At 47.3% G+C, this 57,671-nt stretch carries 43 protein-coding genes and 2 pseudogenes (2 of these 45 running past the window's edge); 11 read left to right on the top strand and 34 right to left on the bottom strand.

All coding sequences use genetic code 11. The features are described 5' to 3' along the window. The 5 genes from L0M14_RS06735 to L0M14_RS06715 form a co-directional block, all read right to left on the bottom strand. Window positions 1-823, bottom strand: the 5' portion of a protein-coding gene (locus tag L0M14_RS06735; RefSeq protein ID WP_235121419.1) for a response regulator transcription factor. Its footprint begins 734 nt before the window's first position; only the first 823 of its 1,557 coding nucleotides appear in the window; its start codon is at window positions 821-823; its stop codon lies off the left edge, out of view. 145 nt (window positions 824-968) lie between these two features. Further along, window positions 969-2,555, bottom strand: coding sequence for a cache domain-containing sensor histidine kinase (locus L0M14_RS06730; RefSeq protein WP_235121418.1), 1,587 nt, complete (start codon window positions 2,553-2,555; stop codon window positions 969-971). Between the two features lie 88 nt (window positions 2,556-2,643). Next, window positions 2,644-3,483, bottom strand: a complete 840-nt coding sequence (locus L0M14_RS06725) for a carbohydrate ABC transporter permease (RefSeq protein WP_235121417.1) — start codon at window positions 3,481-3,483, stop codon at window positions 2,644-2,646. Further along, complete coding sequence (locus L0M14_RS06720; RefSeq protein ID WP_235122835.1) at window positions 3,480-4,382, bottom strand: carbohydrate ABC transporter permease; 903 nt, start codon at window positions 4,380-4,382, stop codon at window positions 3,480-3,482. Before L0M14_RS06720 ends, L0M14_RS06725 begins: the two co-directional genes overlap by 4 nt. Window positions 4,383-4,627: 245 nt before the next feature. Next, window positions 4,628-10,321, bottom strand: a complete 5,694-nt coding sequence (locus L0M14_RS06715; protein WP_235121416.1) for an S-layer homology domain-containing protein — start codon at window positions 10,319-10,321, stop codon at window positions 4,628-4,630. A 510-nt stretch (window positions 10,322-10,831) separates the two neighbouring features. Between L0M14_RS06715 and L0M14_RS06710 the strand changes: the two genes are divergently transcribed. Continuing rightward, entirely contained in the window at window positions 10,832-11,779 is a 948-nt protein-coding gene (locus L0M14_RS06710; RefSeq protein ID WP_235121415.1) for a helix-turn-helix transcriptional regulator, read from the top strand. Window positions 11,780-11,970: 191 nt separating this feature from the next. Here L0M14_RS06710 and L0M14_RS06705 read toward each other — a convergent pair whose 3' ends face one another. From L0M14_RS06705 to L0M14_RS06685, 5 genes are all read right to left on the bottom strand, one after another. After that, window positions 11,971-12,285, bottom strand: coding sequence for a Dabb family protein (locus L0M14_RS06705; protein ID WP_235121414.1), 315 nt, complete (start codon window positions 12,283-12,285; stop codon window positions 11,971-11,973). A 184-nt stretch (window positions 12,286-12,469) separates the two neighbouring features. Beyond that, the gene (locus tag L0M14_RS06700) at window positions 12,470-13,447 is read right to left on the bottom strand and encodes a formylglycine-generating enzyme family protein (protein WP_235121413.1); all 978 of its coding nucleotides are present in this window, start codon (window positions 13,445-13,447) and stop codon (window positions 12,470-12,472) included. Window positions 13,448-13,477: 30 nt separating this feature from the next. Continuing rightward, window positions 13,478-14,014, bottom strand: coding sequence for a chromate transporter (locus tag L0M14_RS06695; RefSeq protein ID WP_235121412.1), 537 nt, complete (start codon window positions 14,012-14,014; stop codon window positions 13,478-13,480). A gap of 16 nt (window positions 14,015-14,030) precedes the next feature. Then, window positions 14,031-14,672 carry a chromate transporter gene (locus L0M14_RS06690; protein ID WP_235121411.1) on the bottom strand — a complete coding sequence of 214 codons (642 nt, stop codon included), beginning with the start codon at window positions 14,670-14,672 and terminating at the stop codon, window positions 14,031-14,033. A 317-nt stretch (window positions 14,673-14,989) separates the two neighbouring features. After that, entirely contained in the window at window positions 14,990-15,604 is a 615-nt protein-coding gene (locus L0M14_RS06685) for a hypothetical protein (protein WP_235121410.1), read from the bottom strand. A gap of 177 nt (window positions 15,605-15,781) precedes the next feature. Between L0M14_RS06685 and L0M14_RS06680 the strand changes: the two genes are divergently transcribed. Further along, window positions 15,782-16,591, top strand: coding sequence for a methyl-accepting chemotaxis protein (locus L0M14_RS06680; protein WP_235121409.1), 810 nt, complete (start codon window positions 15,782-15,784; stop codon window positions 16,589-16,591). A gap of 113 nt (window positions 16,592-16,704) precedes the next feature. Here the strand turns inward: L0M14_RS06680 and gerPC are convergent, their stop codons facing one another. The 3 genes from gerPC to L0M14_RS06665 are packed head-to-tail and all read right to left on the bottom strand — an operon-like array spanning window position 16,705 to window position 17,594. Continuing rightward, window positions 16,705-17,124, bottom strand: a complete 420-nt coding sequence (gene gerPC / locus L0M14_RS06675; RefSeq protein ID WP_235121408.1) for a spore germination protein GerPC — start codon at window positions 17,122-17,124, stop codon at window positions 16,705-16,707. Between the two features lie 50 nt (window positions 17,125-17,174). After that, window positions 17,175-17,360: a hypothetical protein gene (locus L0M14_RS06670; RefSeq protein WP_235121407.1), complete on the bottom strand. Its 186-nt coding sequence runs from the start codon at window positions 17,358-17,360 to the stop codon at window positions 17,175-17,177. Window positions 17,361-17,375: 15 nt separating this feature from the next. After that, window positions 17,376-17,594, bottom strand: a complete 219-nt coding sequence (locus tag L0M14_RS06665; RefSeq protein WP_235121406.1) for a spore germination protein — start codon at window positions 17,592-17,594, stop codon at window positions 17,376-17,378. 276 nt (window positions 17,595-17,870) lie between these two features. On the opposite strand from L0M14_RS06665, the gene L0M14_RS06660 reads away from it, so the two are divergent. Continuing rightward, window positions 17,871-18,881, top strand: coding sequence for a DUF3231 family protein (locus L0M14_RS06660; protein ID WP_235121405.1), 1,011 nt, complete (start codon window positions 17,871-17,873; stop codon window positions 18,879-18,881). A gap of 57 nt (window positions 18,882-18,938) precedes the next feature. Here the strand turns inward: L0M14_RS06660 and L0M14_RS06655 are convergent, their stop codons facing one another. Then, on the bottom strand, window positions 18,939-20,096 hold the full coding sequence (locus L0M14_RS06655) for a hypothetical protein (protein ID WP_235121404.1): 1,158 nt from the start codon (window positions 20,094-20,096) through the stop codon (window positions 18,939-18,941). A gap of 350 nt (window positions 20,097-20,446) precedes the next feature. Between L0M14_RS06655 and L0M14_RS31815 the strand changes: the two are divergent. The 7 genes and pseudogenes from L0M14_RS31815 to L0M14_RS06620 all read left to right on the top strand — a co-directional run. After that, window positions 20,447-21,477: pseudogene (locus tag L0M14_RS31815) on the top strand (ClC family H(+)/Cl(-) exchange transporter); the annotation flags it as partial. Then, window positions 21,472-21,882, top strand: a complete 411-nt coding sequence (locus L0M14_RS31810; protein ID WP_350340508.1) for a TrkA C-terminal domain-containing protein — start codon at window positions 21,472-21,474, stop codon at window positions 21,880-21,882. The pseudogene L0M14_RS31815 and the gene L0M14_RS31810, both read left to right, overlap by 6 nt. Window positions 21,883-22,090: 208 nt before the next feature. Beyond that, window positions 22,091-25,033: an S-layer homology domain-containing protein gene (locus tag L0M14_RS06640; protein ID WP_235121402.1), complete on the top strand. Its 2,943-nt coding sequence runs from the start codon at window positions 22,091-22,093 to the stop codon at window positions 25,031-25,033. Between the two features lie 3 nt (window positions 25,034-25,036). Further along, a complete protein-coding gene (locus L0M14_RS06635) occupies window positions 25,037-25,189 on the top strand; it encodes a hypothetical protein (protein WP_235121401.1) in 153 nt (50 codons plus the stop codon). Then, on the top strand, window positions 25,158-25,490 hold the full coding sequence (locus tag L0M14_RS06630) for a GNAT family N-acetyltransferase (protein ID WP_235121400.1): 333 nt from the start codon (window positions 25,158-25,160) through the stop codon (window positions 25,488-25,490). Before L0M14_RS06635 ends, L0M14_RS06630 begins: the two co-directional genes overlap by 32 nt. Then, complete coding sequence (locus L0M14_RS06625; RefSeq protein ID WP_235121399.1) at window positions 25,487-26,071, top strand: GNAT family N-acetyltransferase; 585 nt, start codon at window positions 25,487-25,489, stop codon at window positions 26,069-26,071. The genes L0M14_RS06630 and L0M14_RS06625 overlap by 4 nt, the downstream gene beginning before the upstream one ends. 45 nt (window positions 26,072-26,116) lie before the next feature. Then, complete coding sequence (locus tag L0M14_RS06620; RefSeq protein WP_235121398.1) at window positions 26,117-26,923, top strand: polysaccharide deacetylase family protein; 807 nt, start codon at window positions 26,117-26,119, stop codon at window positions 26,921-26,923. 117 nt (window positions 26,924-27,040) lie between these two features. On the opposite strand, the gene L0M14_RS06615 is transcribed toward L0M14_RS06620, so the two are convergent. From L0M14_RS06615 to L0M14_RS06570, 10 genes are all read right to left on the bottom strand, one after another. After that, window positions 27,041-29,869 (bottom strand): Ig-like domain-containing protein, encoded by a 2,829-nt coding sequence (locus tag L0M14_RS06615; protein WP_235121397.1) that lies wholly within the window; start codon window positions 29,867-29,869, stop codon window positions 27,041-27,043. After that, window positions 29,809-30,573 carry a LamG domain-containing protein gene (locus L0M14_RS06610; RefSeq protein WP_235121396.1) on the bottom strand — a complete coding sequence of 255 codons (765 nt, stop codon included), beginning with the start codon at window positions 30,571-30,573 and terminating at the stop codon, window positions 29,809-29,811. Before L0M14_RS06610 ends, L0M14_RS06615 begins: the two co-directional genes overlap by 61 nt. Window positions 30,574-30,733: 160 nt before the next feature. Continuing rightward, a complete protein-coding gene (locus tag L0M14_RS06605) occupies window positions 30,734-32,383 on the bottom strand; it encodes a LamG-like jellyroll fold domain-containing protein (RefSeq protein WP_235121395.1) in 1,650 nt (549 codons plus the stop codon). Between the two features lie 42 nt (window positions 32,384-32,425). Then, on the bottom strand, window positions 32,426-33,244 hold the full coding sequence (locus L0M14_RS06600; protein ID WP_235121394.1) for a carbohydrate ABC transporter permease: 819 nt from the start codon (window positions 33,242-33,244) through the stop codon (window positions 32,426-32,428). A gap of 12 nt (window positions 33,245-33,256) precedes the next feature. Then, window positions 33,257-34,189 (bottom strand): carbohydrate ABC transporter permease, encoded by a 933-nt coding sequence (locus L0M14_RS06595; RefSeq protein WP_235121393.1) that lies wholly within the window; start codon window positions 34,187-34,189, stop codon window positions 33,257-33,259. A 25-nt stretch (window positions 34,190-34,214) separates the two neighbouring features. Further along, complete coding sequence (locus L0M14_RS06590; RefSeq protein WP_235121392.1) at window positions 34,215-35,549, bottom strand: ABC transporter substrate-binding protein; 1,335 nt, start codon at window positions 35,547-35,549, stop codon at window positions 34,215-34,217. A gap of 141 nt (window positions 35,550-35,690) precedes the next feature. Continuing rightward, window positions 35,691-35,948, bottom strand: coding sequence for a hypothetical protein (locus L0M14_RS06585; RefSeq protein WP_235121391.1), 258 nt, complete (start codon window positions 35,946-35,948; stop codon window positions 35,691-35,693). A gap of 55 nt (window positions 35,949-36,003) precedes the next feature. Continuing rightward, window positions 36,004-37,338, bottom strand: coding sequence for an extracellular solute-binding protein (locus L0M14_RS06580; protein WP_235121390.1), 1,335 nt, complete (start codon window positions 37,336-37,338; stop codon window positions 36,004-36,006). Next, entirely contained in the window at window positions 37,338-38,957 is a 1,620-nt protein-coding gene (locus tag L0M14_RS06575; protein WP_235121389.1) for a response regulator, read from the bottom strand. Before L0M14_RS06575 ends, L0M14_RS06580 begins: the two co-directional genes overlap by 1 nt. Before the next feature lie 25 nt (window positions 38,958-38,982). Then, window positions 38,983-40,695, bottom strand: coding sequence for a cache domain-containing sensor histidine kinase (locus L0M14_RS06570; protein ID WP_235121388.1), 1,713 nt, complete (start codon window positions 40,693-40,695; stop codon window positions 38,983-38,985). Between the two features lie 369 nt (window positions 40,696-41,064). Here L0M14_RS06570 and L0M14_RS06565 point away from each other — a divergent pair, with 369 nt between their 5' ends. Then, entirely contained in the window at window positions 41,065-43,614 is a 2,550-nt protein-coding gene (locus tag L0M14_RS06565; protein WP_235121387.1) for a heparinase II/III domain-containing protein, read from the top strand. A gap of 117 nt (window positions 43,615-43,731) precedes the next feature. On the opposite strand, the gene L0M14_RS06560 is transcribed toward L0M14_RS06565, so the two are convergent. The 10 genes and pseudogenes from L0M14_RS06560 to L0M14_RS06515 all read right to left on the bottom strand — a co-directional run. Next, window positions 43,732-43,956, bottom strand: coding sequence for a hypothetical protein (locus tag L0M14_RS06560; RefSeq protein WP_235121386.1), 225 nt, complete (start codon window positions 43,954-43,956; stop codon window positions 43,732-43,734). A gap of 314 nt (window positions 43,957-44,270) precedes the next feature. Further along, the gene (locus tag L0M14_RS06555; RefSeq protein ID WP_235121385.1) at window positions 44,271-44,600 is read right to left on the bottom strand and encodes a DHCW motif cupin fold protein; all 330 of its coding nucleotides are present in this window, start codon (window positions 44,598-44,600) and stop codon (window positions 44,271-44,273) included. 224 nt (window positions 44,601-44,824) lie between these two features. Further along, complete coding sequence (gene arfA, locus L0M14_RS06550; RefSeq protein WP_235122833.1) at window positions 44,825-46,321, bottom strand: arabinosylfuranosidase ArfA; 1,497 nt, start codon at window positions 46,319-46,321, stop codon at window positions 44,825-44,827. 32 nt (window positions 46,322-46,353) lie between these two features. After that, window positions 46,354-49,461, bottom strand: coding sequence for a beta-galactosidase, LacZ type (locus L0M14_RS06545; RefSeq protein WP_235121384.1), 3,108 nt, complete (start codon window positions 49,459-49,461; stop codon window positions 46,354-46,356). A gap of 38 nt (window positions 49,462-49,499) precedes the next feature. Further along, a complete protein-coding gene (locus L0M14_RS06540; protein ID WP_235121383.1) occupies window positions 49,500-51,110 on the bottom strand; it encodes a response regulator in 1,611 nt (536 codons plus the stop codon). A 6-nt stretch (window positions 51,111-51,116) separates the two neighbouring features. Next, window positions 51,117-52,868, bottom strand: coding sequence for a sensor histidine kinase (locus L0M14_RS06535; RefSeq protein WP_235121382.1), 1,752 nt, complete (start codon window positions 52,866-52,868; stop codon window positions 51,117-51,119). A gap of 95 nt (window positions 52,869-52,963) precedes the next feature. Continuing rightward, the gene (locus L0M14_RS06530; RefSeq protein WP_235121381.1) at window positions 52,964-54,361 is read right to left on the bottom strand and encodes an ABC transporter substrate-binding protein; all 1,398 of its coding nucleotides are present in this window, start codon (window positions 54,359-54,361) and stop codon (window positions 52,964-52,966) included. Between the two features lie 158 nt (window positions 54,362-54,519). Further along, on the bottom strand, window positions 54,520-55,380 hold the full coding sequence (locus L0M14_RS06525; protein ID WP_235121380.1) for a carbohydrate ABC transporter permease: 861 nt from the start codon (window positions 55,378-55,380) through the stop codon (window positions 54,520-54,522). An 18-nt stretch (window positions 55,381-55,398) separates the two neighbouring features. Further along, on the bottom strand, window positions 55,399-56,292 hold the full coding sequence (locus tag L0M14_RS06520; RefSeq protein ID WP_235121379.1) for a carbohydrate ABC transporter permease: 894 nt from the start codon (window positions 56,290-56,292) through the stop codon (window positions 55,399-55,401). A 182-nt stretch (window positions 56,293-56,474) separates the two neighbouring features. Next, window positions 56,475-57,671, bottom strand: a pseudogene (locus L0M14_RS06515) (alpha-mannosidase); it runs 1,964 nt beyond the window's last position.

Here is a 57,671-nt window from a genome sequence, read left to right as displayed (position 1 = left end):
CTGCTTGTATGGTAAGACCCAAATACTGCATCATATGTTGAATGAGTGTGTCGCATATATGGTTAAGGCGCTCTTCCACATATTCCCTAGTTTCTTCTCTCTCAATATGCAGAACCATAGCAGAATAGGGCCCAAACAACCATAAATAATCGGACTCCGGCCATTCCTGTGCCAGTACCTCTGTAGTAATATTCGTTATCGCATACCGGAACAGATGCCAATCGGAATTTGAAATATTGCTGACACGCTCCGTTTTAGACAGCTCTAAAATAACGACCTGCTGGTCCCTCTCCGTCCACCATATTTCCGGATGCGGCAGCTTCAAATCCGATAAACCTGCACGGATCGTTCCATTTAATAAGGAGGCTAGCTGATCCTGAGAGATTTGTTTCTCATAGTGCCGAACAAAGCTCTGAAGCTCGTTCTTCTCCATCTTCTCCAAGTTGCTCTCTTCCAAACTTTCGGTTACCCTGAACAAGACTTTTCTAATTTGTTCTACGGTAATCGGCTTGTTCAAATAATCCTCAACACCAAGCCGAATCGCTTGGCGGGCGTATTCGAAATCCGTGTAACCGCTCAGAATGACAAACCGTCCCTGATACCCCTCACTTCGAAGCTGCTCAATCATCTCAATGCCGCTAATGCCGGGCATATATAAGTCGGTAATGACAATATCCGGCTCCTCACGCCGAACGAGCTCGATCCCTTGTTCTCCGTCGATCGCCTCTCCCGCCAGCTCTGCATGAAGCTCGTCCCAAGGAATAATGTGTTTCAATCCTCTAAGAACCTGAAAGTCATCATCGACAATGGCTATTTTCCACATTGAAAACACCCTTTCTACGTTGTTGAATGGAGCTTCTTACGAGCCGAAAAGCGGATATCAACCTGTACGCCGCCCTCCGGCCGGTTAGATAGCTGCAGCTTGTACTCATGGCCAAACAAGGCATCAAGCCGCTCCTTTACATTTCTCAGTCCATACCCTCCCTTTTACGGGGTTTATGATCCCAGTTTGGGCTCAATCCCTTGCCATTATCCTGTATACAAACAACGAGCTCATCCTCTTGCCGGTTAATGCTTACGGACAGCCTAGCTTCCTGAACACCATGAAAACCATGCATAAATGCGTTCTCTATGAAAGGCTGAAGCATAATCTTGGGCATGAGGCATGCCGCTGCGTCCTCTTCAACCTGAATGGTATATTGAAGTCGATCGGACCATCTGACCTGCTGGAATTTCAAATAACATTCGATATGGGCAATCTCTTCGGTAACGGTCACCAGACTGTCGGTATTGGACAGCGCAAGCCGGAACATACCGGCAACCTGCGAAAGCATGCTGCTGATCTTGCTTTGACCTGCTTCAATCGCGATCCAGTTGATCTGATCCATAGTGTTATACAAAAAATGCGGATTAATCATCATCTGCAAAGATTTCAGCTCCGCCTCCCGCTGCCGCTCATGCTGTTCATGAAGCGATGCGTACAGATCGTCGATCCTTTGCGTCAGCTTGCGATAGCCTTGAAACAGCTTACCGAATTCATTGCTGTAATCGGTCGGCAGCTCCTGCTTTTCACCCGGTGAGAATCGGCTCATGGCCCGCAGTAATTGATTCATCGGATTCATAAACCTGCGCGACAAGAACAAGGTGAGCAGAAAGACGAGAAGTATGGTAGAGGCACCTAAAATAACGAACAGTCTGGCCATGCTGGCGCTGCTCTTCATCATGTCATTCCAGGAGCTTAGTTCAAACAAGGTCCACTGCGCATCCGGTGATTTCGCCCATACATAAAAAGCATTGCCGGATCGGAGCGACCCGCTTGGCTGGACCATTTCCCCTTTTAATGTCATGGTTGCTTGTTGAAGCAATTGTTCATCGCCGGAATGCGTCATAAGCCTTCCTGCAGCATCAAGCAGCGCAATATTCCGGTTCTCATCCTCCGAAGATACCAGGAATTGAATATTAGACACCTTAATATTAAAGACCAGTAAGCTGTAGTACTGGTTACTGTTATTCATCACTTTACGCGCGAAGCTGATGACGGACTCTTCACGTCCGTTTGTTACAATGGTATGCTCACCCAGCCAAGCGCTGTCCGTATCGACAATCCCTGCATACCACGGCTCCTCATTTAGTTGACTCATCGGGTAGAACGTAACAGGCCCCTGCGTGTCCGAGGTGAATGGATAGTCCGAGTACATATGAATCGACTGCAGAATGGGAATTCCAAACACCGTATAATTCAATTGGCTGCGAATTTCACTCTCTGCCCGCTGCCTCTCATAAGCATCTCCATCCCGCAGCCTGCCATACAGCAAGTCCACATTCTTAGCGGCCGTCCCCGATGTCTGCTCAATCCCGATTAAGCTGGTACTGACCTTCTTGCTCAGCTCATTTAGCAGTCTTGTCTGATAATACGTGGTATTCTCAGCAATTTGGTTGGAGGTTCGGGAGTAGCTCATCGTGATGACAATACCGATCAATAATGCAATGATAAAGGCGGAGCTAAAGAAAAACACCGCAATAATCCGATAATTTTTAAATGGATTTCTCAGCATTTGACTGCCCTCCATAATGTTGGAAATCGTCTGTTTAAGCAAAGAAAGCTGCTAGCAACGGCAGCAGCTTGTCTTTCCTTTATTCAATTTAGCCTTTTAGAGCACCGGAAGCAATACCTTCCACAAAATGCTTCTGAGCCATAAAAAAGATAATGACGGCAGGAATCACAGATACCAAGGACATAGCCAACATTTGTCCCCAAGGCACGGTACCCTGCGAATCGATGAACAGCTTCAGCGCCAGGTTAACTGTATATTTATCAACGGAATTGATATAGAGTAATTGGCCGAAGAAATCATCCCAGTTCCATAGGAAGCAATAGATCGCAACCGTTACGAGCGCAGGCTTCGTCAATGGAATGACAATCCGCCAGTATATACCGAACCAAGAACATCCGTCCATTTTCGCTGATTCATCCAACTCTCTAGGAATAGAACGGATAAATTGTACTAGCAGATAGATAAAGAAGGGACCGCCTACTCCTCCAGCCAAAAGATGAGGAACATAGAAGGGCAGGTAAGTGTTAATCCAGTCCAGCTTGCTGAAAAGCACATACTGCGGCACGATGGTAACCTGTGTTGGCAGCATCAAGGTTAACAATAGTACGCCGAACCATACTTTTCTAAGCGGGAAATCCAGTCTAGCGAAAGCAAAAGCAACCAAACTGCAGGAGATTACGCTCGTGAACAATACTCCTAGAATAAGTTCCAGGTTGTTCAGATAGAACACCCCAAAATGGTAGTTAGGAACGGACACCCAGCCATCCGAATAATTGGACCAGCGAAGCGACTCGGGAAACAAATTTGGAGAGCGCATTTCTTCATTTGTTTTAAAGGAAGCTCCCAGCCACCAAAAAACCGGATACATCATAAGCACGCTGGAGATCAGCAAAATGAGATGTGTGAGAGGCTTTCTTTGAGTAATCATTTTCCTTTTCCTCCTTGCGTTTCATAGTATACCCAGTATTTGGAAGTTGCAAAAATAACGGCGGTTACTACTGCGATGATCACCAACAGAATCCAGGCCAGCGAGGATGCGTAGCCCATTTGAAACTTGGAGAATGCTCTTTCATACAAGTACATCACATACACATACGTGGAATTCACCGGACCGCCATTCGTAATTATGAAGGCTTGTGTAAACATTTGAAATGAGTTGATCGTCGACTGTACAAAGTTAAACAATAAAATCGGAGACAGCATCGGAAGAGTGATCGTAAAGAATTGTCTTACCTTCGAGGCCCCGTCTACAGAAGACGCTTCGTACAGATCCCTAGGGATTTGCTTAAGTCCCGCTAGAAAAATAATCATGGCAGAACCGAACTGCCAAGCAACCAGCAGGACAAGCGTGCCCAAGGAGGTGCTAGGATTGGCGATCCACGCTTTACCTTCAATCCCTACCAAAGCTAACGCTTGATTAATGAAGCCGTCCTGGCTGAAAATGTTCTTCCACAGGATCGATACGGCAATACTCGTTCCGATCAAAGACGGAAAGTAGATCATCGTGCGATAGAATGAAATCCCTTTAATGTTCTTATTGAGCAGCATGGCTACCAGCAGTGCTGTGATAAGCTTTACCGGCACCGAAAACAAAACAAACAGCAAGGTCACCTTAAGCGAATCACGAAATGTATCATCCTCAGTCAGTATATAGCTGTAATTCTTCGTTCCAACCCAGTGCGGGGCATCCAGCAGCGAATAATCGGTAAACGAATAATACAGAGACATGAGGATCGGCCCTAATGTTAATAGGACGAAGCCTAACAGCCAGGGTGATAGGAACAAATAGCCCGCTATCGGGGATTCCCATCTGCTAAGAAACGGGATGCTTGCTTTTTCTTTTTAACAGGTATCTTGTCATTCTGCAGCGCAATACCTTTCATAATTAGTCTCCACTCCTGTCAAAGCGCTGATTCTTACTCGCTTGTTGATGTTGTAGCTTCATTATAAATGGGACTTGAGCAAGCTTACATTGCGCATTGAATCAAGTTCTTTCACTATTTCACACTACTTCCTGCACTGAAAAAAGCCCGGGGGCTTCGTTAAGAATGCCCCCGGGCTTTTGAATGACCTTATTGCTTAACTAAAATGCGGTACAGCATAGCAGCTGCTTGTGCCCGCGACAGGTTCTCCTTCGGATGGAGTCCGCTCTCATCACCTTGAACAAAACCTGATGCAGTCAAAGCGGCAATACTGCTTACGGCATAGTTGGAAATGTCAGCTGCATCACGGAACGCAGCCGGTTGCGCGGACGTATCGCTGCTAGATAGCTGCTTAGCAGCTTCCAAAGCTCTTGCTGTCAGCACCATCGTATCCTCGCGGGTAATCAATTGCCCCGGCTGGAATTGGTTGTCGCCTGATCCCGAGGTAATGCCATATGCTCTTGCTGTCGAAATGGCAGACGCATAGTATGCATCCGGCTGCACATCGTCAAACGATGCCGACGTTTTCGACTGGAATTCCAAAGCGCGCACCAGCAGCACTAGGAAATCGGCTCTTGTAATACTGTCCTGCGGATTGAAGCTGCGATTTGTAACCCCTTCAATAACACCTCTGGATGCCAATGTTTCAATGGACTTACGAGCCCATTCTACATCCGTTAAATCTGTAAAAGATTTAGGCTCAAACACAACCCCATATCGGCTAAAGTGCTTCGTCGCAAAGACAACTTGACCTGTCGAAGCATCATAATGCCCGTTTGGCACAGGTGTGACATGTCCATTGCCATCCACATAAACTACGGCGATTTGCTCCGGATTTTGAAGTTCACGGTTGGACGGTTCATACGGAACCTTGACCGTCACGGGAGCCTCAGGATTGTTCCAGGAAATTGCCTTCCCGTCCACTAACACCTGCATATCCAAAACAGGACGTTGTCCGAATCGGTTTTGATCTGCCGTATTTAAATTCTCTTTCGGAAGCTGGGCTAGACGCACTTCCACGGTTTGTGCAGAAGTTGGCCCGCTCAGCATTTCGTTGGACAACACAAGCGTGCCTGCCGGGGTTTCCAATTGAATCGAATACGAGCCCTTTCCACCTGTCAGGGAAGAAGCCGGAAGCTGCACGCCATACTCCTTCTTACTGTCCGTCGATTGAACTTTGATTTGAACTACTTTCTTGCCGGATTCATCCGTAGTTGCGGTTGATACCGCGTGTTCGAACGCTTTTTTGGATATCACCGCTGTCCCTTTGCTGTCAGCTGTGGCGGTAACTCCAGGCTTGCTGGTATCGATTCCGGTATCCGTACTTGTAGTCTGGTCGCTGCTTGAAGAGCTGCTGCCGCTATTACTGCTTCCGTCACTCCCGCCGCTGTTGCTATTATCACTATTTCCATCGCTTCCGCTTCCGATGTCATCACTTCCATTACTGCCGCCACTGCTTCCGTCGTTATCGCTTTCGCCGTTGTTCCCGTCCGAAGACCCGGCATCCTCCGACCTTACTAGTACAAGGAAGATTTGCTTGGCTTGCTCCAGATGATCGAAAGCCTGCTGCCACTGAACGTCAGTTGCTATAACATCGCTAAGCACTGCTCCCGCCTCGCTTAAGCTGGCGGCAAGCGGAGCCTTAGCTCCTGCAGGGTACTCACCTTTATGATCACCTTCAACGGATTGATCATAGATGAGCTGTGTTTCCTCCATTAAGCTCTGCAATGCTGTTTTCCAATCCTTTGTCACGACAAAAGCATGTTCGGATGGCACTCCGTTAAATGCTTCTCCCCAGCCATTCTCAAAGACAGCCGTTAAACCGATCGAGGTTTCGCTCAGCGCAGCGCTTTCTTTCGCTTTCCAATGAGCATTGAATAAATCCGTATCCGCCGGTAGCGGCTGATTGTCTTGCATGGCAACCTTTACGGCCAGATGACCTTCGTCTGTTAGTTCCTTTTGCTCAAAGCTCAGCTTCGGCAAATCGGTATCTACAGACAACCACTCTACCTGATTCGTATCAAACGTGATGTTTATTTCTGCCGTATAAACCGCCGAGTACACACTCGCAGATACATTACTGATGCGGAAAGCAGAGTCCAGAACCTCTCCTGCTCTTACGCTCGTCTTGCCGTGCAGGGAAGCAACCGCTCTGTTTGCAGGTAAGGTTACCTGCAGACCGGATGTCGTTTGTCCTGCCGTTACCTCTATTCCTTGCAGGGTGGCATCCTCATATCCGGCTTTCGATGCTGATAGCTGGTAATTCGAGCCTGGCTCGATGGACGAGAAAGTAAATGATCCGCTTGGGTCTGTATGGCCCGAGTAGTTGTGAACACCATCTGTTAACGTTACAAGTACACCGGACAAATGGTTCGCCCCTGTGTCCTGAACGATTCCCGTCACCGCTCCTTTCGAATTAACCTCACGGGTAACCACGACTTTATAAATCGCATTGGCTGTACCGTCTTGCGAAACAACCAGCAGCTCAATTTCGTTTTCTCCCACCAATAACGGTATTTCACTGGATTCATGACCGCTTGCAATGCTTTTTTCATTGATGGAAATATCGGCTTGGCTATTACTTGCAGTTGGTGTGAAGGTCATATACGCAACTTCATAGGGCACCTTCACCGTATATTCCAACGTATCCTTGTTAAAATCAGGCGATAGCGTCCCGCTACTGATTTCAAGGCCTCGCAGGGAGGCATCCATCAGTGGCGAAATGCGGTTTACCGTGACCGTATAGCTGACCATCGTTTTGTTATCTTCCGCTGTGACCACAACCGGAATATCTGTTTGATCGCCAGTCAATTCAATTGGCACCGATACCGTACCGCTTGAAACGGATATTTCATTGACTGTAACAGAGGCTGCATTCGGGCTGCTTGCCGTCGGTGTAAGCGTAATCTGCTCGGTTTCACTTGGAACCTGAATGCTGTAGTGCGTTTCATCCAAACGCGTTAACTCTCCTGCGCTACTGCTAATGCTGGACAACGTTGCATCCGTTTTGGAATATCCAATCCCTTGCGTAACACGAATATTGTCCACATTCACACTGCCGTAGTTGGAGCTGTTGGCATAGAAGTCAATTCTTTTGATATCCGTCATCGATTGGCGGAATGCAGCCTGATCCACAAGCTTTTCGCCATCGATGTACAAGTCGAACCTTTGAGCAGCTGTATCAATGACCATTCGCATATTGTACCATTGACCAACGTTATAGCTCATCAGCTCTACCGAAGCCGTGCCTTTGTAAGCTTTCATTTTACCCTTGTCAAAAGCAAAGCTGACTCCCGGACTGGACGATGAGGGGCTGGTGCCGTACACATAAGGCAAGCTGAACCAGTTATTACCGGATGTGTAGGTGTCATTTCTCATCAGGTCCGCTTCAATCGTCACGATTCCTTTGAGAGGCGTTGCGAACGCTTCTGAAAGAGTAGTGTTGCCGGAATTACTGCTCCTTGTCAGCCGTACGCTTTTATCCGATGTATCCGGCACTTCCGTGATCTCGACTTTTCCACCGCTCGTCGATACCGTAAGATCATCTTGAGAGCTCATATTACCGGAAGCCATGTCATTGAACTTATGATCATATAAGACTTGTGGCTGCTTGCTGGATAATAAGAGACTGCCAATATCCGTCTGACTCTCGGGAGTAATTGCAATATTGGATTTGCTTGCTGCAAAATACCCGGGTTTGGATACTTGAATCGAGTACCCATCGCCGATCGGCACTTGTGTCATATGTACAACACCGGCAGCATCCGAATTCCCTGATGCGAGAACTTCACTCTCATAAAGTACTTGAACAGCTGCATCTGCGAGCGGATCCATCTTCTCATCCAAAATGTTTGCACTCAAGCTTCCATAGGGACTAGTGGAGGTAATGACTACATCTTGCGTCGTCATATTCGGCGGCTGGATATCCACATTAGTTGTTACCGTTTCATATCCTGCTTTCTCCGCTTTCAGCTCGGCTTGCAAGGTTAGCGGCACATCAGCGATTACATAAGTTCCTTTTGCATCGGTGGTTGCCATGTAAGGGGTTCCATTCACCGTTAAAGTGAGCTTCACACCTGCAACGGGCTTGCCCGCTCCATCTCTTACTTTACCGTTAAGAGATTCTGTCGTACTCCCTTCGGCTGTATAGTATTCAAATGCTCCGATATCAGGTGCTCCGTTATATAAGATGCTGCCTGCGTAATCTTTTCCACCGTTATCACTCATGACCAATCCGGCATTGATCACGCCCGAACCTGATTGCGAACGGAATCCAAGCGCTGAATCCAGCATGGGGCCTGTCTCAGCAGTACCGGATGGCCCTGCGACAGTACTTACAAATTTCGGGTCAACTTGGATCGCTTTCGCATCTACAGCAGGAATCGTCAAGTTAGATCCATAGTAATTGTTATTTTCGTAAAAGGTCGTACCGCTTGTTGTAATCGTCGCGCCTGCACGCGTTGTATATAAATTGTTGTTCTTAATGTGATACGTTGCATCCAGGGAGCTTCCGTAACCATAGATCAAATAGTTACTCTTATCGTTGTAGATGGTATTGTTATAAACCTGAGCAACCGCCTTGCGGTCGGAATGCAGATAGATGGGATAACGGCTGTTGCTCTTGATGACATTATTACGAATAATCGTATCGCCAAAGGAAAACTGACAAATTAGAATTCCATCACCATTATCATGAATGTAGTTATACTGAATGATAATATTCGTCGTAGCTTTATCTGGATCGATACCATTGGAGTCCGCTCCGCCCGCTTTTTGCGTCGTTTCATACACTTCATTGTGCTGAACGACAATATCATCCGCGTAGTACATTTCAATCCCAGATGTCCCGGTTCGGTACACTACGTTTCCTTCGACCAAGCCTCCACGGATATCGGTCAGGTACATCCCGTTACAACCGTAATCCGTATTCTGTTGAGTGATGAAGTTATCCCGGATCGTCACATTCGTATGCGGCGTAAACTTAGGATCCGTATCGCTTGATCGTTCTCCCCACCCCGTAGAAGTGGCTATGGTAGTACCGTCTTGGTCCTTCCCGTCACCTGTATATTGCTTGAATACAATGCCTGCGAAGGAGGTATTGCTCACCGTTGATTTCTCCACAACAACATCGTTCAGGATGGTTGCCTGTGCCGGTGGATTGTAAATATCCGGTACTGTCGTATCAAATACAATACCGCCGGTCTTTTTTGAGCCGTCCCAGCCAGTCTTGAATCGAATACCAGGTTCAGGAGGTATAGGCTGCGTTCCACTGATCCAATGGATTTCACCGGTAACATCATGCACGTCAACCGATTCAATGCGGAAATAATCCAGAGTTGTGCTGTTATCACCGGAAATATGAATGCCTCTGTAATCTCCCAGGTTTTCCCCCGGAGTTGAGGTGGGAGCTACCTCGTTGGATACGTCCAGGTTATGGATCTCCCAATATTCTTGATTAAACAAACGAACGGCGTCATTAACCGTACCGTTACCTTGTATCGCCGGCTTGCTTCCGCTGCCATAAGCGTCAATGATTATTGGATTACCTTCGCTTCCCGAGCCTTTCGGCCAGAGCTGCCCTTCCCAAACCTCACCCGATTTAAACAAAATCCGATCACCAGGCTGAAAATTGGTAGCGCTTACTCTTTCAAGCGTTTTCCATGCTGTGCTATCGCTTGTACCTTCGTTACTGTCGCTGCCTCCTGTCGCATCTACGTAGTAACTCGTTCCCGAAGGCTGTATCGCCTGCGCCTTGGGAACAGGTAGAACACCAATCGACAGACCGAACAACAAGGATGCCGATAACAAAAGAGATATACTCTTCGTACTTATCTTCTTGAACACTATTCCTCAGTCCTCCTATCCGTTTTGCTCAATCCAACCTCTCTGCACAACCATAGCGTGTATATGCATCATGAGCATAACTTCATTATAGGCGGGTCGATTTGCCAGATAACAGTAGAGAATCGAACAGGAAACTTTCACTATTTCACGAAAAAGAGGGCGAATTAGGGCTTTAATTGAAAAAAAACACGCAGAATGAATGGCAATCCGCCAATAACTTCTGTGTGTTTGGTCATTTTATTACGATCCATATTACAATTTACTTCAATATAAACCTACACTTTGGAAAATTCCCGCAGCCCTTGAACTTTCCATACTTCCTGATCGTTCAACCAGGTGGCCTCCGCATTTCGGACATTCATTCTTGGAATCCTGCTCTTATCGTTGAGTTTATCTTATCATCAACCTCTTTTGTTTAAGCTAGAATGTAGATATGATATTCTTAGTGTATTTTGTAGATCAGGAGATCCCCTGTTCTACCACGCCAAATGGATTTGTTAGGGGCTGTTCATGAACAAAACAGATCGTTTACTAGCCATCGTACTGGAGCTGCAGCGCAAGAAGGTCGTACGAGCTGAAGATCTGGCGAAGCTGTTTGAAACCAGCGTGCGGACCATCTACCGCGATATTCAGGCGTTGAGTGAAGCCGGCGTGCCGATTATTGGGGCGCCCGGTACGGGGTATTCCTTAATGGAAGGCTACTTCCTACCACCGGTCAGTTTTACCGTAGATGAAGCTGTGGGCTTATTAATCGGAACCGACTTTATCGAGCAGCGATTTGATCATGATTTCCGAACAAGGGCCGGGTCCGCCCGAGGGAAAATCGAGGTCCTTCTGCCTGAGAGTGTCAGGGAAGAAACCTCCCGTGTCCGCAAGTCAATGCGCTTGATCACTTCAGACAAACAGCATGCATTGGTAACAGAACGGGAGCATCTGGAGAAGATTCGCAGGGCTATTTTAAACGAAAAAAAGATCAGCTTTCATTACGCGAAGAAACACGCTGACTCCGAAGGAAACCGCCACAGCGCTCGGTCTGCATCTCCTTATGGATTGGTGTTCGTTCAAGGGTCCTGGATGCTCATTGCTCAATGTCATCTGCGCCAAAGCATTCGGCATTTCCGATTGTCCCGCATGACTGAGCTCATCGTTCTGGAAGACAGTTTCGAGATGCCTCCCCATTTTCAATTAGATGAATACACGCCCCTGGATGACCGAAATTTGCTGGTTCACCTTCGATTTGACCAAGGCATGTTGGATAAAGTGAGAGACTCCAATTATTATTACGTGGAAAGCATGGAAGAACTTTCAGATGGGCTGTATGTGGTCTTGCGAGCTCGACAAGCAGAAGAGCTGCTCCAATGGGTCCTTGGATGGGGAGCGAATGTGGTTGTGTTAAAGCCTGAAGCATTTCGAAATCAAATCCGCGAGGAAGCCGCAAAAATGTTAAAACGCTACTGACATACAGCTGTCAGTAGCGTTTTTATATACTCTTACTCACATCAACGTAAGGGATTAGCATGATAAATATACATATCTCGGTATCAACAGCAGCATCGATTTGAATATAAATTTAATGGAACAGGTGCGGATTCGGCAAAGACCCGCGCGTCCGCAAACGTGTCGGATTTCATGCGAACTCATTCTTGAAGCTATAAAGATGAGTTGATCTTGGGATAGTCCACTACGACTACATTCTCCAGCAAACCGTCCAGTGATTGGACAAACGCCTGATGAACGGGATGAGGTCCGTAGGAGCGAAGAGATTCTAGACTATCAAATGTAACACGCAAGCCAAGCGTGTAGCCGTGAACATTTTCTGTTTCTTCCGTCACGTTAAGTCCGGCACTCATGTCGAGAATCCCAGGGATTCTTCCCTGAAAATCAAGCAATTGATTCAGCAGCTCTTGCTGCTGGGAAGCAGTGAGTGCTGTATTAAATTTGAAAACGACGAGATGCTCATACATAGCGATATCTTCTCCTTTCATACATTCTTTCACATTGTATCATACGTAAATGGAAATAACCCCACAAAGTGGAGTCCTAGCTTGAAGCGGATTCAGATACTTTGAGGGGAGTCCCGAACTTATCTCATAATCTTGAAAAGAGAGGCTTGCGCCTCTCTTTAGTTTGCCGATAAAGTAGCGTTCGCTACGCATCCGCCGCGCACCGGAACCCGATATTCCCGGTCGAGCTGTCCGGTGTGTTTTGACTGCGGGCCGCTACCCGGTACCGATTGCAGTAGGATCTGTGGCATAGATACGAACCGCCTTTCGTTACACGGCTTGCGCCTTTTGCCGGACCCGCAGGATTGACTCGCGGCCCGTTGACATGAAAGCTTGGACTGAACCAGTCCGAGCACCATTCCCATACATTTCCCGCCATTTGGTATAAGCCGTACCCGTTTGGATCAAAGGTATGTACAGGCGCTGTTCCAATAAAGCCGTCGCTGGCATTATTTTTTTCAGGGAATTTCCCCTGCCAGATATTGCACATGTGCTTGCTGCCCGGTTTAATCTCATCTCCCCAAGGATAGCGCTTCTGTACAAGCCCTCCCCGTGCCGCGAATTCCCACTCCGCCTCGGTCGGCAGTCTCTTGCCCGCCCAGCGGCAGTAGGCATCCGCATCGTTCCATGATATATGAATCACCGGATGATCTAGTCTCTCTTCGATGCTTGACTCGGGGCCCTCGGGTGCTCGCCAATAAGCGCCGTTCACACCAAGCCACCACGGCGTCTGTGCAGGAGATCCGATCACCTCGACTCCGCTTGCAGGAACAAACAGGTGAAAAACAAAGGACCAACCGAACTTCTCGGCTTCCGTCACATAGCCCGTTTCCTCAACAAAGCGCTGGAACTCCGCATTTGTTACCGTGTACGGATCGATGTAGAACGGGCTGACCGTAACGGAGCGCACCGGACCCTCTCCATCAGAAGGGAAGCCTTCCTGATCGTCCGTCCCCATCAGAAATTCGCCACCTGCTATGTAGATCATGGATGATGGAAGCGAATTCACCGGTACTTGTGTCTGAGCGGGCTCTAAAGTATTCGAATCTTCAACCCGAGTTGAAGGCTTAGTCATTTGGGTTCTTGATACAGAACAGCAAGAAGATTTGATCGGCTCCTGCATGGTATGGCCTCGCTTTCCATGATAATAACGTTAATGATAGACCACGATTCCTATTAATCCTGACAGCACAATGGCGGCCATCGGATGCATCTTGAACTTCATGACCGCGAGCACAACACCGCCGGTGATGAGCAGCGAGACAAAAACTTTCCAATTTATAGTACCCCATTCAGTACCTGCAAAACCAAAGTGTATCGCAGCATAAATAATAAGTCCGGTAACGATCGGACGCAAGCCGTAAAAGGAAGATTTGACCCACTTGTTTCCATGAATTTTATAGAAAAATGCAGTAATAAGGATCATCAGCAGCAGGGATGGAAGTACGATACCAAGCGTTGAGATCACGGCTCCAGGCACACCTGCCGTCTTATAACCGATTAAGGTAGCCGTGTTTGTAGCAATCGGCCCAGGAGCCATACCTGCCAAGGCAACAGCGTCGGTAAAAGCCTTCTCGCCTAGCCACTGATGGTTGGATACCTCTAGTTGAATAATTGGAATCATGGCGTAGCCGCCGCCAAACGAGATCAGGCCTATTTTAAAAAATGTAATGAACAAGCTCCACAGCATCCAGATGCGCTCCCTTCTAAATTCCCTCTGCGATGAAATAATCAGGATAAATAAAACGGGAAGACGCTTCCGATGACTGCTGCTTTTCCAGCTTCACAGCAAGCCCAAGCTTTTCCTTCAACCAGATACAGATGATTCCAATAAGCAGACCCAGCAAAATAATGTAAAGCGGGTGAATCGAGGTTGCCAAAAACGTAATGACCGTAACGATCATAAGCGCTAATGTCGTCTTATCGAACACCGCAGATTTGGCCATTTTGATTGCAGCGATGATGATCAGGCCTACGATTGCAGCATGAATGCCTTGCAAAGCAGCGGTAACCTTCGGATTGTGCTCGATATGCATATAAATCAAACTAAGCAGAAAAGCGATGATAAAAGTCGGCAAGGTGATTCCTACCACAGCAACCGCTGCGCCCGGAACGCCAGCTCGCCGGTATCCGATAAACGCCGAAGCGTTAACTCCTATTCCGCCCGGAGCAGAGCCTGCAATGGAAAGCAGGTCGCCCATTTCTTGTTGAGTTACCCACTGCTTGTTTCCTACAACCTCCCGCTCAATCAACGGTATCATGGCATAACCGCCACCAAAGGTGACCGGCCCGATCTTAAGAAATGTCCAGAAGATATCCCATAAGGATCTGATTGATACGTTTGCCATGCTGTCTAACCTCCTTTGTTGCTTCTATTACTGAGTGATGGATCACACCCTCTATCTTTTTTTGATTATAGCTTACTTTTGTTCATTTTGGAATAAAGATTTTTGAATTATAACAGATACACTTTTAAATATCAGGATTCGAACCATATTCCACTTTGGAAATCCCCATTACTCTGCTTGGTTTTATTTGATTCTATAAAGTTTTGTTCATTTTCAAATATAGTTCTGACGGCAATGTGTTTGTAAAAGAGAAAAAGCACAAAAAAACCAACAGCAAAGCTGCATTTGCTGCTGGTTTTTCGAATTTGAAGATATGTTCATTGAACTTTAACCTTTAACACTCCTAAGCCTTTCGGTATTAAGTTTAGCCTAAAACCTTCTTCTTTCAGCAGCTGATTAATTATTCTTGAGATCCGATTCGATTCACGTAATAAATCCCGATAGTTCTTCTCTTCGTCAAGCTTGCCGCTAATAAATCCCTTTGAACTAAATAATTTACCCAAATACGCTGCTTCATGTTCAAATTCTTCCTGTTGCAATCGAAATTCCTCCAGCTGTTTATGTGTCTTTTCCGATAAAAAATAGATCGGGATCAGCAAATCGACGTTTGCTTTGATCCGTGGAATATTCATTGCCCTCGCCAGGATAGCCCGATGATTCCCCCGCGAACTAACCGTGTATTTGCCGTTCGGCAGCAGCTCCAAGTTAAGGTCACAAGGAACACTATCTCTCCAACCAAGTTTCAGGACAGAATCATACAGAAAACGCATGTACTCATCGTTGAACAGTTCTTCGGGCGGCCACAAGCTTAAGCCGACAATATCTTTAGGATTGATGTCACAAATACCAAGTTCACACCGCAAGTAGTTGTCGTAATCTCCGACTACATCTGCCTTCTGCATCCAATCTTGTTGTCCAGAGAGTACAAGCATAGGACTCCCTCCCCCGTAAAAAGTACTGATATTTCATATATGCGCTGTTCTATGGCAAAATTCTGTTATCATCGTTTACATCCAAATATTTATCATTTTTTCAGAAGGAGTGTAGCTAGAACGCGAAGAATGGTGATGATTAGCTGTAATCATTTTAGTAATTGAACGAGGTGTGATATGCATCCAAGATTGGAAAGTATTCTAGACCATTTGAGTACGATTCAGAATTTATTTTTTGATGGAGCCGCTATGCTTGTAGCAGATAAAAACATCGTGTTGGAGTCTCTTCCTTCTAATAAAATATCCTTCAACATAAAAGGAATGCCTGTCGAGCAATTCAAGTCAACGGTATCCTACAAGGCACTCCTATCGGGACAAACCGTCAAAGAAGAACGCGGCCCTGAAATGTTTGGTTTTCCTTATTATTCTACAGCAGTTCCCATTTTCGACTATGATGGGCGGACTATAGTTGGCGTCATATCGGCATCAACTACCAACGAAATGTTAAATAAGCTTCGATTCGAAGCCGTAAATTTATCCTCTGTTGTTGAAGAAATGTCCGCAACTACCGAGCATATTTCCGGGGATTCTCAAAGCCTGGCGAATGACGTTAGGGGGTTCTCCTCATTATCCCAAACGATATTTGAGGACATCCAGCAGATTCAGAAGGTTTTGGGATTTGTTCAAGAAATAGCAGAGCAATCTAATCTGTTAGGACTCAATGCAGCTATTGAATCAGCAAGGGCTGGAGAGGCGGGAAGAGGATTCTCTATAGTTGCCACCGAGATTCGAAGAATGGCGGATAAGTCCAAAGAAGCTTCTTCACAAATCAGACAACAGCTGCAATCCATTCAAAGCTCCGCGAAACAATTTGAAAGTCTCATCCAAACGATTACACGCAGTACAGACTCTCAAGCCCAAAGCTTGCACGAGCTGAATAAAGCATTCGAAAGTATCGTCTCTACGGCGGAAAATCTCATAAATTAAGTTAAAAACCCTCGGAACCACTCCCTTAAGGCGTGGTCTGAGGGTTCTTTCATGAAGCTTGATACATCCTTATGCTGATTAGGAACTAGCCCAGATAATCGATTATGAGGACCCTACATATTCTCCGTTTCCTGCGAGAAAAATAAGTTATCGGCCATGTGACCCTGATCGGTTTTCAGTTTTTCGATCATACTGCGCAGCTGCCCCTCCGTTGCGGTGGACGTCAGTCCGATATTCAGCGTACCTTTGAGCTCGTTTACATGAAGCTCCTGAATTTTGTAGGTAATATTGGGGGGCGTCGTTTGTGTGGAGTCGGCGGAATTGTTCTTCAGCTGTTCTTTGATTTGGTTATCAATTTGATCCTTCAACTGGGCCTGAAGCTGACCGCACATGTCATGAAGGACCGGTCCGAATAACTGATCTTTTAACCTTTGATTTTCTTCTTCCAGCTCACGTTGTTTGAACTCCAACAAAGCAATGCGTTTTTCGAATTGGCAAAACCAAGATTGCAGATAAGTATTTGTATCGTACATGCTGCCCCCTCCTTCATCCGTTCAAATAAATTCAGAAATTTCTTTGGCGATCACTCATTCACTACAGGGTGTGGAGGCGGCAGCAAAACATCTTCCGGAGTCTCTACAGGAGTCTTCTCGTTCACGCCTTGGGCAATTTCCGTTGACCTGTTCTCCGACAAGATGTTCCAGCCGATATTGAGGACGCCCAGGTTGGCGATGGAGTTCACTTTAATATGATTAATATAAAAATTCATGGTTGTCACTCTCTCCTATACGAGGTTGCTGTTTCCTTGATCATTGATATCCGGGTCTAAAACGCTGTTTCCGTCCGTATTAACGGAAGATGTGGCATCGCCGATGACCGTGTTCCCGCCGACAGCTTTAGAGTTTGCCGCATTTCCGCGCAGCAGATTGTCTCCAAAATTGACCACTCCGCCCGTAGCAACCTCATTAATTCGAATATTAATAATGTTAAATACATTCGGCATTTAGCTCATCATTTGCCAATATTCCACTTCTCATGTTTCCGACGGCTGAACTGTAACAGGGAGGACTTCTTCGACGGTTTCATCCGATTCCCACTCCCTTTCATTCACTCTATGTGAACCAGTGTATTCAATTGTCTGGGCTTCTGTGTCTTTCATTCAATGAATAACACCATTTGATCATTCTAATTATGTAAAACTCCATTAACAATCACGCATACAAACACCAATAAAAGTTAAAAATAACATAAATTATCTGATAGTGGAGGGCGTTATCTTTTGAGTTTCAATCCAAATCCGAAATTAACTTCAGCAGAAATTGCTGCACTATGGACCCAGTATATGAACGAAACTGCTGGTCTCTGTTTTAACAATTTCATTTTGCAGCACATAGAGGATCCGGAAATTCGAGCTATCTATGAATATGCCATTCATCTTGGAAACCAGCATATCGCGAAGATAAAGGAGTTTTTTCAGTCCGAGGAGTTCCCCGTTCCGATTGGGTTTACCGAGCATGATGTCAATCTACATGCCCCGCAGCTTTTTTCTGATGTGTTATCTCTGCATTATCTGAATATTATGTCACTGCATGGCTGTCATGGGTACAGTGCCGCTGTAACCACATCATCCCGAATGGACGTCCGGGACTACTATACGGAATGCCTTTCCTCTGCGGCTGAGCTCTGTAACAGAACTAAAGATTCGATGTTGGAAAAAGGCTTCTACTTTAGACCTCCAACGATTCCAGCGCCGAGACTCGCCGAATATGTAAAAGACGAGAGCTTTCTGACAGGATGGTTTGGGGATAAAAGACCTTTAAATTGTATAGAGATCACGGATATTTTATTCAATCTGAAGAAGAGCATATTAGCTAAGGCGGTGACCGTTGGTTTTAGTCAAGTGGCAACCACTAAGGAAGTTCGCAAGTTTTTACTGAAGGCAAGTCAAATTAAAGATCGTCATATCCAGATGTTCAATTCATTATTAAGCGAGGAAAACTTGGCCTCTCCGCCTACGCTCGAATCGGAAATTTCCAGTTCCACACATACACCGTTCTCCGAAAAGCTCATGATGTTTCAGGTTGGATTTTTGTTCTCGAGCGCGATGGTTTATTACGGGTCAGGAATGGCTTCATCTCCAAGAAGAGATTTAGCGCCGAAATATATCATTGCTATCACAGACGATATGAAATTCGGCGAGGACTGGATGCAAATCATGATCGAGAACCAATGGCTAGAGCAGCCTCCGCTTGCTATAGACAGGCTTAACTTGGCTGCGACAACGAAATAACACGTAGCTGAGCATAAGCTGACAGACAAAAAAAGAGAACCCGGATGAGTTCTCGACTTACTTCTCACTTCCTTGCAGTCCGACGTGCATGACCGTGCGGCTGCCACCCCATTCGGATATAAAATCAACCTGATATCTGCAGGAACGGCTTTCATAGTTGCTGTGTCCAAGTTTATCCTGTGCAACGCCATGGCCGGGGCTATGAATATTCTGCAAATAATCTACCTTGCCTGCCGAATGTTCATAAGCGTTACTGAAGTTCCTCCATTCCTGGTGAGCCGTTAGGAGCTCAGCCGCTGAATAGGAGCCGCCGACCTCCAAATACCCTGTAGACCCTGCATTGCCCTTGGTTGCATTCCAAATCAACTGAGTCAACGCACTTTTACTGGCAAAAGCATACGCAGTCTCCGCGGCGGTGACCGCTCCATCAATCGCAGCCTTCTTCTTGGCTGCTTCCTTCTCTTCGGCAACCCGCACTTCATGCGCTGTAACCAATAACGCCAACGTGTCCCGGATACGATCCTTAGCTGCACGCAGCTTTTGGTTAAGCAGCGTACTCTTCTCCTGCTCGAGCTCACTGTTATTTTCTTTTTCCCAAATAGCAGCATGCCGAGCTTTATCAGCTTCGATCAGCTCGAAAGCAAGTGTTTTATCCAGGAGCTTGATCCTGTCCAAATCAAATGTACCCTCCGTTTGAACACCTGTTATATCCGATGATAGCAAGTCATTGATTTCTGAATAAGAACCCATATCGTAGCTGTTATACGGAACCACTTTTTTACGAGTGAAGTAATCATAGATCCCTTTGACGTTCCGCGCACTTTGATCCGATGTGAAGCCTTGCTTGTCAAACTCAGCACCGCTGCATTTCTCTTTAAGTGTGAACCATTCCTCATAGCTTAAAGCTTTCGGAATATAGGTAAATTGATCTTGAGATGTACACCAAGCATAGAATGCCTTAACGTCCGACGTCTCCAAATCGCTCCAATTCTCGGCAATCTCGTCGATAATCTTACTCTGCTGCTGCTTCTTAGAAGGCCAAGCTATCCTCTGGATGACGGGTATGCCCGTTATCATTTGCTGAACAGCTTTATTTCCTATCGTCCTATGCAGCTGAACGAGCGTGGAGGAGGAATTAGCCGGGTTATGGCGTGATGGGTTGCTATTTGTAGACAGAGATTGCTTGGAGCTTGCCTGAACGGCTCTAATGTGCATAGTTATCCCCCTGAAAGAGCTGCCGTTAACGTTTTTTTGTAGGATATTGTATTCGACCCGTTCCTTTATTTTCCTGCATTTATGAGATATTTTGTCACATCTCGATTGATAGATATACCGCCAGCATATGTTATAATATAGGGGTTTGATTTTTCATAAATAGGATCCGAAGGTGGTAGTGCAAATTGAGTTCTCATGGAACCACAAGTACGCATAGTACCAAACACTTATTAACGTCCTGGTTTGATTTAAAATTTCGGCTGATTGTGCAGGCGATTTTGGTCGGTTTGTTTTCAGGCAGTGTTGTCGTTTTATACCGTTACTTAATCGAGCATGCCTTTGACTCTACAATGTCCTTCTACCCTTATTTAGTAAAGCACCTTTGGCTTATTCCGATCTGGCTTGTTGTCTTGGGCGGCGGGGGCTACATAACGGGCCTCATTGTGAAAAAACAGCCGATGATCTCGGGCAGCGGGATTCCCCAGGTGAAGGGGTTCCTGCAAAGCAGAGTGGATATGGTTTGGTGGAAAGCGATTCTCGGCAAAATAGTTGGCGGCATCTTGAGCATCGGGGCCGGACTTTCATTAGGTAGAGAGGGTCCTTCGATCCAAATTGGAGCCAGCGTCGGCCAAGGCTTCAGCAGGCTCTTCCGCAAGGCGAAGATCGAGGAGAATTTCCTTGTCACCTGCGGGGCTAGTGCAGGATTAGCGGCAGCTTTTAACGCTCCCATCGCCGGCGTTATCTTTGCTTTGGAGGAGCTGCACGGTAATTTTTCAACACTCGTAATGGTTTCTGCCCTGGCTTCGTCCCTTGTTGCGGACTTTGTGTCCAAGGAATTTTTGGACTCAAGCCTGTTTTTGATCTCAGCAGTATTACTGCCATCCCTTTAAGCCAGTATGTATACCTGATTATCTTAGGGGTCATCGTTGGCTTCATGGGTCTGTTATACAATTATTTGTTGTTCAAATCCCAGGACTTGTATGCTGGTCAAAAATGGCTTCCGGTCCAAGCGAGACCTGTCATCCCCTTTGTTGTCGCGGGGTTACTTGGACTGCTGCTTCCGGAGGTTCTTGGCGGCGGCAACAGTCTGGTGAACACACTGACAACAAGCGGATACACGATTACCTTCTTAGTTATTTTATTCGTAGGTAAATTAATTTTTTCCATGATCAGCTACGGCTCGTCAGCACCAGGTGGTATCTTCCTGCCTTTACTTGTACTGGGCGCATTAGTAGGCGTTCTGTATTGCAAAACGCTGCACGGGCTGCTTGGCTACGACGAGACTTATGCGGGAAGCTTCATGGTGTTGGCTATGGCGGGTTATTTCACGGCAATTGTCAAAGCGCCGATCACTGGAATCATCCTGATTACAGAGATGACGGGATCCTTTTCCAATCTTCTTCCTACCGGTGTCGTATGCTTGACTGCTTATGTCATTACCGAAGTCTTTAAGTCCAAGCCGATCTACGAATCGCTGCTCGAAAGATTTCTTCATAAAGGCTCCTATGGCTACAAGCCGAAAGCCAAGAACAAAATGCTGCTGGAGGTTGCCGTTCATAGCGGTTCAGCCCTGGAAGGTAAAAAGGTCAAAGAAATTCAGTGGCCTTCCCACTGCCTAATCGTTGGCATTAAACGGGGAGCTCACGAGGTCATTCCTAACGGAGGCACCGTTGTGTATTCCGGTGACTATCTGATGATTCTTACCAATGAGGATACAGCTACTCATGTCCGGCAAAGTCTGACTGAAGTGTGCGAGAGATGTACGGCTTTGAGCGGAACTATATAAATGAAAAAGCCGCATTTCGAATCATAGTTGATTCGGAGTGCGGCTTATTTTATATGTAAAATACCACGTATAGGGATCTTACGGCTGCGTGCCAAGCTTCCATTATATACAATTAGATATTTGCTATTCGTATGCCGATAAATCCATTATTAGCATGAAACAGCTAAAACCGTTCATTCCATCACACAACAAGAGGGGCTACTATCGCATGAGGAAAGACTGGACTAAATGGATTTTGACTACCACAATTTTGAGCATGAGCCTTGCTCCTGCCGCGGCTTTTGCAGAGGAAGGTCAAGTTTCGGATCAAAAAGCTGCACCTTTGACATTTACTGACTACACCAAGATCTCTCCGGAAAAAGTGCAAGCGATTCAGGAAGCTGTGAACCAAGGCTTGCTAAACGGTTTCCCGGACGGTGATTTCCGTCCAAAGGAAATGCTTAGCCGTCAGGAATTGGCGGTCCTTCTCGCAAAAGCTTTGCACCTGATGCCGGAAGCAACCACTTCCTCACCGTTCACCGATTCCAAAGACTCTTGGGCCGCTCCTTATATTGAAGCTGTACATAAAGCGGGACTAATGAACGGCGATAGCTCCGACACGTTTCGTCCGAATGACCCTGTTACACGTGAAGAGCTGGCTTCGGTTTTCGTGCGTGCTGTGGGCGGCGTTGATGCCAAAAGCGAGTCAAACGTAAACCTCCCTGTCGATGAATCTACGAGTAACTGGGCCAATGATACGATCAAGACTTCGGTTCGCATGAGCTTAGTTGTTCCTACCGATGGCGGGTTCCAACCGAAAGCTAACGTGGAGCGAGAAGATATTGCCGCTTTCCTCATCGATATTTTCAAAAAAGAAGAGCATACCTCTGTCATTAATAAAATCGATGGCGATTTCGTGACCATTGATGGACAAACCATGTTGATCGATGATCATCTCAAAGCCCTTTTTGCTGGAAAAAATAAAGAAGCACTGGAAGGCGCTAAGCTGAAATATACATCCATTAACAAAAATGTAGATGGATTGGCCGAATTGGAGATTGTCAATAGCGGAAGTGACTCGAAACCAATTTCTCTGGATATCACAGGAAGTTCCTTTAACGGTATCCTACGACTTGCCGGTGATCACGTAGCTGTCAAAGGCCAGAACATTGCTCAAGTTGAAATCAAGCAAGGTGTTAAGAATGTGGAATTGAACGCCACAGTCGATCAAGTTTCCATCCTGACGAACGACCCCCTGAAGCTAACAGGTGAAGCCCAGATCAAAACGCTCCAAGTGGATAACGATAAAACGAAAATCACGCTTGGCGATAAATTCATGATCGATACCGTCCAAGTTCCATCTACTACAAAAACTTCAACCGTTATAACGGACTATGCGACATCCAAAGTACAAATTAAAAACCGCGAGGAGGAACCCACTTCTTCTTCCCATCATTCAGGCTCCACGACCACGACTATCATGAACTACTCTCCAGTCGTATCAGCGACTCCGGAAGCAATGAATGGCGTAGCTGGGACAGGGGAAACGAGTACCGATTTCTCAAGTATTTTTATGGACTTTGATGGAGATGATTTGACGTTATCAGCTGTTTCCTCCGATACTGATGTAGCGACCGTTCGTATGGTAGGCACAACTTTTTATATTACGCCTCTTCAGGCGGGTACTTCTACCATTACGATAAAAGCCACAGACAGTAAAGGAGCATATACGACAACGTCATTCGTATATACAGTTACACCTGGCCAACTTGTTGTGCTTCCCGTAAACGATGCTCCTCAAGTAAATAATATCGTGATGCTCATAGCATCGAATGGCACTGCTGGCGGCAGCAACGTGACGGTTGATGTTAGCGGAGCATTCATTGATGATTCCGTTACTGGCAGCACCTACTCTGCCGAATCCAGCGATACAGCTGTTGCTACCGTTTCCGTTAACGGCTCGAGTTTGTCGCTATCTCCTCTTAGCGCCGGTACTTCGACTATTACGGTCACCATCACGGATGCAGGCGGCTTGACGGCTCAGCGGACGTTTAATTTCACCGTGAATCCAGCGCAAGTAACTTTGCCGAACATCCCAATAATGAACCTTCCGCCAGCAGTAAATGCTCTACTCACGCTATCAGCATCGAACGGTACTGCTGGCGGCAGTAACGTGACGGTTGATGTTAGCGGAGCATTCATTGATGATTCCGTCACGGGCAGCACCTACTCTGCCGAATCCAGCGATACGTCTGTTGCTACCGTTTCCGTAAACGGCTCAACGTTGTCACTGACTCCTCTTAGCGCTGGTACTGCGACTATTACGGTCAAGATTACAGATGCAGGCGGTTTGACGGCTCAACGTACCTTTAACTTCACAGTAGATGCAGCTTCCGTCATTCCAGTTGATGCTGAATTGCAGACGAACGCTTTCCTTCATGTGAATACATCGGCAGGCGCTGTCCAGTTGAACACATCCGAGTCCACCTACAAATACGGCAAACGGAATCTTAAAGATCTTTTGAAACTGTCTCGCGGTGGAAATGCACTAACTAACATATCTTATGATTCTACGCAAACCGATTTTGACGTGAATGACGAGCAAGGGAAGGTTGCCGATATCTCAGTTGAAACAGATCCGACTTTCATCAGTACAAGCGATGGAAGCACCTACTTGTCGTTGACTCCGCAAGGAGCCCTTACTGAGCAAACTTCCACGAATGTTACTTTTCATGTAAAGACGGTTGGGGGAAGTACAAAAGATGTCGTATTGCCGGTAACAGTTGACCAAACCTCGCCAACGATTACAAATAGAACCATTGCAAGTGATTACTCATCGTTTGCGTATACATTTAGCGAAAATGTCATAACAGAAGATGGTATCTCCCTAATTCAGACGATTCTATTTTCTCCATCCGGTACTGGAAGTGATTCGCAAACCTTGTATAAAGATACTGATTTCACACTAGACTTTACACCAGGAACAAACCAATTGACTATCATACTAACAGCAGCCGGACTCCAGAAAATAAGTCTAGTGGATGGAAGCAAGTTCTACATCTATTTCTATGGAATTGCGGACTACGGCTACAATCGTATATCTGCTCCAGATATAATTGATGTTACAGTTTCTCAACAGAACAATGGTCCTGCAATTCCAGGAGAAATATAATTCGTGTTACACGCTATGGCAAGTCCCTACGCGTTCGTTGAACTGCGGCTGACAGATCTTGCCGCCTATCGCGGTTTGATCCCTCCGGAAGCGGCCGTATTGCTGCAGGAGGGAATCCCTTCACATGCTTGCGATCGGAGCGATCTATGCAGGTAAGGCCGCAGGGTTTGGGTTGTTTGAGTGTGCGCCTGGAAACCAGATTGCTCATCTATATTCGGTTTATGTTCATGCACAGCTGCGTGGGCAGGGCTTGGGTAAGGCGCTCGTCTCCTACGCATCGAGCCTGCTCCGGCAGCAAAGCTATCATACGATTGCGGCAGAATTTGTTGCTGATAACGGTATAAATCCAGTACAAGCTGCTTTTTGGAAGCATGCGGCTTTCAGCCGTTTCAGCCCGGCATTCATATTTGCGGAGGCCCTCTCTCTGCACCGTCCGATCAGAAGTGGTTTCATATGAAGCTGCCAAGCGCGTTCACAATTGATAGTTGGAGTACGCTCACCTTATCCGAGCGTCGAGACATCGAGCTCGCAGCAGGTACGGAATATCCAGAAATCCTGTCCCCTTTTACGGATGAAGATTCACTGGATGTCGATAGAAGCTTGCTTCTACGCTACCAAGGTGCCCCTGTCGGATGGACATTGGTGGAGATTATGGATGAAAGTACTGCGCTCTTCCGAACCATGTACGTGTACAAACGGCACCAGCGTTTGGCTCGCGGCGTTGCGTTGTTCGCTGAAGCGATCCGAAGGATTATGGATAAAGGGGTTTATCCGAATGGTATTTTCTTTGTAGAGGATGCAAATGCACCCATGCGGGAATTCACCAAAAAATATTTTTGCTCCCCCGCTGCTGCGCAAACAAATCTTGTGGAGATCTACAATGATTTTGTAAAATCGATATCCGTACGAATAAAAGGACCATACTCACAGCGCGCATCGATCATTCATCGGTGCGCGCTCTTTATTGATTGCATTTTGAATAAAATAATCGTATACACACTCATATATGAACCAAAACATTGCTGTCTCTCTAGGTGAAAGCTATAATTTGATGTACATAAATCCTTAGGAGGTAAGAATTCAATGTCCTCTATTTTGTTATGCTTTCCAGGCGGGCGTCACAAGGCGTTAACGTTAAGCTATGATGATGGAAATGTAGCTGACCGCAGGCTAATCGATATCATGAACCGATACGGAGTACGAGGAACATTTCATTTGAATTCCGCCCTGCTGGACACCGGCGAACGGATTTCAGCCCAAGAGGTTCGTTCCCTCTACGAGGGGCACGAAGTGTCTGCCCATACCTTGACGCATCCGACGATTGCACGTTGTCCCAGAGAGCAGATCGTTCACGAAATTATGGAGGACCGCAAGCGCTTGGAGCACCTGGCTGGATATACCGTAAGGGGAATGTCCTACCCGAACGGCTCGTACGATGGGCGAATCAAGAGAATGCTCCCCGAGCTTGGCATTGAATATTCCCGTATTGTTGGCAACAGCGAGCAATTTGACATGCCGCTCGACTGGCTGGAATGGAAGGCGACTTGTCATCACAACACACGACTCCTTCATCATGCAGAAGATTTTATTAATTTGCATAAAACACAGTATCTGTATCTGATGTACGTCTGGGGGCACAGCTACGAGTTTGACCGGGATGGGAATTGGGAGCTTATCGAGGAGTTCTGCCGGTTAGCTGGAGGTCGTGAAGACATCTGGTATGCCACAAACATTGAGATTGTAGATTATATGAAAGCTTTTGAATGTCTAAAGTTTTCGGCAGATTTTAGCTTTGTCTATAACCCAACAGCTTACAGCATATGGTTACGTGTAGATGGGCGGCATGTGGAAGTGAAAAGCGGCGAACAAGTCAGGTTGTCGAATACCTAGTGCTTAATGAAACAGAGACAGACATGGACTTGGGATAAAAGTCGTAGTCAGTCTCTGCTTTTTTAGTAATAGAACGATTTTAAGTTACATTTCGTATCAATCCATACACACACAGCCCTAATTCAGTATCATCCTGGCAACAGCCGCAAGGTCCTCAATCCCAATCCTGCCGTCATGATTCAAGTCGCGATCCTGGTAGCTGGACCAGTTCGGATCCTCGGAGTTGATCCCATATGCCCCCACTAGGATAGCCAAATCACCTATGGTAAATCGTCCGTCACCATTTGTATCGCCAGGCTCCGTGCGAATAACTGAGTCCTTGAATGCTTGCAATACAGCTGCTAACTCATGGACAGCCTGATCGATTTGCTGCTGGGTTGCCGAGCTGTTACCCGCTGCTGCTTGGGCTTGATCGATTGCCGCTTGGAGCCGAGCTTTAGAGCCTAGTGGATACTGCCCTGCACCTGTTCCCTCCGCTGCCGCATCATGAGCGCTCTGCGCATTCGTAATTAATGTGAGAAGCGCCGTTTTATCAGTGATGCTAATTTGAATGGTATACGTCTGGTTAGCCAGTTCTTGTTCATGCCCCGCTTCATCAGCGATCACCGCTTTGGATAAAGTAATGGTCGATGCTGCAGCAAGCGTATCCGGCTTTACTTTCCAATGGAGCTTGAGTACATTACCCTCCAGACGGGCGTTTGGTCCGATGGTAGCCACTGCGAGACGCACTTGACCTGGCTTCTGATCCTGGTCGACCACTACCACTTCATCCGAATTTACGGATTCTGACGATTCGTACTCCAATTGACTCGGGTCGTAAGTAAAGGTAAGATCTTGCGCATAAATATTTTGATCCATGCCGGTTAAGTCGTAGTTCATTACGAAAGATTCCCCTCTGGAAGTTAGGGCTGGACCTTCAAGACGCGGAGATCCGGGTTCAAAGTCATAGATGTCTTGAGCCGCTTGATACAAATCCCGAACATCACGGCTGAAAAGCGGAATGGTAAATAGCTGGACCTGACCTAGAGATCCTCCAAAGTAAGCATCGGTAGAATCCGCCCCGAATACATCCTGCTCTGACCCTGCGCCGACCAAGGCAGTGTTGGAGCCAGTTTCAATATCATACAGCTCGGGATTTCTGGATTGCGGATCTTCCCCATTCTGATTCAAATCCGATTGCTTGGGCTGGAAACCCGTATTCAGCTCGCCTTTCTCCACACCATCCACATAGAGCTTTAAGATACCTTCTTCATAAATAGCAGCGACATGATGCCAGCTGGTATCTTGAAACGCTGTGCTCACCGTTTGAACCCGGCCTTCCTTGGCTGCTCCTGCAATCAGGTTATTGCCTTCAATTTTAAGCGCCAAACCGCCGTTTGCTTGATTCCCTTCCTCGTACAGCATTTGTGCGCGATCCGTCTCATTAGCTTTCACCCACATCGAAACGGAACGGATATAAAAGGAGTTCTGTAAGTGATTCAGTTTAATCGCATCTTCTGTCCCGTTAAACGAAGCATACCCGAAATTTCCTTCCTGTAAGGACATCATGGAAGGATGACCGATCATTTCACCAACGTACCCATGTCCTGAACTGTCTGCCGCATTTCCATTAAACGAATAGGATGCCTCGAGTGAGTAATGGTTGATCAAGTTCCAAATCTCCGAGTTACCCAGCGTAGTCATGCCCGAATGTCTAGCTCGATATGGAATCCTCAAATCCATATTTTCATTCGACCAGGACGCAGGATCGGACACATCTACCGAGGTTTCCAGTCCAAACTTGCCTGCCCACCAGTAATCATAAATCAGGTTCCACTTGTTTCCAACTTTGAATACCGTCGGTCCTTCGGTTTTGCTTGGCGTCACATAATCGCTAACGTGTGTTGGATCCTGATAGGATGCTGTATCTGTAATTCCCTTCGCGGACCAAGTTTGTCTTGTTCTCATTCCGCCTTCATTGGCAGGCGTTTCATCTTTATAGAACATAAACCACACCAGATTACCAGGGATTTGTTGATCTGCGGGAATAGCGAGTCTTTCTCTCACTGATTGACCATTAATTTGATAGTCTGCGTCCAACGAATACAGGTCAGCATCGATTGTCTTGTGCCCCGGGTTAAATAAAAGCTTGGCGTCAGAGAAGGTTGCCCAATCCTTTGTCGTGAAATAGTAATGCTTGTTATCATCAGGAGCATGATTCACTAACGTGGAAGACCAGTAAATTACGTATTCTTCATTCACAGGATCATAGGACCATTCAGGTGCCCACGAATTGTACACAAAGATACCCTGATCCTTAAACGCCTTCATGACATCCAAGTGCTTGGTGTTGGTCCAATGAACCAGATCCGATGACTCTGCATAGCCGATTTCATTGGAAGGTCCGTTGCTGCCATCGCTGTTTAGCACCGGTGAGGTGTATAAAAGCCGCCAGATTCCATCCTCTCCTTTGGCAAGGAAGGGGTCCCGAAGCTCATCCGTAAGATTGAATACCGGCTTATTATTATTTAACTCATACCATTTGACTCCATCTCTTGAATACGAGAAATGAAGGTCTTGATCCCTCTGCCCCGTCTGTGCTACATCGGATCGGAAATAAGACATTAAGTATGCTTTACCGTCGTCGGCAGCCGGACCTACATGTATCGTACTGGCTGCTGTAAAGCTGCCATCCTCCGTGGTGACGGAGATCGTTGCAGTTCCTTCGCTCTTGGCCTCAACTGCTGCGGTTAGCGAACCGTTAGGCGTGACTGTCGCCACCTCCGGATGACTCGATGTCCACGTAACATGTTGGTTGGTTGCAAGCTGCGGTTCCACCTTGGCTGTAAGATCACTTGTTTCACCGACTGCCATCGTAAGAATCGGATATTTCAAGCTGACCCCAGTTACTCTGACCGCTTCCGCAGAAGGTACAACTGCCGTCGTATACAGACGAACATCGTCCAATTTGCCATGAAACCAAGCTCCCCTTTGGAGCCGCCGAAAGCGTCAACCCCATATCTAGCGCCGATTCCCGCTTCATTAAGCGCGCTGGAGACGGATGTATAGCCGGCCAACTTCTCACCGGCCAATTGTCCATCCAAATACAGCCTGAGTACCCCGTTATTAAAAGAAGCAACGACATGATGCCAAGAGGCGGTATCTGTGAAATCGATGCTTACAACATTCATCACACCGGCATTGGCCACGGCTGCCTCCAGTTTATTTCCATTAAGCTGGACCGCCATCCCAGCTGTATTCCCGCCTCGCTCGTATAACACTTGTCTAGATGCCGTATCATCCGCTTGAAACCAAAAAGCCGCTGAATGAACGGAAAATGCATTTTTCAAAAAGGTAGAATCCGAAGTATTGGGTTGAATCATCTGACTGGTCCCGTTGAGTGTAAGAGCTCCCCCATCCACGCCTCCGGTTGGCATCCATGTGCCTGACACGGCAGGGGCATCATGCCCATTACCCGAAGAATCAGCCGCCGTTATACTTCCTTCTTCTTCATCCAGCTTATACCACGCCTCTAGCCCCTCCAGAGGAAGGCCGATCGCAGGCACAGTCTTCCCCGCTGCATAAGCGGGCTGCGCGCTATAAGTATGGAAAGTGAATAATAAAGCTGCGGTTAACCCTATCGCCGCTAATTTTCGGGTCATCGTCACCATTTCGAGCATCCCCTCTCGCGAATATCCTTACATGCTTTACGTGCAGGTCCAAGCTGCACTCTAGATATTCTCTATGAATCCGTGCCCTGCATCTTCACTCAAAAGGCAAGAGGGCTATCAACCACAATCATGCGGTCGCAGCCCTCTTGTATCTGGTTGTCTATGGAGTCTCGTAGAGGTCCGTTATATCTTGGTCGACTAATGGGACGGAGAATATCTTTACTTGATCCATCTTGCCTTTAAAGTAAGCTCCTGTCACTGTGCCTCCAAACACATCCTGCGTGTACCGCTTCCCTATCCCGCTATGATCGGAGTGGGAGGCGATTTCGGTAAAGCCGGTAGCCAGCGTACTCTTCATATTCCCGTCCACATACAGCTGCAGGCTGCCTTCGTTATATACCAGTGCGACATGATGCCAGGAAGACGTGTCTGTAAACGGCGTGGATACGGTTTTGAGGACACTGCCCGTCGCGACCCCTGCGATCAAGTTACCTGATTCGATCTTGAGCGCCAAGCCCGCCACAGCTCCTCCTTCCTCATATAGAAGCTGGGTATTCCCCGTGTTATCCGCCTTGATCCACATGGAGACCGATCTCATCGAGAACGCATCGTGCATAAAACCGGAGGAAGCGCTTCCTGCCAGCTTGATACCATCATCCACACCATCGAAATTCATATACCCGCCATTCTTACCGCCTGACGCCGAGAAAACAGGAGATCCTTCCACTGTACCGTTTCTGCTGTTACCGGATGCATCATTGCCGTTATTGTCCAGCTTGTAGTGAGCGTCCAGCGAATACTCGTTAATCACGTTCCACAGTTCCGATTCTGTGAGCGTGGCAACTCCAGCATGTCTGATCTTGTTAGGGAATCTGGCATTGCTGTTTTCTGCAGACCATGCGCCCGGGTCCTCAATATTCGTAGTCGATTTGAGACCGTACTTGCCTTGGGACCAATAATCGTAGATCAGGTTCCATTTATTTTGGCCGATCAGCTTAAAAGCCTCCGGCGCTTCGGTGTAGTCCGGCGTAATGGTCTGGGCGCTGATATGTGTGGGATCCTCATATTCCGCTTTATTAGCGGGCTCCGATGCCCAGGTCTGTCGATTCTTCTTGGGCGCAATGGTTTCGTCCTTGAAAAACATGTAGTAATAATCCGAACCGTTCTTGTCGTACCGGATGATATCGGCATCGATCGTTTTTAATCCCGGATCAAAAAACAAGGATGCATTGCTGAACGTATTCCAATCGGTGGTCGTCGCCAAATAATGCTTGTTATTCGTAGGTCCAGATGCATTCAGCGTTGCGGACCAGTAAATCAAGTATTTTCCAGTATCGTCATTGTAGATCCATTCCGGAGCCCAAGTATTATATACCGTATTGGCCGGTCTAAAATTAGACATGAGATCCAGACGCTTCTGATTCGTCCAATGAATCAAATCCGTCGATTCCGCATAACCCAGATAATAAGTCGCGGTGTTAACTCCGTTCGCGTCCATATCAGGTGTCGTATACACAAGTCTCCATATGCCGTCCGGTCCCTTGTTGAGAAAGGGATCCCGCAGCTCGTACGCCGGATCAAATACCGGCAGGTTGCGGTTCAGCTCGTACCATTTGACGCCGTCCCGGCTATAGCCGTAATGCAGCTTTTGAATCTTCTCCCCTGATTGCGAAGGATCCGATCTGAAATAAGAGATCAAATACCCTCCATTGTCGGTAGCCGCTTGTGCCGCAGCAGGAACTACAGCTCCTAACGATGTGATCAAGACGGTTGCGATCATACTTTTTCCCCAAGCTTGACGTAGGTTCATCACTGTCAGCCTTCCTCCCTCTGATGCTTCATCTATGTAGCTTTATCCTTTAATTCCGGTCATCGCAATGCCTTTGACAATGTACTTCTGGAACCAAATAAAGACGATAATAATAGGTGCGGAAAGAAGTGCGCTTGCTGCCATCGTGAGTCCCTGACCTGTCAAATATTGCGACCTGAATACCGGAAGCCCGATCGGAATCGTCACCATCTTGGGATCCGTCACCGATAGGAACGGCCATAGGAAGTCGTTCCAGCCGGCAAGGAAGATGAAAATCCCTAGTGAAGCGAGTGCAGGCTTGGTCAAAGGAATCGCTATGACAAATAACGTTCGGAACAACCCGCAGCCATCCAGCTTTGCCGCTTCGAACAGCTGCTCCGGCAGTCCGTCAAAAAATTGCTTCATAATGATCAGCCCAAAAGGGGCCGCCAAGGAAGGTGCGATGATGGAGAAATACGTATTCAATAAATTCATGTCTTTAAAAAGAATGTACAACGGAATAAGTGTAGCCTCACGTGGAATCATAAGCCCTGCCATGATGAGGATAAACCAGAGCGTTTTTCCCGCGAATTGCAATCTGGAGAATGCAAATGCAGCCAAGGTGCATAAAATCAGTACACCAGCTGTCGTCAATACGGCAACGACCGTGCTGTTCAAGATCCATAATCCGACGTTCGCTTGCGGATGATGCAGGACATCCTTGAAGTTATCCAACGTTACTGAAGGAATAAGGAATGGCGCTGCTTGTGCCGTATCCGGCTTAAAAGCCGTGATCACCATCCAGACAAGCGGCACGAGCCACAGCGCACAGATAAGGAGCCCTGCCGCATTTAACATGTATTTGATCCGTTTATCGTTCACGTAGAGCTCCTCCTAATCCTTAGATTTACTCATGATTTTTAATTGCAGCAAAGAAACAAGCATAATGATGGCAAACAGTACGAAGGAAGCAGCGGACGCTTTCCCGATGAAGAACCGTTGAAAGCCAACCTCGTAGATGTACTGGATAAAGGTTCGGCTTGCGCCGCCCGGCCCTCCCTCGGTGATCAGGAACACCTGACCGAAAATTTTAAAGGAGGCCACTACCTGCAAGAACAGTACAAGAATATGAATATGCTTGAGTGACGGCATCGTGATGTATCGAATGGTCTGCAGCCAGCTAGCCCCGTCAATCTGGGCCGCCTCGTAGTGCTCCTCGGGGATATCCTGCATCCCCGCCAAATACAAGATCATATAATACCCGGTATTCCACCAAAAGGTAACCCAAATGATCGAAAGCCATACTTTATTAGCATCGGCCAGCCAAAATACCTCATGTTGAATGCCAACGGCGTGCAGGGCTGTGTTGACCAAGCCTGTATACGGTTGAAGCATGTTCAGCCAGAGCACGGCTGTGATGGACACCGTAAGCACATTAGGCAGGAAAAACACGGATCTCAGGAATGATCGGCCGAGAATGAACTTGTAGTCAATAATTAAAGCTAGTACAAAAGCGCCAGCCATAAAAATCGGTGTCGACACTAACACGTACATCAGCGTATGCCACAGCGACTCCCAGAACAGTCCCTCGCCGAACAGCTCCTTGTAGTTGCTCAAACCGATGAACACTTTATTGCCTGTAATATTCCACTTGAAAAAGCTGATCACAAAGCCTTGAACTAAGGGATAGAACGTAAAGACTAAATAAAAGAGCAAAAATGGAGTTAATAGTACATAAGCAGCCACATTCCTGTTCAACCTGGCCCGCTTCATTCGTCTTCCCCTGCTAATCTCCATCGAAACGGCTTGGCTGTTAGAAATCTCCATATGTTGTCAAACCCTCCCGCATCGATTAATTGGCTAATTTGGGCAGAAGTTCGTCCAGATTCTTCTTCACCTGTTGGATTGCTTCTTGTGTACTCAAGTCACCCAGCATCGCTTTTTGAATCGGGCCTGTTACCTCAGGAGCTTGATGCAGGTTGGCATTCGGAATGACAGGAATCGGCACTGCCCCTTTCGTTGTGTCTTGATAAAATTTTTGATACTCGAGCTTCTTGAAGCCTTCAGTGTCTCTTGTTGGCTCGTATCCTGGCAAGTGACCGGCTTGACTCCATTTCCAGTTGTTATCCGCCCACCATTTGATAAACTCAAGAACCGCTTTCGTCTGGGCATCCGTTCTATTTTTCTTAACAGGAAGAATGAAACCATGGTTGGTCACCACATGCGCGTCCTGTTCAAACAGCTGCGGGAATTGCGCGACGCCGAAGTCAGGACCGAGTGCCTGCGCGCTGGAGGAAACCATCCATGCCCCGTCGATGTAGAAAGGTATTTTCCCACTCTTGAATAAGTCAAAATCGGCCGGTGGAGCAATTTTTGGAGGTACATATTTGTCATAGATCTCTTTATAAGCATTTAACGCTTTAAGCGCTATTTGTTCGTCGAAATTCGCTTTCTTTGAAGCCAAATCAATGAAGGTTTTCCCGCCCATTTGGTAATACAGCGTCATCCAGCCGAGAACAATTTGCGGCGGTCTCATCGTTAACGACAATGGAGGCGTATTGTTGTTCTTTTCCTTCGCCTCTTGAAGCGCTTTCATAAATGCGTCGTAGCCCTTATCCAGCTTCAAATTGCCGTTACTGTCTAACAGAGACGTATCCTTTAGGAGCTTCTTGTTATACATGAGAACCCTTACAAGATTGTCTAAGGGAACCGTGTAGTACTTACCGCCCACTTTCCCTGTCTCCATCACAGACGGCGTATATTTGTCAAACTGAAGGTCCACCTTATACTTCGCAGCCGCTTCATCCAGTGGAAGCAGATTGCCGTCAGCCTGCATACCTGTAATAAAGCCGCCTACGTGGGAAACGGCGAAGTCAGGACCCGTTCCGCCTAAGATCGAAGTTTTCAGTTTGGTGTAATATTGATTGAAATCCTGCTGTTGAAATGAAATTTTGACATTGGGATGCTCTTGGTTGTATTCGTCGAAAATACTCTTCGCTACCGCCACATCGCCGCCGTCCCACATGGTCCAGAAGGTTAACTCCACCGGTGCCTGTGGATTCGTTCCTTCCTTCGTCTCTGCTGGCGTTGCCGCAGATTGTTCGCTGCTTCCGCAGCCAGCCAGTACACTGAAGCTAAGTACGGTGCTTAACGTCAGCGTGGTTAGCTTTCGAAACCTTGATTTCATAGTTACATCCTTCCTTTCAGACCCTCTCATAATCTGGATGGTTGGTTCCAGTACCCTGATTATAGGTCCAAGGCATCCGTCAGGATGTTCCTCTATTTTGTCATTCCGATGTTCATTTTTTACATCATCGTCTGAAGCGAGTTAATCCGTCTTGTCCGCCGCTTTCTTCAAGGTATCGTACGCCTTTTGATACAAGGCCTCCATTTCACGAAGCCCGAGATCATTCAGCGTCTGCTCATACTTGTTCCAATCGTCAAAACGGAATTGGCCTTGAATAAACATTCTTCTGGACGATTCCACAAACATATCGATATTCGCTTTGAGCTCTCTCAGTCTCTTCTCACTGCGGATATCCAGAATCGGCCGTTGATAGGATTCCTTCACCAGATACGGGTCCAACAGCTGCTGCGCATACTGAATATTCGGAGAATTAATGCCGATCGCGTTATCGGGATTAATTCCAATGCGGCGCCCCGCGTCCGGGCCAAATAAAATATTGACCGGCCGCCAGCGCCAGTCCGCGGGGATGCGACTTAATCTCATCCGTATACGTGTAGGAGCCATCCGGCTGCTTCAAGTACGTCTTCCCTTCGATCCCCATTCGAAAAAAGAATGAGCCCTCTTTCCCGTAAAAATAATCGATCCACCGCATCGTAATTTCCGGAAATGGATTCGCACTTGTTATAGCAAAAGCGCCAAAGTCCCTCGCCATCGGACGCTGATTTTTCAATTGATCGCCTAAGGGGCCCTTCCATGGCGGAAGCGCCATAAAATGCTTGTAGTAGCCGGAGAAGATGTCATCCGTCTGGTTGTGAAACACACCGACCCGATCCGGCGTTATTTTCGGAAAAAACACCTTATAGTTGCTATCGAAAATGTCCTTATCCAGGAGGCCCTCCGCGTACAGACCGGCGAGGTACTGCAGCAGCAGCTTGTATCGATCGCTCGTCAGCCAGATTCGAACATGCCCGTCTTCAATATTAAGCGCATAGCCCATCTGAAGCTGCAGTCCAAACGCACCAGAAAAATTATCAATAATTTGCTGAATATCCTCCCCCGTCATCGGAATTTCATCATCAGCAATCCCGTTCCCGTTCATATCCTGGTTCTTAAAAGCCCTCAGCACATCACGCAGCTGGTCCGTCGTTACCGGAGCCGGCAGCCCACTTTTCTCCAGCCAAGCCTTATTGATCCAATGCTTATCGCTTAAGGCGGAACTCAGCGTTACGATGGAGGGAATCGAGTAGATATGACCGTCCGCGCTGTAAGCAGCCGCACGAACCTCCGGGTAATCATGAAGCAGCTTCTTCAGATTAGGTGCGTATCGATCAATTAAATCCTCCAAAGGGATCAGGGTTCCATTGGCGCCATACTCAGCCACGTCGACGGGCTCCAGCGCTCCTTTCATAAAAGCATCCGGCAGATCGCTCCCTGTCAGCATCATTTTCAGGCGATCCTCATACAGCTCCTCTGGAATTGCGTTAAATTCTACTTTGACATTGGTCATCTTCTCATATTCGCGGAACACTAGCATATCGTTCCAATCACCCAGCACCGCCGTTTTCATCCCTGCCATATGCAGGGTGATCGGCGTTACCGTAAGCGGAAATCCCGATGCTGACGGAGCTGGAGCGGCGAGCTCTCCTCTGGGCGTAGATCGGGTGGTGGCATTGTCAGATTCGTCGCTGCCCAGCCTGTCGGACACCATAACCGCTGCAGCCAGACACAATAAGGCAGCACTGCTCCATATCCGAAAGTAAAACCGTTTATCTTTTTGGCCGCCGCCCATTAATTGTCGCCTCCCTCGCCACGCTCACCCAAGAAGCCCGCCGGCGTGGATCCAGTCATTTCCTTGAATAATTTAAAAAAGTGACTATAGCTGTTGAACCCGACTTCTTGGCTAATCCGTTTCACATGATGATCCCCATTCCTCATCCGCTGCTTCGCCTTATCGATTCTAAGCTTATTTAAGTACTCGATGAAACCGAACCCCGTTTCCTTGCGAAATACCCGGCTGAAATAAGCGGGGCTTAGCCCCAGCATTTCAGCGAGATCCGTAAGAGTGAGCTCCTTATGATAGTTCAGTTGGATGTATTCGATGGCTCTTTTGCAATGCTCCGAGCAGCCCTCAGGTGCCGTGCGCTGAACTAATTCCTCAATGAGCGTCTTGAATACAAAGTGGATCGATTGTTTGACATCGCCTACCGCGTCTCCGTGCTGCTTGCTCATCGATGTTAACGTTTGTGCCTCGTAAATCTTTTGAGTATCCAGACTTTTCTCCGAAGAGACCTTAACGGCAATCATCATCAGATCGTTCACTAACAGCTGCAAAGAGGTATGATCAGCCGCTCGTGGTATCGGAGCGAATACCTCCTCAATGACCTCCGCCGTACGCCCGGAATCATTACCTTCGAGTGCCTTCAGTAATTCAAGCTCCTGCCTGATAGATAAGGTATTTACTTTGGTTGTAAGCTCATCTGTACCCGGACTCATGCTCACGCTCGTCGCTCGAAGCGCCTCTCTGTAGCAATGGCTCAGCTTCTCCATTTGATGGCTTTTACTGCTAAAGCCCCAGACAACCTGGGCATTCAAATATTGATTCAGCATATAAGAAATTTTTCCGGTCTGTTGACTCAGCACTTGCTGAAGGGCAGCTTCGCTGTTCATACCGTGAAAAGGGAGTACGAATCCAAACCTGCCTTCTTCCATATAGCACATGAGATAAGTCAGCGGTTGCTCCGTGCTCTCCAGAGCCTGCTTGCACAGCATTTGGATAGAGCGGATGACTTGATCCTTCTCTGCATCCGTTTTCCCGCCGTGCTCTGCGGAGTATCGGCTGATTTGCATCACAGCTGCGACATAGCCTCCTTGGCATACCTCGCTTAGAGGTACACCAAGACCGTGTACCTGTGCAGAATCGTAAGCTTCGTTTCCGATCAGCAGCTCTCTTAAGATTTTCTCGAACGCGAGTTCCTTCAGTTTCTCAACACGAAACTTCTCGCTTTGCCGCTCCGTTCGCTCTTTGGAGTCCAGCTCCAGCCTGCCTCTTGCCTGCTCAATCAGCTTGTGCAAAAACGGCTTATCCAAGCTGTCCTTCAACAAATAGTCCATCGCGCCATTCCTCAAAGTTTCCCTGACATACGGGTAGTCATCGTAGCCGCTTAAAGCGTACATATGAATGTGGGGATACTGCTTGGCGATCTGCTCCGACAGCTCGACCCCGTCCATAACAGGCATATGGATATCCATGATGACCAGATCCGGCGCAAGCTTGGCAATCTGCTTGAGCGCTTCTTGACCGTTCCCCGCTTCGCCGCAGATCGAAAACCCAAGCTGTTCCCAATCCAGCAGCGAGCTTACATAGTTTCGAACCAAATATTCGTCGTCAACAATCAATACTTTATACATAGCTTCCTAGCTACCTCCCCCACGCTCATACATGTGCAGGCCATGCCACCTCTACCGAGGTAAACATCCCCGGCTGACTGTACACGCGGACGCGCCCGGCATCCCCGTAAAACATGTTCAGGCGCTGCTGAATATTCGGAATTCCAATACCGCTGAATCTGGAACCCGACAGCTTAGGCTTCCCATGCATGATTTGCTCGATCTGTTCATGCGTCATACCTAATCCATTGTCCGTTACCTTCACGATCACTTGCCCCTCGTCCGCATACACTTTAATGGTGATGACACCGTCACGGCCCGAAGGCTCAATTCCATGAATGATAGCGTTTTCAACGAGCGGCTGCACAATCATTTTAATCGTCTTACAAGCAAGCACCTCGTCTTGCACATAAAATTCCGTCGATATTTTGTCCATATATTTATAGCGTTGGATGGTTAGATAGCTTTTGACATGAGTCAGCTCATCTTCCATCGTGATGTACCGTTCCTTGTTATCAATGGTGATCCGCAAGAGACGGATAAGCGAAGCCGATACCTCACTGATATTGGTTATATTCTGAAGCTGTGCCAGGAATCGAATCGTGTTTAGTGTGTTGCACAAAAAATGAGGATTAATCTGGGAATGAAGCGCCTGCAACTCAGCCTCCCGCTTCTCGTGCTCTTTCCGGCTGATGTCATCCAAGAGCCTCTGCACCTGATTCATCATGGATACAAACATCCTGCTGAGCTGTCCGATTTCATCGGGAGATTGAATGTGCGGCGTAGCAGCAAGGTTTCCTCTTTTTACCGCTTCCATCGCGTTTCGAAGCTCCTTAATATTGCGGGTAATCTTACGAATGACAATCGTCAGCAGCAGCAAGCAAACCAATACGATCGTAATCACGACGATAAACATTTCACGCGTAAATTTATAAAATTCTTTCAACAGCACCTCGTTTGAAATGACTGCTCTGGCTGTCCAGTGAGAGATGGGGGAGGTGCTTTCCACAACCATTGTCTCCTGGTCCGAGTGTTCAGGCTCGTCTTTTGACGAAGAAGGTTCAGCGGAATCGAAGACGACCTTCCGGTTCTCATCAAGCAGCAGAAACTCCGCTTCCGGCTTGTCCTTCAGACTATAAATATCCTTCAAGACATTGTAATCGATATCCGTCAATACAATCCCCTTGATTTCACCATACCGCCTGATGGCCCGAGCTACGGTAAGCACATAATTGTCCGATTCCGACAAGCCGTATGCCCCGGTCTCTCGTTTGAGCAGGACACTGCTCTGGGATTTCATCACTTGGCTGACCCATGGCTCATGGAAGGTTTCCCCATTTACCCTGGGAGATCCCGCCTTGTACAGCTGACCGTTATTGCCCAGTACGGAAATGCCGATATAGAGATTTTCCTTCATACTAAAGAGGGAATCGAGAGACGTATTGATTTGCTTGGTACTGTTGAACCAATCCATATCGGGTATAAATGATTCTCTCTCCAGTCCGTTCATAACCAGCGATTCATTCATGGAAATGATGGCATTCATACGATCCGCGTCCTGCACGATCATATCAAAGTTTTCATTCGCTTTGTTGATGTTCTCTTCCATATAACGTGACATATTCTCCTTCAGTATCACGTGGACGCTGTTATACCCGAAGCCGACAATAATCACAATGCTCAGCAGCATCACCGCGATGCTCGCCGCCGTCAGCTTGACATGCAGGCTTCGTCTGAATAATCGGGTCCAGTCATTCATCAATCGCACACCACCTCCAGCGGCTGAAAAGATTCATGCAAACCTAAAGTAACCCCAATCTATGAAATCACGCTAAAAAAATCGGCAGACATGACCTTAGCCTGAACAAAAGTCATACTGCCGTTTTCTAGAAACCTATTTTTTATAGTAGTTACAAAAGCTATATACGTCAAGCGTTTGAATCTCGTGATTTCCTTACCTGCATGTCATGTAATTAAGCTGGCATCATGAGCAATTGCTTGGCGCATTTTCAGTGGTTTTCCCCCACTTCCATGCGCGGATTGTCCCTCTCTCTCGCTCAAGGATGATGCTATATTGGGAATGATACAAGAAAACATTTCGGTCATGCCTATCAGGAGGCCTATAAAATTGAATAGCTACTCTACTTCGTTTACAAACAGTCGACCCTTCGCCTGCTATGATGCAGATCAGCTCGCGGAAATTCGCAGCCGGTTTTACAAGCAATCCGAACTGCTGCATGAATATGAGCGCCAGTTACTATTATCTAACACCTTTGCCCACGAAGAGTTGTCATTGCCTATGCAGCAGCGTGGCGCTTTCCGAACGGATCCCTTCGTGTTTCAAACACCAGAGAATGCCGGATACATGAAGTTCGCGGTCCACATTCAAGGCAAAGGCGAAGCCTGGATCAAACAACTGCAGCTTACCCATTCGGAAAGAGGAATACCTGTCCCGCTGATTAACGGCAGCTTTGAGGATGAATTACACGGCTGGTCAGTTACAGCACAATCCTCTTCAAGTTCGTTCCGTCTTGAACCATCCGAGCTCCCCAGACTCGGGCAGCGCATGTACGTGAAGAACCTGTCGGCTGACGATGAGGTGCTCTTGAGCTACAACCATTCCATTCCGGTTCGCGCCCAACAATGTTACAGTCTTCAAACGATTCTTCGAATGGACGATCCTTTATCGGACGGCGTGTACGTCAAAGTCTGTTTTCTGGACATGGAAGGGCGGCCTATAGAAGTGGAATACACGTCACCATCCTTTAACCGCAGGACGCCGACCCTTTGGGCTTCCCTACTGGAGACTGCCGGAGCTGATGCCAACGTATATATGGTAACTGAAGATTTGGAGTACGCAGATCGAGCCAAGCGGAAACTTCTGTACATGCTGCCGGATATGTGCCAAGGCATGGATATTTTCAAGGCAACCGGTTGGCATATAGATGATAATTATGGGGCTGTTCATATCGGACGGGGCATAGCCGTCCTCTCCGTTATTTACGACCAAATTGCGGATTCCGGCGTCATTCTTCCGGAGGAGGACAAGGTTATCAAGTCGCTCTTCCGTTACATAGCCGGAATGATGATGGATACCGCCTATTACCGGTACGATTTGGAGCAGTTTCCGGATGAGAAAGGGGGAAAACGGAGCAACTGGAATGCCGACCGCGCCACTGGAATCGGGATTTATGCCCTAGTCTTTCCAGAAGAGGAGCTGGCGGAGACTTACCTAGAGCATGCTTGCTCCGTCGTGGACTGGCAGCTGGAGCATGTGGTAGATCAAGACGGCGCTTGGCCGGAAAATATTCGTTACCACGGTGCGGTGCTGCACCGGTACTTTTTATTTTTCGCTCTTTTGCAACGCTTGAGGGGGATCGACTATTTTTCACGCGATAAAGTAAAACGAATGTACCGGTTCTTAATCGGCACTGTGACCCCAAAGGATCTAGTACAAGGCGGCGTGGGCTCTTCACCTACACTTTTGTCTCCGGCTGTCGGCGATTCAACGGTACACGACCAATGGTTCCGATTGTTCTCCTATGCGGCGCCTTTCTATGCGGAAACGGATCCGCAGCTTAGCCGGGAGATGATGTGGGCCTGGAAACATGGAGGCGGCGTGCTTCGGGATACTGGCGCGCATCCCTGCGCCCTGCTGGCCCTGCTCTACCCTCAGTCCGAGCTTCCTCAAGAAGCTCCTGCTCTCACATCCGTTCATTACCCTGGGATTGGATATGTTATCTTCAGGCAGCATTTTGGCCAATGGGGGCGGGAAAATTATTCGATTTTCGAAACTTCACCGCTTACCTATCATGCCCACCATGACGAAGGCCACTTCTCCATATGGGCGAATGGGACCCCTCTAACCTTGGACCCCGGAACCGGAGGGTATTACAATGGAGACCGTCACTGGTACGTAAACGGTCATGCGCATAATGTTGTTCAATTTCTAGATGAAACAGGTCATATACAAAACGGACCGTTAAAGAGCATGTGTGAGGAAATTTACTTCTCTGACCCATTGGATTATGTCCGAAGCTTTATTCCCGATGTGCACACCGAAGTCTATCGCCGCCATTTTGCCTACGTCAAAGCCGGTGCTGACGTGTATGTGGTTTGGGATCATATCCGCAGTCAGAATTGCAGCGTTTGGAATTTGCATACCATGAGCTCATCCTCTGAAATTGAGCGGAATCGGGTCACGGCTCGCTGCCTGAATGAAATGAATCTGGAGGTAACCTTCCTGCAGCCGGACAGGTTCTCTGTAACAAGAGACTATGGAGCAGTATCCGGAGACTATCCTTTAGCTGTTCAAGAGCATCTCCAAATCAGCGGCGATAGCGGTAGCGGCTATTTGACCTTACTCTACCCGAAAACAAATAACTCTTCCGGCATTATCGCTCATCGTCTGCCGATTGATCCCGAATTGACCGAAGGGCTTCAAATGTACAAGGTACTTCGGGAGGAACAAATTCTGTTCTACCTGTTAGTAAACGGGACGGACCAATCGTATACGTTCTCATTTCAAGCGAATGCAGCGCTCTGGAATCCCTTAAGCAAAGCGTCCCATCCTCCGGATCACAGCGGGCAATGCCACGCTCAAGTAGATGGCGGCAGGCTGGCCATTCTTATGGAAGCGGTGTTTCGATTTGCAAAACCGTCAGATTCTGAAAAATAAGTATTAGACTGCCCCATAGGAACGGAACAGCAGCAGTTACGGACGTGAATATAAAGTCCTAGACTGCTGCTATTTGAATATCCCCCACGATTATGCACCTATGTAAGTGTCACGAGCTCACGACACAAACATAGGTACATTGAAATAAAAAATCCCCGAATGATGGGGATCTGAATGGATATCATACTGTGCTTTATTCTGCTTAACCAACTCCTCGATCATTCGGAGCATGGCAGCTTCGAGTGTAATCCCTCCAGATTCATAAACTCCTATACATGCACTAACAAATGTATTGTGATGACTAATTTCTTTAAGCTTTTTCAATTGTTGTTCATTCAACATGCATGTTCACACTCCGTTTCTTGATTGATATCCTTAAACGTCACCAAAAGCTCGATCAATTCATGCACAGCTCAATCTCTTGCTGAGATTATTTGGGGAGGTAGCATAGTTAAGGATTATATTGACTCTACAGAGTAGTCTCTTTCAAGAATAATTCGCTCAATAGTCAAGCATGAGAATTTAGCCGAAACAAAGCTGCTGAGACGATATTGAGCAGTTCAAAGCTTACGTAAATTAGGGATTAATATCGTTCTCCGTTCATGCAACAATGCTTACTGTGCAGTAGCCTTTATAATGAGCTGAAATAATTACAGTTAGTCTACAATAAACAATTTCGCACCAGTTTTAGTATAGGACCTATGCGGATTTGCTCCATCAGCCACTTGGTAACTGACTCCTGGAGTAAGTTTGAATTCTCTTCCATCTGAAAGTTCAGTATATAGTTCTCCTTCTAATACTAATAAAACGTGACCTCTATCACACCAATGGTCGGCAATATAACCAGGAGAATATTCTACCATTCGTACTCGGATGTTCCCCATCTCAAATGTACGCCAATTCGCATAACCTTCAATACCAGGATGTTGAGTAGTGTTTATTTTGCTCCAGTCAATTGTACAAAATGGAACATCAGTTATTTTCATATAACGCTCCCCCTTCTATGCTAATTCATATTATAGCAATATGAACCAATTTGTGGATCGAATTTTTGCTCCAGTAACCTGCCCGTTTAGCTTAATGCCCCCAGTCTACAACTTTATTTTCTCAGTATATCTAATACTTTATTTTTTCAGAACAACGGGGATCCCCAAGTTCTTCTTTTATGACAAACAAGGTCAATCGGCAAAACGCCGACTGACCTTGTTTATTAGTTTTCATGAATAACTTCTAAACGAATCACATTCCATGAAGATTTGGATAATCTTGCGTGGATATGGCCGTCTTCTATCCGTGCAGTACCGCGGTTGTGAGGAATCACTTGTTCTGGATGGAGCTTGGTATTGGTTGCTTTGATATTGTCGTGCTCCAGTACCACATGCTCGATGAGCTTAACACGGCCGAAGCTGCGAAGGTTGATATCCAAATCAAGTATGTCTTCAAGATGCCGGTTTACTGCAAACACCGTAATGTGGCCCTGTTCCTCGTTATACACACTGATGGCTTCTAAATATGGTATATCCGTATAATCTTTGGAATCGTATTTAGGCGATCGGATGACAGGCTGCAGAACCTTTCCTCTACCATAAAGCGAAGCATGAAGATAAGGATAATACGTCGTTTGCAGCCAGAGAGGTCCTCCGTTTTCTGTCATGATCGGCGCAATAACATTAATTAACTGTGCCAAACAAGCCATTTTTACCCGATCGGCATGCTTGAGCATCGTGATCAGGCAGCAGCCGACAACAAGGGCATCCTCAAGGGTATAGGTATCCTCGAATTCAGCCGGCGCAACCTGCCAGCGTTCGGATGCACGGCTGGTGCCGATCGAATTCCAAACGTTCCACTCGTCCAAGGAAAGGTAAAGCTTCTTTTTACTACGCTTCTTAGCTTGGACGTAATCACAGATGGAAGCTACAGTCCCGATGAACTGATCCATATCCATGGAACGGGCAAGAAAATTCTCCGAATTGTTCTCATTATTGTTGTAGTACGTATGCAGTGACAGATAATCTACTTGATCATATGTCAAATCCAACACGGTCGCTTCCCAATCTGCGAAGGTCGGCATTCCCCGACTGGAGCTGCCGCAAGCGACAAGCTCCAGACTCGGATCCACCCACTTCATCACTTTAGCCGTTTCATTGGCTAATCGCCCATACTCGACAGCCGTTTTGGCGCCAATTTGCCAAGGTCCGTCCATTTCGTTGCCTAGGCACCATGTTTTGAACTTGTGAGGCTCCTTGTAGCCATGAGAAATGCGGAGGTCGCTCCAGTAAGTGCCCGACGGATGGTTGCAATATTCAACCAAATTCCGCGCAGCATCCACGCCACGGGTACCAAGATTAACCGCCATCATAACTTCTGACCCGGCAAGCTTAGCCCAATCTGCGAATTCATTCGTACCGACCTGATTGGTTTCTGTGGTCCACCAAGCCAGCTCCAGCTTACGCTTGCGCTCCTCTTGAGGACCTACGCCATCCTCCCAATTGTAGCCAGATACGAAATTTCCTCCCGGGTACCGGATGATGGGAACCTGCAATCTTCGAATAGCCTCCAAAGCATCTTGGCGGAAACCGCGCTCGTCAGCCGTTGGATGGGAGGGCTCATAAATCCCGCCATACACCGCACGTCCAAGATGCTCGATAAACGAACCGTAAATTCGCGGGTCTACCTCTGCCAGAATAAAATCTTTGTCCACGATCATGGATGCTTTCAGTGCCACTGCTCATTCCCCCATTATGACTGAGTAATCCCTTTCATTGTAAAGCTGTATGCATAGCTGCGGTTGGCGTACAGCGTAAATTCGGGATGCGTTTTCGACATCCAGCTATCATCGCCGCCGACCCCCATTTGCCGGTAGTTCACTCGCAGAGCGACCTTATCGCTGAAGGGCAGCTTATACATATGATCATGCTCTTCCAGTTCGGCAGGTGTATAAGGCAGCGCGTTCAGCTCTACGGTTGGTGCGCCTTCAATCCGCACCCCAATGCCATCGGCACGGGTAAGCTCCGCCCATCTGACATCCGTTTTGTTCCCGCACTCCTGAGGGCGCAAATACGGAACGTATTGGTCGGCTACCTTTCCCTCGTAAATGCCTAACCTAGCACTCTCAGCGCGATCCCAATGATTCTCATGGGGGCCTCTGCCGTACCACTTCAGATTCTCAAAGCTTCCGTCAAGCTGGAACATCATCCCGACCTCCGGAATTTCCGGAAGGTTACGGCCTGGATGCAGCTCTTCGCGAATCCGGATCTCCCCATCCCCGCTTAGGACGTACAGCACTGTACAAGAGGAAGCAGTTGCCGTAGGCAGTGTGTACACTACTTGAACCTCGATCTTGTCAGGATACGTGCGAATATTCATGGCATTCAGCTTCCGTTTCTGGCCTGCTTCCCTCCAATCCCTACTTCGTACAGGAAGCTTGTTGCCCTTATCATTATCAATACTAGCTCGCCAAAAGTTAGGTGCGGGAGCTTCTCTCAAGAACTCGACTCCCTTAACCACATAAGAAGTCAAATCACCTGTCAGCTTGCTGAAGATCACTCTACAATCCGTAGAGAACGCTATGAAAGCATGATCGTTCTCTTCCGTCTGCATCAAAAGAGCAGGTAAAGCTTCTACAGCCTGCGTCTCAACAGGAAGGAGGAACTGTTCAAATGCTACTTCATGACCCGCATTCGCCCATGGCTGGTCCGTTTTTTCCAGAAGCCGCACAGTAAGTGTATATTCCTCGCCATCCCATGCATGAGCAGGGAGCTTATAGAGCAATACTACTTCTGCAATTGAATCCGCCTCAATCGGCAAAGACTCGGAGCCTTCCTCAACAACCACACCGTTTTTCGCTACTTCCCATTTGAGCGCATACTTGTCTAGATTCGTAAATAAATAATGATTCGTTACTCGGATCAGGCCTTGCTTCAAATCTACAGACTCGAACTTCACATTCTGATAGCATTTCTTCACTTCGTACAATTTAGGAGTAACACTTCGGTCGGCAAAAATAAGACCATTCCCACAAAAGGTGCCATCATTCGGTGTATCGCCAAAGTCTCCGCCATAGGCCAAATATTCGATGCCTTCCGGCGTTTTCGTCCTTATGGCCTGGTCGATCCAGTCCCAAATAAACCCGCCTTGTAAAATAGGGTACTTATCAAACAGCTCACAATATTTAAAAAGATTCCCATTGGAATTCCCCATAGCATGGCTGTACTCACACAAAATGAACGGCTTCTTCGGACTGGAATTCGCATACTCCTCCACCTTGTGCGGCAGTGTATACATTTGGCTTTCGATGTCGGAAGCTGCATCCGATTTGCGGCAGCGAGTGACACCTTCGTAATGAACAAGCCGAGTAGGGTCGTTGGATCGTAGGAAATCGTGCATGTAGATAAAGTTATCTCCGCCCCATGCTTCGTTACCCAGCGACCAAATAACGATGGATGGATGATTCTTATCCCGCTGCAGCATCGAATTCGCGCGATCCAATACATTGGCGGTCCATTCCGGTTTACTCGCAGGGACCGTCCAGCCTTCCTCTTCCTGGAAATTGGACCAACTGCCGTGTGTCTCCAGATTCGTTTCATCTATCACATATAGGCCGTATTCATCGCATAAATCGTACCAGAGCGGATGGTTCGGATAATGAGATGTCCGGACTGCATTGATGTTGTAGGCCTTCATCAGTTGAATATCCCGTACCATATCCTCATATCCAATCGCTCGTCCCGTATCGCAGTTAAACTCATGCCGGTTTACACCTTTGAATAGAATCCGCTTGCCGTTGATTTGCATCAGTCCATCCTTCAATTCAAAACGCCGGAAACCGACGCGGCAGCTCACCGCTTCGACGAGTTCCCCCGAGCCATTCTTCAGTGTCAGCACCAAGCTGTACAGATACGGCGTCTCCGCAGTCCATTTCAGCGGGTTCACTACCCTTGCAGAAAATTGAATCTCCTGCTGCTGGTCATCATTCAGCTCCAGATCCGCCAACAAGGGCGCGAGAACAGGATAACCGTTTTGATCGTAGAGAGACGCTTCCAGTCTATGAGTTCCGAGCTGCTCGCCGAATGCATTCGTCACCGCTGCCTTGAGCTGCAAATGACCATGCTCGTAATCGTCATCCAAATCCGCTACAACGCTAAAATCATAGATATGCGCCTTCGGCGTACTGTATAGATACACGTCGCGGAAGATCCCGCTCATCCGCCAAAAATCCTGATCCTCCAGCCAGCTGGCATCACTCCAGCGATAAACCTCTACAGCCAGCTTATTTTCTCCGTCAAGCAAATAAGGAGTAAGATCAAACTCTGCAGGAGTAAAAGAATCCTCGCTGTAACCTACCAAATCGCCATTGACCCAGACGTAGAAGGCTGATTCCACACCTTGAAAGCTGATATAAACAGGCTGGTCTTTCCAAGCCTCCGGCACGGTAAACGTTCGCACGTAGGAACCGACCGGGTTATACTGCGTCGGGGCAAAAGGCGGCTTAATATCCTCTTTGCCTTCCCATGGATATCTAACGTTCGTATACTGCGGATAATCATAGCCCTGCAGCTGCCAATGCGCCGGTACTTGTATCTCGTTCCAGCCGCTCGTATCGAAATCTGCTTCATAGAAATTGACGACACGCTGATCCGCGTTCTCAGCAAAGCTGAATTTCCATGTACCATTCAGCGAGACTGTATAGCTGGACCCGCTCCTGTTTACTTTCAATGCTTCTTCTACCGAATCGTATGGCATGAGAGTCGCATGAGCTTTCATTCTATTTAATTGGAAAATCTCCGGGTTATTATTCCATTCGGGATAACCGTTTTTCGGCGGCGTATAGGTAAACTTTTGACGCATGAAGGGCACCTCATTTACTGGATTTTAAAACTATACATTCACTTCGTGTACAGCTGTTTGAACTCGGACGGCGTCATGCCTGTATGCTTTTTAAACAATTCGCTAAAATGCCTCCGGTCTTCGTAACCGAGAGCTTGAGCGATCTCTTGTACTTGCTTGCCTTCAAGCAGCAGCGCCTTCGTTTGCTCCATCCGCTCGGCGGTTACGAATTGGGTAACGGTCATCCCGGTTACCTTCTTGAACAAATTGGCAAAGTAGCTGCCGCTCAAATAAACCAATTTCGCATAATCATTGACGGTCATATTCGAGGCCACATTTTGACGAATATGCGCGATCACCTGCTCGACGACCTGATTCACATCTTCGACATGGCGCTTCTGAATGATGTCGCAGCCGATCCGGCACATCTCCTTGATATGATCTTGAAGCTCCTTCAGCTTGTACGTGGAAAGATTCTTGATATGGTACAGCTGCCGTTCAATCCCTTCCATCTCCTCGCGTGTTAGTTTCTCAGAGAACACTCGGTTAATGAGGAAAGCAAGCTCGTCACACATCCCTTTAACCACCTCTGGTGCCGGTGGCGTGGATGCATGGACGGTTTCCTCGAAAAGCTCATCCACGATGCTGCTCGCTTTTGGCAGGTTGCCGGATCTGAGGCAGTAGAACAGCTCTTTTTCCTTCTCGGGAGAGTAGCGCGGCAGCGGTTGATAGACAGGCGTCATATGACGGTAGCTGTACACCGTATTGCCCCCAGTGTAAAAGTTATAGGAGAGGGCTGCGATAGCCTGAGAGTAGGAGTAGGATATCTGATGAATCTCCTGCACTTCTTCTCCCAGACCAACAGATAGCGTATATCTGGAATATGCACTCACATTCTCACGGCATTTCTCGGCAATTGCTTCCGCGTTTAAATCAGCCGGCGGGTTAAAAATAGCTACAAACCGATTGGTTTGATCCCGGAATACAAATTCTTTGGTATGTTCCTTTAAGGTTTCTTCCAAAATATTTTGCACGGTGAACCGAATCAGCTCCACCTCCTGCACAGGCAGTGTGTCCGTTTGCTCGGAGAACTGATCGATCTCTGTAAGCATCACGATAAATCGCTCTCGCTCTAGCGGTATTTGTAAGAAATCCCAACGTCTTTTCGCCTGTTCAGGCGTCGTGGGGAACTGAAGCAGCAGTTGAAAATATTCCTGCCTTAAATACGGCAGGCTTTCCCGCAGCTTACGTTCCATGTCGCGATAGCGCTGCGTTTCCGACATTTCTTCTTCAATCGCCTGCTTCGCTTTCAGAACCACATCAATAATTTTCTGAGGGGTATACGGCTTGACAATATAATCAAAGGCCCCTAAACGAAGAGCTTCCTGCGCATATTCGAAATCCGTATAGCCGCTCAGGAACACGATTTTCGTCCGCGGATACATGGCCAGCACCTGTCGGGTCATCTCGAGTCCATCTATTTTGGGCATGCGGATATCCGTCAAGACAATGTGCGGCTCCGTCCTTTGGATGAGCTCAATCCCTTGCTCGCCGTTGCTGGCCGTACCCGAGATACATATACCGTAAGTCTCCCAATTGATTTGGTTGGCAATGCCCTGCACCACGGTTCGGATATCGTCAATTACACACATTCTAAGTTCCGTCGTCACTGCTTATCACTCGCCTGTCAATGGTATCGTTAGTTTCACAATGGTGGAGTCATAAGGTTCGCTGCTTAAGCTGATATCAGATTGATTGCCGTAGTATAGCCGTAATCTTCCGTATACATTGCGAAGCGCATAGCTCTTGCGTGCCGATTGCTCCCTACGCATATCGGCGTCGACGGACCGGACATCCATGCCCTCACCGTTATCCTCCACTTGCAGATTCAGAGCATCTCCGGTCCTCCAAATCGAAATCCGAATGATCCCTTTCCCCTCCATGCTTTGAAAACCGTGGAGAATGGAGTTTTCCACCAGAGGCTGCAAGATAATTTTCAATATAGGTATATCTAATAAAGACTCATCTTCCTTCTCGATCGAATATTCGAACAGGTCTTCATAGCATTTTTGCTGAAGAATCAGATACTGCCTGACGTGATCAATCTCCCTGGCTAAGGTGGTCATCTCGTTGCCGCCATTAAGGCCAAACTGGAACAATAAAGAGAGTGACGTAATCATTTCCGTAACATCCTGGTTCTGTGATGTCTCCGACTTCCAAATGATCGTGTTGAGTGTGTTATACAAAAAATGCGGATCGATCTGCGCCTGCAGCGCTTTAACCTCCATCTTACGCTTCTCTGACTCGGCTTCCTTCACTTCATCAATTAAGGAAGAAATCTCTCCTAGCATTCGATTAAACGTTAATCCGACTTGGGTCACTTCATCTTCATATTTGCTGCTGAAGCGCACACTGAGGTTATTGTGCTCTACCTTCTTCATAAGCCCCTGAAGCTTGTGCAGCGGCTTTAAGAGAAAGCTCGAAATAATATTGGACATCACGATGGCCAGTATCGCGCAGCCAAGCATGATCCAGAGTGTCGTCGTTTTAATGCGATTCACATGACGAAGCAGATCCTCCTGGTTTTGCACACTAACCATCATCCAATCATTGGTCATGGAGAGGCGCGAATAATTGACCAGATATTTACTGCCGTCATTCTCGTATTTGAAAAAACCGCGATCCGCGCTTTGCAGCTGACTTAAGAAATGAGAATCATTTTGAAATAAGCTTGCAGGACTGCTTAGCGGCAGTACGGTTTCACCGTTTTTAGAAATTAAATAGTAACTGCGGGCTTGGTCAAGCAAATCATCTGTAATCACTTTGCTAATTGCATCCTCATTGACGTTAACTACCACATAAACATCGCTTACATCCGCTTCCGTTATGGGCTTCATTACTAACGATATGACCCTCTGACGTCCTTGGAATAGGGGATCCTCATGATCTTCAACCCACGTAACCCGCTCTTGTAAGCTCAAATACCGTGAAAACAAGGAATCCTTAAATCCAATCTGGCCATTTCGCAGATCGTTCGTAGCAAACAGCTCGCCAACCGGCGTATAGATTAATGCCGATTGAATGGAAGGCTCAATCAGCTTCATCTGCCCAAGTGGCGTTTGTAATGAAGTAAGCCGTGTATAATAAGATGCTGTATTCTTCGCTACAACGTCCTCCATCGCGTTCTTGAAAGCGTCGCTGAGCATCATGGATGAGGTCGTGACAATGATATGTCTCAGCTTTTCGTCGAGTGCCAGCGCAGACTTATTGAGCGTATTCTGACTGGAGATGAACGCTTCGCTTTCCGTGGACCGAAAGGCAATCCAATACGACATCGTACCTGTGAGTGAGATGGAAATGACGGTAAGCATCAGAACTAATATCCACAACCGCCGGCGGAGTGAAAGCCGATAATACCATGTTTTCAAGCTGTCTCCCCCTTTTCTCAGCGGTAATAGTGAAAGACGCGCTGCTTGCAGCTGCGCGCCCCCGATTTCCCTATTGTATCCAGTAACTCTATTGCTTATTTGGCAAGACTGCCTTGCAGTTTATTAGGATCAAAGCTTGGGTCAGCTTTTGCTTTTGTTTCACCAGCGGCTCTCGCTTTCTCCAATCCCGCATTGTAGCGTGCAGTCAAATCAGCCAGAATCTTATCCAAATCTCCGCCTTCAAGCATGTAGCGGATGATCACGCTGCCGATTTTCACTCCTTCAACCTTCGTTTCCGTAGCACCAAGCGGTGTAGGGGCATACAAGCCGTCAAACTTGGTTGGCAGGAAGCCTTCAATCCCCGGCATGGTCGGCTTTTGTGCGACGGCGTTCACATCTGGAACAATCGAGATGCCAAGACCCTTTTCATGATAAGCCTTCTGGAAGTCTAGATTGTAAATGTACTCCAGGAATTTCCAAGCCTTATCTTTGTTTGGTGTGTCATGATTGATACCAATATAGCTGCCTGCATTCGCAATGGCAACCGTACCCTGCTGTTTCCCGTCGATCGTCGGAGGAAGTGCCGCGCTCCAATTGATTTTGGTCGGGAATTGGCTTTGATACACAGCTGGTTCACCGGAGTGGTTGAAATACATTCCGATTTTCCCAGCAGCGAACTGCGCACGCAGAGGATCGATGTCCAAGGACTCGACACCAGGAAGCATGCTGCCATCTTGCTTCATTTGGCGAAGTGCCTCGACGATCGGCTTATCAGCCGCAAAATCGAATTGTCCTGTTTTGTAGTTGTAACCGTCTACGACAGATGTTCCGCTAAGCGATCCAATCGGGTTCGCAATTCGTCCGAAAGCGGAATCCGGATTTTTGAAGTTTTCTGCAAAGCCGTAAGCGCCAATATCCTTACCGGCTTCGGTTATCTTTTTAGCATCGTCAACCATTTCCTGAATCGTTTTTGGCGGTTCATTGATGCCTGCCTTTTTGAACAAGTCTACGTTATAAATCAATCTCCAATATTGCCCTGTGTTTGGAAGTGAATACACTTTTCCATCCACCATGTTGCTCTCTTCCACAAGCAAATTGCCGTAACGCTGCTTCATTTCGTCCGTCATCATATCGTTAAGCGGAAGCAAGTAACCTTTCTTTACAAAACCGGAGAAATCGTTCGTCCGGAAGATATCTGGTGCTTGCTTGCTGGCAAAGGCGATATCTACCGACTGGTTAAAGTTGTCCGCCATAACTGTCATCTCAACTTCAATGTTGTCCTTGTTCGTCTCATTGAACTTCTTTATGACATCCTTCATGTAATCCGCGTCGTGACGGTCAATCGTCCAGTAGGATAGCTTCGTCTTTTGCCCAGAAGCTGCCGGCGCTTCACTTGAAGCTGCTGTGCCCGTGCTTTGGGGCTGATCGGATTGTCCGCCGCATGCGGCTAGGGAAGATACCATCGCAGCGCCAAGCAGCGCACTCATTACCATCTTTTTTACTCATCTCGTAACACCCTCCTGTTTTTCCTTGCAAATGATTTAGCATCTAACCTGTTGCTGTGTTCATATTAAACCGTTATCACCTTCAACCGTGAAGGACAATTCAACTTTCCATGTGGGGGAAAATCACTATATCGTATGGTGGGACATTACCCTTTAACGCTTCCAGCCGTTACCTGAATGAACGATTTATTCGCCAACACATAGACGACGAGGATAGGCAGGAAAGATAGACAAGCTCCGGCCATCATGAGATGAGCCTCTGCCGCCGCGCCTATTCCGTAGCGTAAATTTGCTAATCCAACTGTTAATGTCTGGAGCTTCGGATTCGTCATCGTGAATACCAACGGCAGGATATATTCATTCCATGCGCCCCGGAACGTGAACAAGGCTGTGACGCCGAGTGCTGGACGCAATAACGGGAGAATAATCCGCCAGTACACCGTGAAGAAATTGCAGCCGTCAATATAGGCAGCTTCATCGAGATCTTTCGGAATCGCTTTAAAAAAGCCGATCAGCATAAAATAGATCACGGCATGGGAGCTGATCAAGATGATGATAACACCCCAGAGCGATTTATTTAAACCAAGCTTCACCATTAGATTGAACTGCGGCATTAACACCACGGCGCCAATGGATATGAACATCGTACTCGCCTGCAACGCTACATACACTTGTTTGCCCGGGAATTTCGTCCGATCCACTGCATAAGCTGACATGGTTGCCACAAGCAGGGTTCCGACCGTTACCACTAAGCTGATAAAGAGGCTGTTCCATGTAAACTGTGAAAAATTCGCCTTTTCCCATGCCGTGGCGTAGTTGGCGAACTGCCAAACTGTAGGCAGTATGGTAGCCCCTGTTGTCAGCTCCGCATTCGTCTTGACCGAACCGAGCATCGCCATAATAATCGGAAATATCGTGAAAAAGGCTACCGCTATCAGAAAGATCCATTTTATACTCTGCCCAATAAAGCGGCCGCTCTGAAAACCGCTTGATTTCATGCTGCTCATCCTTGTATACCCTCCCTGTTAATCCTGATTCAATCGTTTGGACATTGCGAAATATAGTATGGTAATTGCACCGACAATGAGCGCCGTTACAAAGCCTGCAGCGCTGCCGTAACCAATCTGCTGAACAGTCGGACTGGCCGCCGACACTGGGAAGAACAATTTGTACACATACAGATACATGACGTCTGTTTTGCCAAAAGGTCCGCCCTCGGTCATGACCATAATACTTTCGTAGCCTTTCAGAGCGTTGATGATGGCGAGCATCACAATCATTTGCAGAACAGGTCCGAGCAGAGGGATCGTGATATACCAAAACTTTTGCACGACATTAGCTCCGTCAATGGATGCACTCTCGTACAAATCATCCGGGATCCCTTGCAAACCGGCTATGAACAGGAGCATGTAATTACCGATGGCTCCCCATACAGCCATGATGATCACCGTTAGCATCGCATAATCCGGACCCAACCAATCGATGGCTTTGGAGGTGATGCCATATTTCAGCAAGAATTGATTCAGCAATCCGTTATACGAATTGAAAATCGTAAAGAAGACGATGGCCATGACAGAGGTACTAATAATCGTTGGCATGAAATACACGGCACGCAAGAATACTTTTCCTCTGATACCGCGATTCAAAATAACAGCCAGGATCAGGGACAGCGGCAGGACGATAATCAGCTTGCCGCTCGCATAGATAAGCGTGTTGTACACGGAATGCCAGTACTCTGTATCGCGCAGCAACCTTGTAAAATTATCGATACCGATAAATCGTTCTTTGCCGTAGCCCTGGTAATCGTAGAACATATAGCGAAACGCCCAAATCAGCGGGTAGATTCCCAGCGCTAAGGTTAAAAACAAACTTGGAAAAATAAAGAGATAGGAATTGAATAGGGAACTCCTTCTGCGCATATCATATCTGCTCCTTCAACTTAATGTAGTCTAAGCATATTACAAGCTCACAGACATGCGGGAGTGGTAATTCAACTGTGTCCGTATGCCAATTCAACTGTCTTCAGTTACCGGATCCGATGTGGAATTGGCAGTAAACGCAAACAATGCCGCAAGGTAATCTTGCGGCATGTTCACGAAAACTACTTAAATCGAATCAAAAATGTCCGGATCTCATAAGGCTTGATCTCCATACAAATCGAGGACGCAGCATGCATATCTCCTTGCGGCCGCTCCAGAAGATCGCATTCCTGCCAGGACTCTATGGCAGCATCGCTCTGAATGTCTACTTGCCCTCTTCTACCAGCGAATTCATGCACGCGTAAGACGATCGCGTCTTGATCCTCCGCAACTTTCACCGCATCGATCATGACATGATCACAGGATACGCGGAACAAGCTGAACGAGCTTGAAGCAGGTCGACCTGGCGCGCAGGTAAGCGGATTGTTCAGCGACCATGCGGCCTGCACCGTTCCCCCTTCATACCAGTCTCCGGCATGCGGATACAGGGAGTACGTAAATTCATGATCTCCAAGATCCGCCGTTGGATCTGGAACCATGGCAGCTTTAATCAATGTAAGTCTCATTACATTGTCTTTGATATCATAGCCGTATTTGCAATCGTTCAGGAGACTGACGCCGTACCCACGCTCAGATAGATCCGCCCATTGATGGCCAACCGTTTCAAATCGCGCATAATCCCAGCTTGTGTTCCAATGGGTAGGACGCTTAACGTTGCCGAACTGAATATCGTAGGTCGCCTCCGTCGCCCGGATCCGCACTGGAAAGGCAACCTTGAGCAATTTGCGCTGCTGGTTCCAATTGACATGCGTTCGAAAATCAATGCGGCGACTATGCGCATAAAGCACCATGTCTTGTACAATCTCAGATTCCATATACGTCCATCTGAAACGTACGATTGCAGCCAAGCTCCCCAGACTCGTCACCTCGACCTGTACCAAATCTTCCACTTCTTGCTTCTTCTCTGTATAAAAAATATCGATATCCCATGCCTCGTGCCGGCCCTTCGGCTTATCCTCGAAGACTTCAAAGCGGTTGCCGGTTTGGCCTTGGGCGAGTATTTCCCGGCGTTCCACACGATCATAGAGCCTCTCTATTTGACCCTTTGCATTCCATTTGATTTCGTAAAATGGCGTGATGAAGCCATTCTCGAGTTGGTCGAATGCGGCCTGTTGTGGCGCTTTCGCTTGCGTATGTGGCTCCGACGATTCCATCGGTCGAATCGTAACGTAACCCATGGATGGAATGTTCTCCACCTTCACCCACAGTCTTCCATCCACAATTTGAGACTCAAGCGGATGATGATGAGCATCCACCCA

Source organism: Paenibacillus hexagrammi (assembly GCF_021513275.1).
GTDB classification, from domain to species: domain Bacteria; phylum Bacillota; class Bacilli; order Paenibacillales; family NBRC-103111; genus Paenibacillus_E; species Paenibacillus_E hexagrammi.
This window is presented reverse-complemented; position numbering and strand designations above follow the sequence as displayed.

What these genes read in the sequence shown, in the direction of transcription:
- L0M14_RS06695 (WP_235121412.1), bottom strand. Translation starts at nt 14,014, where the DNA reads ATGCTGTGGAGCTTGTTCATTACATTTTTTAAAATAGGCCTGATCTCG.
- L0M14_RS06700 (WP_235121413.1), bottom strand. Translation starts at nt 13,447, where the DNA reads ATGCAGGAGCCGATCAAATCTTCTTGCTGTTCTGTATCAAGAACCCAA.
- L0M14_RS06570 (WP_235121388.1), bottom strand. Translation starts at nt 40,695, where the DNA reads ATGAATGACTGGACCCGATTATTCAGACGAAGCCTGCATGTCAAGCTG.
- L0M14_RS06520 (WP_235121379.1), bottom strand. Translation starts at nt 56,292, where the DNA reads ATGCGCAGAAGGAGTTCCCTATTCAATTCCTATCTCTTTATTTTTCCA.
- L0M14_RS06610 (WP_235121396.1), bottom strand. Translation starts at nt 30,573, where the DNA reads ATGGTGACGATGACCCGAAAATTAGCGGCGATAGGGTTAACCGCAGCT.
- L0M14_RS06525 (WP_235121380.1), bottom strand. Translation starts at nt 55,380, where the DNA reads ATGAGCAGCATGAAATCAAGCGGTTTTCAGAGCGGCCGCTTTATTGGG.
- L0M14_RS06625 (WP_235121399.1), top strand. Translation starts at nt 25,487, where the DNA reads ATGAAGCTGCCAAGCGCGTTCACAATTGATAGTTGGAGTACGCTCACC.
- L0M14_RS31810 (WP_350340508.1), top strand. Translation starts at nt 21,472, where the DNA reads ATGACGGGATCCTTTTCCAATCTTCTTCCTACCGGTGTCGTATGCTTG.
- L0M14_RS06725 (WP_235121417.1), bottom strand. Translation starts at nt 3,483, where the DNA reads ATGATTACTCAAAGAAAGCCTCTCACACATCTCATTTTGCTGATCTCC.
- arfA (WP_235122833.1), bottom strand. Translation starts at nt 46,321, where the DNA reads ATGATCGTGGACAAAGATTTTATTCTGGCAGAGGTAGACCCGCGAATT.
- L0M14_RS06670 (WP_235121407.1), bottom strand. Translation starts at nt 17,360, where the DNA reads ATGAATTTTTATATTAATCATATTAAAGTGAACTCCATCGCCAACCTG.
- L0M14_RS06655 (WP_235121404.1), bottom strand. Translation starts at nt 20,096, where the DNA reads ATGCACATTAGAGCCGTTCAGGCAAGCTCCAAGCAATCTCTGTCTACA.
- L0M14_RS06605 (WP_235121395.1), bottom strand. Translation starts at nt 32,383, where the DNA reads ATGAACCTACGTCAAGCTTGGGGAAAAAGTATGATCGCAACCGTCTTG.
- L0M14_RS06575 (WP_235121389.1), bottom strand. Translation starts at nt 38,957, where the DNA reads ATGTATAAAGTATTGATTGTTGACGACGAATATTTGGTTCGAAACTAT.
- L0M14_RS06530 (WP_235121381.1), bottom strand. Translation starts at nt 54,361, where the DNA reads ATGGTAATGAGTGCGCTGCTTGGCGCTGCGATGGTATCTTCCCTAGCC.
- L0M14_RS06555 (WP_235121385.1), bottom strand. Translation starts at nt 44,600, where the DNA reads ATGAAAATAACTGATGTTCCATTTTGTACAATTGACTGGAGCAAAATA.
- L0M14_RS06690 (WP_235121411.1), bottom strand. Translation starts at nt 14,672, where the DNA reads ATGGCAAACGTATCAATCAGATCCTTATGGGATATCTTCTGGACATTT.
- L0M14_RS06710 (WP_235121415.1), top strand. Translation starts at nt 10,832, where the DNA reads ATGAACAAAACAGATCGTTTACTAGCCATCGTACTGGAGCTGCAGCGC.
- L0M14_RS06730 (WP_235121418.1), bottom strand. Translation starts at nt 2,555, where the DNA reads ATGCTGAGAAATCCATTTAAAAATTATCGGATTATTGCGGTGTTTTTC.
- L0M14_RS06680 (WP_235121409.1), top strand. Translation starts at nt 15,782, where the DNA reads ATGCATCCAAGATTGGAAAGTATTCTAGACCATTTGAGTACGATTCAG.
- L0M14_RS06685 (WP_235121410.1), bottom strand. Translation starts at nt 15,604, where the DNA reads ATGCTTGTACTCTCTGGACAACAAGATTGGATGCAGAAGGCAGATGTA.
- L0M14_RS06545 (WP_235121384.1), bottom strand. Translation starts at nt 49,461, where the DNA reads ATGCGTCAAAAGTTTACCTATACGCCGCCGAAAAACGGTTATCCCGAA.
- L0M14_RS06595 (WP_235121393.1), bottom strand. Translation starts at nt 34,189, where the DNA reads ATGGAGATTTCTAACAGCCAAGCCGTTTCGATGGAGATTAGCAGGGGA.
- L0M14_RS06590 (WP_235121392.1), bottom strand. Translation starts at nt 35,549, where the DNA reads ATGAAATCAAGGTTTCGAAAGCTAACCACGCTGACGTTAAGCACCGTA.
- L0M14_RS06560 (WP_235121386.1), bottom strand. Translation starts at nt 43,956, where the DNA reads ATGTTGAATGAACAACAATTGAAAAAGCTTAAAGAAATTAGTCATCAC.
- L0M14_RS06665 (WP_235121406.1), bottom strand. Translation starts at nt 17,594, where the DNA reads ATGCCGAATGTATTTAACATTATTAATATTCGAATTAATGAGGTTGCT.
- L0M14_RS06620 (WP_235121398.1), top strand. Translation starts at nt 26,117, where the DNA reads ATGTCCTCTATTTTGTTATGCTTTCCAGGCGGGCGTCACAAGGCGTTA.
- L0M14_RS06580 (WP_235121390.1), bottom strand. Translation starts at nt 37,338, where the DNA reads ATGGGCGGCGGCCAAAAAGATAAACGGTTTTACTTTCGGATATGGAGC.
- L0M14_RS06640 (WP_235121402.1), top strand. Translation starts at nt 22,091, where the DNA reads ATGAGGAAAGACTGGACTAAATGGATTTTGACTACCACAATTTTGAGC.
- L0M14_RS06630 (WP_235121400.1), top strand. Translation starts at nt 25,158, where the DNA reads ATGCTTGCGATCGGAGCGATCTATGCAGGTAAGGCCGCAGGGTTTGGG.
- L0M14_RS06705 (WP_235121414.1), bottom strand. Translation starts at nt 12,285, where the DNA reads ATGTATGAGCATCTCGTCGTTTTCAAATTTAATACAGCACTCACTGCT.
- gerPC (WP_235121408.1), bottom strand. Translation starts at nt 17,124, where the DNA reads ATGTACGATACAAATACTTATCTGCAATCTTGGTTTTGCCAATTCGAA.